This is a genomic window from Actinomadura rubrobrunea NBRC 15275 (assembly GCF_001552235.1).
Lineage (GTDB): Bacteria > Actinomycetota > Actinomycetes > Streptosporangiales > Streptosporangiaceae > Spirillospora > Spirillospora viridilutea.
Window position 1 is genome coordinate 1 of sequence record NZ_BCQU01000047.1, and the last position, 50,542, is coordinate 50,542.

The window sequence follows — 50,542 nt, forward strand, 5'->3', positions numbered from 1 at the left end:
CCGCCTTTGCCGGTATATCTGCGGGAATCGCGCTATTCCGTCGCTGCCGGGCGGGGACGTGCTCGCCCTGTAGACAAACGAGAGTGCGCAATGTCTTCGCTACGGGTGGGGCGACGGCCGGCGGGGCCGTCAAAGGCGCCGCCGCCGCGGCGGCCGCCGCGGCCCTCGCCCTCACCGTCATCGCCCCGCTGCCCGCGACCGCGTCGATCGGCGCGCCGCCGCGCGTCTCCTGGCGCCCGTGCCCGGACGACGACCCGGTGCTCAAGGACAAGCTGCGCGGCCTGGAGTGCGGCACGCTGGCCGTCCCGCTCGACCACGCCCGGCCGCGCGGCACGAAGATCAGGCTCGCGCTGACCCGGATCAGGCACACCTCCCGCGCCTTCCAGGGCGTGGTGATCCTCAACCGCGGCGGTCCCGGCGCCCATGGCCGCGACCTGCCGCGCTTCGTCACCGGCATGCTGCCCGCGAGCGTGGTCGCGCAGTACGACTGGATCGGCCTGGACCCGCGCGGCGTCGGCGCCAGCCGGCCCGCGCTGGTCTGCGACCGCGACTACCAGGACCCCGGGCGGCCCCGTCCCGCCTACGTGCCGCGCAGCGGCGCCGAGGAGCGCGCCTGGAGGCTGCGGGCCCGCCGGTTCGCCGACGACTGCGCCCGGCGCTACGGCTCGATCCTGCCGCACATGGGCACCGCGGACGCCGCCCGCGACATCGACTACGTCCGCGCCGCCCTCCGCCAAAAGAAGATCACGTACTTCGCCTACTCGTACGGGACCTACCTGGGCGCGGTGTACGCGTCGATGTTCCCGCACCGCGTCCGGCGGATGGTGCTCGACAGCGTGGTGCGTCCCAGCGGGGTGTGGTACGGCACCAACCTCTCGCAGAACGTGGCGTTCGAGAAGACCATCGGCCTGTTCTTCTCGTGGGTCGCCCGCAACCACAGGACCTACAGGCTGGGACGCACGCGCAAGGCCGTGGCCGAGGCCTACTCCAAGGTGCGGAAGGAGCTCGCGACCAGGCCCATCAACGGCCGCGTCGGCCCGTCGGAACTGGACGACGCGTTCCTGGCCGACGGCTACAACGACCGCACCTGGCCGTCGCACGCCAAGGCGCTGTCGGACTACGTCGTCCGGCGCTCGCCGAAGGCGCTGGGAGCCGTCTGGCACGAGCCGACGTGGCTCGACCAGAACTCCTACACCGTCTACAACGCCGTGCAGTGCCGCGACGCCGCCTGGCCGAGGACGTGGACCCGCTGGCATGCCGACTCCTGGCGGCTCTACACCGAGGGCTACCGTTTCGAGACCTGGAGCAACACCTGGTACAACGCGCCGTGCGCGTACTGGAGCGTGCGCGGGGGGCCGAAGCCCGTGGTCCGCGACGCGCCCGAGCTGCCGCCGATCCTGCTCATCGCGGCGACCAGGGACGCCGCCACCCCGTATCCCGGCGCGCTGGAGGTGCACCGGCTGTTCTCGCGCTCCCGGCTGATCACGCAGACCGGGGGCATGAACCACGGGGTCTCGCTGGCCGGCGACCGGTGCGTGGACCGGGCCGTCGCCGCCTACCTCGCCACCGGCGCGCTGCCGCCGTCGCGCAGCGGTCCGGACCTGTCGTGCCGGGCCCCCGCGCCGCCGAAGGCCGGCGGCGGCCGGCGGGAGCAGGGCGCCGCCTCCGAGGACCGGTGGCCGGAAGAGGAGCCCGCGACCCCGGCCGAGGGGCGGACGTCATAGGCTTGTCACGTGGTGCTGACGAACGCGGCCTCCGCGGGGCGGCCGCTGCCCTCAGGGGGCGGATGACGCCATGCGCATGCTCGGGTCGCTGCCGGTACGGGTCCTCGACGACCGCCACCGGGACGAGGTGCTGGCCATCCTCGACGCCGACCCGGTGACCAACGTCTTCGTCGGCTCGCGCGTGCACGCCTCCGGGCTCGACCCCGGCCGCCTCGGCGCGCAGATGTGGGGGTATCTGAGGGACGGACGCCCGACCGCGCTGTGCTACTCCGGCGCCAACCTCATCCCCGTCAACGCCGACTCGGCGGCCGTGCGGGCGTTCGCCGAGCGGGCCCGCGCGCAGGGCCGCCGCTGCTCGTCGATCGTCGGCCCGATCGACGCGGTGAGCGAGATGTGGGAGATCCTCGAACCGTACTGGGGGCCGCCCCGGGCGATCCGCTCCGTCCAGCCGGTCATGTCCACCTCGACGATGCCGCCCGTGCCGGCCGACCCCCATGTGCGCCGGGTGACCATGGAGGACTTCGACCTGGTCTACCCCGCCTGCGTGGCGATGTTCACCGAGGAGGTGGGCGTCTCGCCGCACGCCGGCGACGGCGGCGTGCTCTACCGCGCGCGGGTCGCCGAGCTGATCCGGGCGGGCCGGGCGTTCGCCCGCATCGAGGACGGCCGGGTGATGTTCAAGGCCGAGGTGGGCGCCGTCACCCCCCACGCCTGCCAGGTGCAGGGCGTGTGGGTGCCGCCGGACCTGCGCGGCCGCGGACTGTCGGTGGGCGGCATGGCCGCGCTGGTCGAGGAGTGCCTGCGCAGCATCGCCCCGACCGTGTCGCTGTACGTCAACGACTACAACGCGCGGGCGCGCGCCGCGTACCGGCGTGTCGGCTTTGTGGAGGTCGGCACGTTCATGTCGATTCTTTTCTGACCGGGCGGTACCGCCCGATAGCATCCGGCCGTGGAGTTCGCCGGGGCGTTGCGGCAGGCCATCCACGGCAGCGGCCTGACCCTGGAGCGCGTGCGCCACCGCTTGGCCCGTCGCGGCGTGTCGGTCAGCGTGGCGACGCTGAGCTACTGGCAGCGCGGGCGCAGCCGCCCGCGCTCCCGCGCGACCGTGGCGGCCTTAGAGGAGGTCCTGCAGGTGCCCGCCGGGACGCTCACCGGCCTGCTGGACGCGCCCGGGGGGCGGGGCGGCTCCGGCGCCGGACGCGGCGGACCCGCGGGCCGGGGCGACCGCCCCGACCGGGTGCAGGCCGCCGCAGACCTGTGGCCCGATCCCGAGCGGTACGCGCGCGTGGTCGGGCAGCTCGACCGCTCGGTCGACCACCGGCTCGAACGCCTGAGCGTCCACGACGTGTACCGGCTGGACGCCTCGCGCCGCCCCCGGTCCCTGGCGGTGCGCGAGGTGCTGCGCGCAGTCGGCGACGATGTCGACCGCGTCGTGTGCGTCCACCCCTTGGACGTCCCGGAGGAGGCGGAGGACCGCCGCGCGGACGGGGCGCCTCCGGCGGAGCTGACCGGCCTGCGGTACTGCCGTGCCGGGCGGATCCGCGCCGAGGCCGGGCTGATGGCGTTCGAGCTGGTCCTGGACCGCGTCCTGGCGGCGGGGGACACCGCCGTCGTCGAGTACGAGCTGGTCCTGCCCGCCGACGGGCCGCCCGGCGCGGACTACCGCAGGCGGTTCCCGCGGCCCGTGCGCGACTATCTCGCGGTCGTGCAGTTCCACGCGGAAACGTTCCCGGCGCGCTGCTACGGCTTCTACCAGGAGACCGGCGACGCGCCGCGGGAACGGCTCGGCGAACTGTGGATCGGTGCGTCCGGCAGCGCCCACATCGCCGTCGGGGCGGTCCGGCGCGGCATCCTGGGCGTCGAATGGGAATGGGACTGACCGCGCCGCCCGCATTGCGGCGCCGCCCGGGAAACGCGCGAACCGCGACGTCACGTCGCCAAACGCGGCTCACGCATCCGCGACGAAATCGTTATTCAGAGCCCTCGATGTGAATTTCGAGGTGCCCTCGAAATCATTGACGGGCGTTCCGCGCGAAACCGAAGATGCCATCGATTCCCAGTCCCCCGCATACATGGAGAATCGATGAGACGACGTACCCTGCCTCTCGCCGTCCTCGCGGCCGCCCCCCTCGTCATGGCGAGCGCCCTACCCGCGGGCGCGGCCCCCGCCGCCCCCGCCGTCCCGGTCACGATGGCGGCGTCCGGCCAGGGCATCGCAGGCCAGTACATCGTGACGTTGAAGAAGGGCGTGTCGGTCGACTCGACGGTGGCCAAGCGCGGAATCCAGCCCCAGTACCGGTTCGGCAAGGTGCTGAACGGCTTCTCCGCCAAGCTCACCGACGCGCAGCTGGCCAAGCTGCGCAGGACCCCCGGCGTCGCGTCCATCGAGCAGGACGCCGTCATCAAGGCGGACGCCACCCAGAGCAACCCGCCGTCGTGGGGGCTGGACCGCATCGACCAGACGAACCTGCCGCTGTCGCGCAGCTACACCTACAACGCCACCGGCGCCGGGGTGTACGCCTACATCATCGACACCGGCATCTACACCTCGCACCCCGACTTCGGCGGACGCGCCGCCAACGTCTTCGACGCGTTCGGCGGCAACGGCCAGGACTGCAACGGCCACGGCACGCACGTCGCGGGCACCGTCGGCGGCAGCTCCTACGGCGTGGCCAAGCAGGTCTACCTGCGCGGCGTGCGCGTGCTCGACTGCAGCGGCTACGGCACCACCTCCGGCGTCATCGCCGGGATGAACTGGGTGGCCAGCAACCACACCAAGCCGGCCGTGGCGAACATGTCGCTGGGCGGCGGCTACTCGTCCTCCATCAACTCGGCCGCCAACAACCTGGCCGCCTCCGGCGTGTTCCTGGCCGTCGCCGCGGGCAACGAGAGCACCAACGCGTGCAACCGGTCGCCCGCCAGCGCGGCCAACGTCACCACCGTCGCCGCCAGCACCAGCAGCGACGCCAGGGCGTCCTACAGCAACTACGGCTCCTGCGTGGACCTGTACGCGCCCGGCTCGTCCATCACCTCCACGTGGCTGAGCGGCGGCACCAACACCATCAGCGGCACGTCGATGGCCACGCCGCACGTGACCGGGGTCGGCGCCCTCTACAAGTCGACCTACGGCGACGCCTCGTACAGCACCATCCGCAGCTGGCTGACGAGCAACGCCACCTCCGGCGTGATCAGCGGGAACCCGTCCGGCACGCCGAACCGGCTGCTGAACAAGCGCTCCCTGTGACGGGGTGAGTGGTACCGGGGGTCGCGTGTCCGCCGCATGGCCCATGTGACGGAACCCCGCCGCGCGACCCCTGGCTCGGACCCCGCGACGCCGCCGCGGCGGCGTCGCGGGGTCCTTGTTTTGTGGAGACTTGCCGGTTGGAAAATTCCGGACCGCCGCCTTACATTTACCCCGGCGGTTTTCACACTGCCGTTGTCAAGGCCGATGGCAGGGGGCGCGGCCGTGCGCTTTCTACCGGAGGCCGATGATGACGGTGCAGAGCGTCACGACGGACGACGAGCTCGTCCAGGTGCTGCGGTACGGCCCGTTCAACGTGGCCCTGCACGCCGCGATCCAGGCCCGCGGCCTCAGTCTGGAGGCCGTGCGGCGGCGGCTCGAGGAGCAGGGCATCGCCGTCAGCCTGTCCACCCTCAGCTACTGGCAGCGGGGGCGCACCCGGCCCGAACGCGCCGACTCCCTGCGCGCGGTGCGGGCGCTGGAGGTCATCCTCGGCCTGCCCCGCCACTCGCTGCTCACCCTGCTCCGGCCGGCCGCCGAGCGGTCCGCCGGCCCCTGGCTGCCGGTGGAGGCGCTGTGCCCCGAGCCCGGGGTGCGCGACCTGGTGGACGAGATCGGCGAACGCGGCCAACGCCAGCTCACCGGGCTCAGCCTGCACGACCAGTACATCCTGGGGCCCGACCGGGAGCTGCGCGAGGTGCGCACCCGCGCGGTGTTCCAGGCCCGGCAGCGCGGCGTGGACCGCTGGATCGCCGTCTACCACCACCCCCACGGGCTCCTGCCGACCTCGCGCACCGCGCACGGCTGCCGCTTCGGCCGCGTGCGCATGGACGGCGCCAGCGGCCTGATCGCCGCCGAGCTGCTGTTCGACCGGGCCCTCGGCCGCGGCGAGACCTACCTGCTGGAATACGGGTTCGACTTCGAGGCCGGCGGCCCGCCGGTCACCGAGGAGGGCCGCGGCTTCCGCACCCCTCAGCACGAGTACCTCATCGAGGTGCGCTTCCATCCGTCCGCCCTGCCCGCCCGCTGCTACCGCACCTTCCGCCCCGACGCCCACACGGCCCTGAAGGACACCGCCGACCTGCGCCTGTCGGCCTACCACAGCGTCCACTTCATCGAGTTCGGCATGGCCGCGGGCTACCACGGCATCCGCTGGGAGTGGTCGTGAACCGAACGTCCCGCCGGCAGCGCGCACCGGCGGGACGCGGGCGGACGGCCGGTCACTTGACCAGCAGGTTCAGCAGACGCTCCAGTTCGGCGGCCGGGTCGTCGGTCAGGCCCGCGTGGACGGGACCGGGCTGGACGACGGTGCTGCGCGGGGCGGTGAGCCAGCGGAACCGCCCGCCCGGAGGCTCCTGGGCCGCCTGGCCTGCGGGTTCGCCGCCGCGGCACAGCACGTCCACGGCGTGCAGGGCCTTGCGGACGCCGTCCAGGTCCAGGCGCGGGTCGAGGGCGAGCAGCCGCCGCTCGTCGACGTGCGTGCGGCAGCCCAGGTAGTCCTTCGCCTGGCAGTAGACGACGACGCCCACGTTCATCGACTCCCCGCGCTCCACCCGAGGGACGACGCGCAGCGCGGCGTACTCGAAGACGGCGCCCATCACGCACCGCCCCCGTACGGGCCGCCCAGCCAGCTCGGGCGCTTCTCGCCGCGGCGCGTCGCGGTGTCCGGCTCGTGGTGCGCGACGTCCAGGTCCGGCAGCCAGTCGCGGGGGCGGGCGGCGCGGTCCAGCAGCAGCTCCAGGTAGGCGTCGCGCGCGGCGTCCGGGCCGTCGAAGTGGGGGTCGCCGTCCAGCCAGGGGTCGGGCACCAGGCCGAGGACCTCCCGCAGCAGCCCCTCGGTGATCCGCGGTCCGAGCTCGGCCTCGGCCTCGGCCAGCGCGGTCGCGTGCCGGGTGAGGACGTGGTCGGCGACGTCGTACGGGCCGGAGAACACCCGGGAGGCGTTGGCCCAGGCGTGGTGGAAGTACAGGCTGGCGCCGTGGTCGATCAGCCACACGTCGCCGTGCCAGACCAGCATGTTGGGGTTGCGCCAGCTGCGGTCGACGTTGCCGATGAACGCGTCGAACCACAGCACGCGGGAGGCGAACGCCGGGTCCGGCGTCCAGCCGAGCGGGTCGAAGCCGAGCGAGCCGGGCAGGAAGTCCACGCCGAGGTTCCAGCCGGCGCTGGCCTTGAGGAGGTCCTGCACGTCGGGGTCGGGCTCGTGCCGTCCGATCACCGGATCCAGGTCGATGACCACCTGGTCGGGGACGCGCAGGCCGAGGCGGCGGCCGAGCTCCCCGGCGATCACCTCGGCGATCAGGGCCTTGCGGCCCTGCCCGGCGCCGGTGAACTTCATGACGTAGGTGCCGAGGTCGTCGGCCTCGACGAGGCCCGGCAGCGATCCGCCCTCGCGCAGGGGCGTCACGTATCGGATGGCGGTCACGAGCGGCAGCACGCAAGCACGCTATCCGGTCCGGGCGCCGTTCCGGGAAACCGGCGCCTGCGAGGATGGGGGCATGGCATCCGCGAACACGGGCGAAACCGGCCGACGCAAGGCGTGGTCCGCGCCCGAGCTGGTGGACCTGTCCGTTCCCGTCGTCACGGGCATGCCGGTGTACCCGGGAGATCCGGAGGTGGAGATCAGCGCGGCGCTGACGGCGGCGCGCGACGGGGTGAACGTGCAGCGGGTGCACATGGGGTCGCAGTCCGGCACGCACGTGGACGCGCCCTACCACGTCGACGACGCGCTGCCCCGGCTGGAGGAGGTGCCGCTCGACCGGTTCACCGGCCCGGCGGTGGTCATGGACGCGCGCGGCCTGCCGCCCCGCACCGCGATCGGTCCCGAGGCGCTGCCGGACGGCCTGGCGCCGGGCGTGGTGCTGCTGATCGCGACCGGGTGGTCCGCGCGGTGGGGGAGCGGGGACTACCTGGCGCATCCCTACCCGTCGGCGGAGACGGCCGAGGCGATCGTCGCGGCCGGGGTCCGCACGGTCGGCATCGACGCGCTCAGCGTCGACCGCACCCCGCCGCCCGGCGACGAGGCGTTCTCGCTGGACGCGCACCGCGTGCTGTGCGGCGCGGGCGCGGTGATCGTGGAGAACCTCACCGGGCTGGACCGCCTGCTGGAGGCGCAGGCGGCGGGGCGGCCGGTCGAGGTGTCGATGTTCCCGATCCGCCTGGCGGGGGACGGGGCGCCCGTGCGCGCCGTCGCCCGCCTGGGCTGATCACATCTCCGCGATGACCTCCTCGGCGAAGCGTTCCATGGCGGCGACTTTGAGGGCGAGGCCGTCGCCGTGGCGGGCCTTCTCGTCCGGGGTGGCCAGCCACCAGGGCGCCGTCATGACGCCGGCGACGCCCTGGTCGGCCCACTTGCGGTAGAGGTCGGCGCCGGGCGGGGCGGCGATCGGCGCGATCACCTTGAGGTCGTCCAGCGTGCGGCCGTGCTCGGCCAGGTGGGCGGTGAGGCGGGCGAGCAGGTCGGCGAGCCGGTCCTCGGTGTAGAAGCGGTTGCCGATCCAGCCGTCGCCGATACGGGCGGCGCGACGCAGGGCCGCGTCGCTGTCGCCGCCGACGTACACCGGGACGGGCTCGTCCGGTACGGGCGCGATGCTCAGCGGTCCGAAGTCGTAGAAGGCGCCGTGGTGCTCGACCGTGCCGCCCCGCCACAGCGTCCGCAGGACGGGGATCATCTCGTCCAGGCGCCTGCCGCGCGTGTGGAAGTCCTGCCCGGTCTGCTGGAACTCGTCCTTGCACCAGCCCACGCCGACGCCGAGGATCGTCCGGCCGCCCGACAGGACGGCGGCGGTGGAGACCGCCTTGGCGACGGTGAACAGGTCGCGGGCTGGGGCGACGTAGACGTTGGTGGCGAACCGCACCCGTTCGGTGACCGCCGCCATCGCGCCGATCGCCACCCACACGTCCGGCCAGTGCGTGTCCGGTTCGTACGGAGGCGCGCCGTCGTCGGTGTAGGGGTAGGCGGACTGGTAGTCGGCGTAGAAGAGGTGGTCCGACACCGCCACGGTGTCGTAGCCCAGGCGGTCGGCGGCCCGGGCGAGGCCGAGGTACTCGTGGGTGCCGACGAACGCGGCCCCGAGCCAGAACTCCATGCGCGTCTCCTCCTCCGGCGGCCGGTCAGTCCTGGAACTCGGGGATGACCTTGGTGGCGAACATCTCCAGGTTGCGCTTGACGACGTCGAGCGGCAGGACGCCCTGCTGGCCCTGCATGAACAGGCCGAACCACTCCAGGTCGGGCATGCGGTCGAGCATGCGCTGGATGCCGCGCTTGACGTCGTCCGGGCCGCCGAGCAGGGCCAGCTCCACCTCGCTCATGCGGGCGAAGTCGCCCTTCTCCGGCGTGATGGGCTGGTGCCGGTCGTCCTCCTGCTTGCGCAGCACCTCCAGGTATCCGAAGGGGCCGAAGAACGCGGCGAAGTCCTTCTGCATCCCCTTGCCGTAGATCTCGAGGGCCTCCTCCCTGCTGCCGGCCATGCCGACGACCTTGAGGATGCCGGTGTGCTCGCCGAGCTTGTAGTTCCGCCCGGCCTTGGCGCACTCCTCCTGGTAGAGGCGGGCCTTCTTGGCGTGCTCGTCGGGGTTGGGGGTGAACATCCACGGCAGGATGTCCTCCTGCGCGCAGCGGATGATCGACCGGTCGGAGATGGTGAACGGCTGCCACAGCTCCGGGTGCGGGTTCTGGTAGGGGCGCGGGCACACCGACACCGCGCGGATCACGCCGTCCTCGTCGATCTCTCCGGGGGCGCCGAACGCGCGGGTCCACTCGGCGGCGGGCCAGCCCTCGATCCCGCTGTACGGCGACGGGACCTCGTAGTCGAGGACGTCGCTCTTGTAGCGCAGCGTGTCCTGCGTCCACGCCATCTTCATGATCTTCAGGATCTCGCCGAAGACGTCGAAGTTGCGGGTGTCGGACGCCGAGCCGTCCGAGCGGGCCGCGGCGGTGCGCCAGCGCTGGCCGAGCACGTTCATCCACCGGTTCTGGTAGCCGCGGGCCACGCCGAGGCGCAGCCGCCCCTTGGAGAAGTGGTCCAGCAGGGCGACGTCCTCTGCCGCTCGGATCGGGTCCCAGGCGGGCAGCACGAGCCCGAGCGGCGCCAGCAGGATGCGCTCGGTGCGCGCGGCCAGGTCGGTGAGGACCATCAGCGGGTTGACCGAGAACTCGAAGCCCTCGGAGTGGAAGTGGTGCTCGGTGATCATCAGCGCGTCGAACCCGATCTGGTCGGCGTGCACGGCGATCTCGCGCACCTCGTCCAGCAGCTTCTGGTACGACGCGACGTCGCGGCCGATCGGCCGCCGGGCCTTGGCGTTCTCCTCGGCGGCGTACCCGGATCCGGGGATCTGCGGGTTCATCATGATCGCAAACTTCACGCGGGCATCTCCTTGTCGAGCGGGTCGGGCCTTTCCAGGCCGGCGAGCCAGCCGGTGACGACGAGCAGGAACTCCTCCGGCCGCTCGGCGTGCAGCCGGTGCCCGCCGCCCGGCCAGACCAGGGCGCGGGAGGCGGGATGCTTGAACAGGCCGCGTTCCCATTCCGCCGACCCCGCCTGCGCGTGCGACCAGCACGACAGCACCGGGCAGGCGCGGCGGGCCAGGTAGGCGTCGGCGGCGGGCCGCGCGCCGAACTGGTCGTCGCCGGAGTACATCCCGGCGAACGCCTCGACCAGGGCGCGCGGCGACGTGGCGAGGATCTTGCGGCGGTGGTGCTCCCGCAGCCAGGGCGGGGAGGCGGCGGTGTAGCACCAGGCGTCGTTGGCCAGCGCGGTGCCGTAGGGGTCGGCGCGCAGCCTCTCGACGATCGCGGGGAAGCCGGCGGCGATCTCGGGCGGCTGCCCGTACCCGGGGTCCACGCACACCAGGGCGCGCACCCGGTCGGGCTGCTCCACGGCCAGCGCGCTGACCACCAGGGCGCCCATGGAGTGTCCGACCGCGGTGACGCGCGGCACGTCCAGGCGGTCCAGCAGCCGCACCAGGTCGGCGGCCATGTCGCGCGGCCGGTATCCGGATTCGGGGGCCGAGGAGTGGCCGTGGCCGCGCAGGTCGGGGGCGATGACGCGGTGCTCGGCGGTGAGGCGCGGCAGGTGCGGCACCCAGTCGTGGGAGTCGGCGCCGTAGCCGTGCACCAGCAGCAGGGGCGCGCGGTCGCCGCCGGACGGTCCGTCGTCGGTGTAGAACAGGCGGACCTCGCCGAGCTCCGCGAAAGGCATGGCCCCTCCGATCGATTCCGTCCGGAACGGCGGTGTCCGCCGGTGTTCCCCGAACAAGCGCACGCTACAACAATCCGCGAGTCCCGAGCAATCGCTTGGTCAGTGAGGTAGCGTGGTCGGGGAACGCGGGAGCGGGAGGGGATGCGGATGCGGCTCGGTGTCACCATGTTCGCGACCGACCGGACGATGGCGCCGCACGACCTGGCGCGGGCGGCCGAGGAGCGCGGCTTCGCCTCCCTCTACCTGCCCGAGCACACGCACATCCCGGTGTCGCGGCGCACGCCGCCGCCGACGGGCGAGGACAGGCTGCCCGACGAGTACGCCCGCACGCCCGACCCGTTCGTCGCGCTGGCCGCGGCCGCCGCCGTCACCGAGCGGATCGCCCTGGGCACCGGCGTGTGCCTGCCCGCCCAGCGCGACCCGATCGTCACCGCCAAGGCCGTCGCCACGCTCGACCGGATCTCCGGCGGACGCGCGGTGCTCGGCGTCGGCTACGGCTGGAACGTCGAGGAGGCCGAGGACCACGGCGTGCCCTGGCGCCGCCGCCGCGCCGTCGTGCGCGAGCACGTGCTGGCCATGCGGGAGCTGTGGACGCGGGACGAAGCGTCGTTCAAGGGCGAGTTCGTGGCGTTCGAGCCGTGCTGGTCATGGCCCAAACCGGTCGGGCGCGTGCCGGTGCTGCTGGGCGGGGCGCCCGGCCCCACGCTGTTCGCGCACGTCGCCGAGTACGGCGACGGCTGGATGCCGATCGGCGGCGCGGGCGTGCGCGAGGCGCTGCCCACCCTGCGCGCGGCGTGCGAGGCCGCCGGGCGCGCGATGGCGCGGGTCGTCCCGTTCGGCACGCTGCCGAACGCCCGCAAGCTCGACTACTACGCCTCGCTCGGGATCGACGAGGTGGTGCTGCGCGTCCCCGCCGGCGGCCGCGACGACGTCCTGCCCGTCCTCGACGAGTACACCGTGTACCTGGACCGCTGGAGCTAGCGGACGATCCGGAAGCACAGCCACGTCGGGAAGCGGTTGACCACTCCCTTGCTGGCCCGGACGGCGCCCAGGATCAGCAGCACCAACTGCGCGACCGCGTGGAACAGCAGCACCGGCACGAAGGCGATGACCAGCGGCGCCGGGTGCTGGAAAGCCAGCGCCAGCCCTCCGCCCACCGCCAACGCGATGAGGATGTGCAGCAGGTAGGTGATCTCGATGTTGAGCGCCTGCGCCGCGTGGTACCGGACGAACGGCGACTCCTTCTTCTTGACCAGGTACAGGATCAGCGGCCCGGGGAAGCCCACCAGGAGTGTGAGGACGTAGCTCATCATCGCCCACGTCGTGTCGTCCGGCCTGACCGGGCCCGACTGGCTCGGGTACTGGGGCACGCCGGGCGGCCCGTATCCGAACCGCGGGTCGTAGCCCGCGCCGTACGGGTCGCCGTACCCCGGGGCCGGACCGTACCCGGGAGGAGGCGTGTATCCGGGAGGCGGGGGTGCTCCGGGCGGCTGACCGTAGGGGACGGGGTGGGGCGGCGGCTGGTCGGTCACGTCGATCCTCTCGCTCCGATTCGGAGATTTGGGAGGAATGTATCCGAGCCCGCCCACGATTCGGCCTGATCGCGTGCCGTCTGTCCGCCACCGGACGGTCAGTCGAAGACGATGACGGAGCGGGCCACGGCGCCCGCGCGGACGTGCGCGACGGCCTCGTTCACCTTCTCCAGCGGGACGCGTTCGCTGACCAGGCCCGCCAGGTTGAGGCGGCCGCGCCGGTACAGGTCGACGAGCAGGGGCAGGTCGCGGGCGGGCACGGCGTCGCCGCCCTGCGTGCCCATCAGCCGCCGCGACGCGAACAGCTCCCCGGCGGGGACGCGCAGCTCGGCGCCGGCGGCGGGGCTGCCGACCATGACGGTGGTGCCGCCGCGCCGGGTCGCGGCGAAGGCCTCGGGCAGCACCTCGGGCGCGCCGGTGACGTCGAAGGCGTAGTCCACGCCGCCGCGGACGATCTCGCCGACCCGGCGCGGCAGGTCGCCGGCCGGCAGGGTGTGCGTGGCGCCGAACTCCTCGGCCAGCTTCAGCTTGGCGTCCACCGCGTCCGCCGCGATGATCGTGGTGGCGCCGGCCAGCGCCGCCCCCTGCACCACGTTCAGGCCGACGCCGCCGCAGCCCACCACCAGCACGCTCGCGCCGGGCTCGACGCGCGCGGTGTTGAGCACCGCGCCGACGCCGGTCACCACGGCGCAGGCGGTGAGCGCGAGCAGGTCGAGCGGCGCGTCCGCGGCGACCTTGACGCACATCGCCTCGTGCACCACGACCTGCTCGGCGAACGAGCCGATGCCGATGTAGGGCCGCACGACCCGGCCGCCCGTCGACAGCCGGGTGCCGCCGTCCGGCATCGTGCCCATGATCGCGGCGAGCCGGGCGGGGCCCGAGCACAGGTGCGCACGGCCGCGGGCGCAGTCGCGGCACCGCCCGCACGGCCCGTTCATCGCGATGACCACATGGTCGCCGGGCCGGACGGAGGCGACGCCGGGCCCGACCTCCGCCACCACGCCCGCGCTCTCGTGGCCGAGCACGCACGGCAGGTGGGACACGACGGGGCTCTTGCCGTCCAGGGCCTTCAGGTCCGAGCCGCAGACGCCGGACGCGGCCACCGCGACCCGCACCTCGCCGGCCTGCGGCGCCTGGAGCTCGACCTCCGCGACCTCCAGCGGGGCGCCGAACTCCCGCAGCAGCGCCGCGCGCATCACCGTGCTCGTCACGTCGCTCACCTCCGCGCGCCACGCTAACACCAAGCGATTGCTTGGTCGAGGTGTCCGACCTCGCGCGCGCCGCGGGGCGAGCGCGCGCGCTCCCCGTTGACACCTCCGACCGGCCAACTTACCCTCACGCCCAAGCGAGCGCTAGGTCGCTTCGCGGCGTCGGGGGCCGCGCCGGGGACGCCCGGGACGGCGGGGACGCGGCGGCCGCGGCTCGTCCACGCCGACCCGTGCCCGGAGGCGCGCGATGCAGACCAGCCCCACGCTCCGCTCCGCGACCGCGGCCGTCCCCGCCGCCGCGCTCACCGCCCTGACCTGCCTGACCGGCTGCGCGACGAGCAACGAGGCCAACGAGGCGTCCTCGGGCCCGAGCGGCGCCGCCGGCGTCACCGACGACGCCGTGAAGGTCGGCGGCGTGCTCACCGTCACCAGCGCCACCGGCTACTCCACCGGCGGCGCCGAGCTGGGCGCCAAGGCCCGGTTCGCCCGCGCCAACGCCGAGGGCGGCGTGCACGGACGCAGGATCGAGTTCATCGGGGTCGAGGACGACGGGATGACCCCCGACAAGGGCGCGGCCGCCGCCCGCAGGCTCGTGCAGAAGGAGAAGGTGTTCGCGCTGGTCCCGGTCAGCGCCCCCCAGTTCGGCGGCGCCGAGTTCCTGGAACGGCGGAACGTGCCCTGGATCGGCTGGGCGACCGGGCCGTTCTGGTGCGGCAAGCGCAGCGCGTTCGGCTTCAACGGGTGCCTGGCGCCCAGCCCCGGACACGGCACCCAGACCTGGTGGGGCCGCCAGGTCGCCGCGCAGCTCGGCGGCGCCGCGGGCAGGTCGGTCTGGGTCCAGGCCACCGACTCCACCGCCAGCAAGTACGGCGTGCAGACCATCGCCAAGTCGTTCACCGCGGCCGGGTTCACCCTGGCCGGGACGTCGGCGGCGCTGCCCGCCCAGTCCCCGCCGCAGGACTGGTCGCCGTACGTCAACAAGATCATGAAGAGCGACGGGGGGAAGGCGCCCGACGTCGTGGTGTCGGTGATGGCGGGCGGCAAGTTCAACTCCGGGCTGTACGCGGCGCTGAAGAAGGCCGGGTACACGGGCATGATCACCGACGCCACGTCCTACGACCCGCACGTGCTGCGCGACCAGCAGACCGCCCGCGCCCTCGACGGCGTGTACGCGGCGCCGCAGTTCGAACCGTACGAGTCGGACGCGCCCGAGGTCGCCCGGCTGAAGGCGGACGTGCGGAAGGTCGGCGGCCCGGACGCCGTGCTCGACCAGCACGTCGCCACCGGCTACTGGAGCGCCGACGTGTTCCTGAAGATGCTGGAGAAGGCGGGCAAGGACCTCACCCGAGAGTCGTTCTTCAAGGCCGCGGAGGACTTCTCCTACGAGAACAGGGGCTTCGGGCGCACGCGCTTTCCGGCGGGCAAGACCGAGCCCAGCGGCTGCGGCGCGCTCGTCCGACTGCGGGGCGGCGCGTTCACCGTCGCCCAGCACCTGCGGTGCTTCGACAACACCACGCTGTGACCCGTCCGCGCCGAGCGTCCGGAGGTGACGGGTGAGCGAACTCGCCGGCTACATCCTGAGCGGCCTGGTGACCGGCGCGGTGTTCGCGCTGATGGCGTCGGGGCTGACCCTGTCCTACGCGGCCACCGGAGTCTTCAACTTCGCGCACGGGGCCGTCGGCTTCCTGGCCGCGCTGCTGTTCTTCGAACTGACCGCCGGGCTCGGCTGGCCGGTGTGGGCGGCCGGGCCGGCGACGGTGCTGGTCGCGGCGCCGCTGCTGGGATACGCGCTGCACCGGCTGATGTTCCGCGGCCTGGCCGCGGCGGGGGAGACCGCGCAGATCGTCGCCACCATCGGCCTGGCCATCGCGCTGCCCGCCCTCGGCCTGTGGACGGTGGACGTGCTGGTCGGCACGTTCGGCGCCGACCTGCCGCGGGTCACCGAGGGCGCCTCGGCGCGCGGCCTCGGCCCGCGTCCGGTGCGCACCTGGCAGCCGTTCGACGGGCTGACCGTCGACTCCGACCAGCTCACCACGTTCGCGCTGGCGGTCCTGGCCGCGGCCGCGCTGTGGGCCGTCATGCGGCGTACGCCGCTCGGCCTGCGGATGCGCGCCACCGTCGACCGGCGGCGCCTGGCCGCGCTGCGCGGCGTGGACGTCGACGCCGCCTCCGCGCGGGCATGGATGCTCGCCTCGACGCTGGCCGCGCTCGCCGGGGTGCTGGCCGTGCCCGCGCTCGGCTTGGACGCGAACGCCTTCACGGTGCTGCTGTTCGCCTCGGCCACCGCCGCCGTGTTCGGACGGCTGCAGTCCATCCCCGTCACGTTCGCCGCGGGCCTGGGGCTGGGCGTGGTGCAGAACCTCGTCGCCGGATACGCCGACTTCGCCGAGGAGGTCACCGGCCTTCGCACGGCCGTCCCCGCGATCCTGCTGTTCGCCGGGCTGCTGGTGCTCGGCCGCTCCCGCGAACGTGTCGCCGGTTCCATCGCCGAGGACGCCCCGCCGCCCGACCACCTGGCCGACCTGCCCCGCCGGCGCCGCGTCCTGCCGTGGGGCGCGTCCGTCGCGGCGCTGCTGCTCTGGACGTTCACGATCGGCGACGACTACTGGGTGGGGCTCGTCGCGCAGGGGCTCGTCCTGGCGCTCATCTTCTGCTCGTTCGTCGTCGTCACCGGCATCGGCGGCATGGTCAACCTGGCCCAGGCGACCTTCGCGGCGCTGGCCGCCTTGGCGGCCGGGCTGGCGTTCGCCAAGGGCCTGCCCCTCCCGGCGGCGGTGCCGCTCGGCGTCCTGGCGTCCGTCGCCGGGGGCGTGCTCGTCGCCCTGCCCGCCCTGCGCCTGGGCGGCCGCGTCCTCGCCCTGGCCACCCTCGCCCTGGCGCTGCTGGCCGACCAGGTGCTCTTCCAGATCGACGCGTTCAGCAACGGCACCGTCGGCTGGAAGCTGCCCGCCGTCTCGTTCGGGATCGCCGACACCAACGACCCGCGCGTCCGCGTCGTCGTGCCGCTGCTGCTCATCGGCGCCGTCGCCGTGCTGATCCGCAATCTGGAGCGCTCGGCGTCCGGCCGCGCCATCCTCGCCGTGCGGTCCGCGCCGGCCGCCGCGCTGTCGGTCGGCGTCTCCGCCACCCGCGCCAAGATCACGCTGTTCGCGCTGGCGTCCGGGATCGCGGGCCTGGGCGGCGTCCTGTACGCGACGTTCAACGGGCAGATCACCGCCACCGACCTGCCCGCCCTGACCGGGTTCGTCTGGCTGGCCGTCGTGGTGCTGCAGGGCGTGCGGCGGGTCGCCGGCGCCGTGCTCGGCGGACTGGTCATGGCGCTGTTCCCCGAGGTCCTCGACCACGTCACCGACTCGCAGCACGTCGGGATGATCCTGTTCGGGCTCGGCGGCGTGATCCTGGCCAGGCACCCCGACGGCGTCCTGTCCCAGTTCGCCCTGTCCCAGTTCGCCCTGTCCCAGTTCGCCCTGTCCCGGTTCGCCGGGGTCCGCCGCCGCGGACGCAAGCCCGCTCCGGCCGCACCCCCGCCGCCGGCCCCCTCCGAGCCCGCCGCCTCCGCCGTCCTGCGGCTCGAAGGCGTCGTCGCCGGCTACGGCGACGCCGCCGTCCTGCGCGGCGTCGATCTCGCCGTCCCGGCCGGGCAGGTGGTGGCGCTGCTCGGCGCCAACGGCGCGGGCAAGTCGACCCTGTGCGCCGTCGCGGCCGGGATGGCCCCGACGTCGGGTCGCGTGCTGCTCGGCGACGAGGACGTCACGTCCTGGCCCGCCCACCGCCGCTCCCGCGCGGGCGTGTACCTCGCCCCGGAGGGCCGCGGCGTGTTCCCGTCTCTCACCGTCGACGAGAACCTCGCCCTCTGGCTGCCGGAGACGGCCGACCGCGCCGCGGTCTACGACCGCCTGCCGCAGCTCGCGGCGCGCCGGGACGTCTCCGCGGGCGCGCTGTCCGGCGGCGAACAGCAGATCCTCGCCCTGGCGCCGGCGCTCGTCCGGCCGCCCCGCGTGCTGATCGCCGACGAGCCGTCCCTGGGGCTGGCGCCGCTGGTGGTCGAGCAGGTCTTCCAGAAGTTCGGCGAACTGCGCGACCGCGGCACGGCGCTGCTGATCGTCGAGGAGAAGGCCGGGGAGGCGCTGGCGCTGGCCGACACCGTCGCGTTCATGCGCCTGGGGCGCGTCGTCTGGACGGGCCCGCGCGCCGAGGTCGACGACGACCGTCTCACCGCCGCCTACCTGGGCCTGGACGAGGGCCCGCTGCTGCCCGCCACGGAGGCCGACCAGTGATCGAGATCGAGGACGTGAGCGTGCGGTTCGGCGGGGTGCGGGCGCTGACCGGCGTGAGCCTGACCGTCGCCGAGGGCGCGGTGTGCGGCGTGATCGGCCCGAACGGCGCCGGCAAGACCACCCTGTTCGACGTGATCACCGGGCTGCGCCGTCCCACGTCCGGCCGCGTGCGGCTGCGCGGCGCCGACGTGACGTCCGCCGGCGCCGTCCGCCGCGCCCGCCTCGGGCTGCGCCGCACCTTCCAGCGCCCGCAGGTCTTCGGCCGCCTGACCGTCCTGGACAACGTCCTGGCCGCGCTCGAATGGCGCGGCGGCGGAGGCGGCCTGGCGGCCGACCTGGTCGGCGCGCGCTCCCGCCGCCGCCTGGAGGCGGCCCGCCGCGACCGCGCCCTGGCCGCCCTCGACCGCTGCGGCATCGCCGACCTGCGCGACGCCTACGCCGCCGACCTGCCCATCGGCCGCCGCCGCATGGTCGAACTGGCCCGCGCCATCGTGGACGACCCCGCCGTGCTGCTGCTGGACGAACCCACCTCCGGCCTGGACGCCGACCAGGCCGCCGTCTTCGCCGACGTGGTGAGGTCCCTGGACGCCACCGTCCTGCTCGTGGAGCACGACGTCGGCTTCGTCATGACCACCTGCGACCGCGTCGTCGTCCTCGACCTCGGCGAAGTGATCGCCGACGGCCCGCCCGAGCGGATCCGCACGGACCCCCGAGTCCGCACCGCCTACCTCGGCTGACCCCGCCCGACGAGGCGGCGCGGGGTGGAGGCGCGGGGCGGGGCGTGGGGCTCAGCCGAGGGCGCGGTCCAGGTTGAAGGCGGCGCTGATCAGGGCCAGGTGGGTGAAGGCCTGGGGGAAGTTGCCCTGCTGCTCGCCGGTGCGGCTGATCTGCTCGGCGTACAGGCCGAGGTGGTTGGCGTAGGTGAGCATCTTCTCGAAGGCGAGGCGGGCCTCGTCCACGCGTCCGGCGCGGACCAGGGCCTCGACATACCAGAACGAGCAGATGGAGAAGGTGCCCTCCTCGCCGCGCAGGCCGTCCGGGCTGGCCTGCGGGTCGTAGCGGTAGACCAGCGAGTCCGACACCAGGTCGGCGGTGAGGGCGTCCAGGGTGGACAGCCACTTGGGGTCGGTGGGCGACACGAACTTGCCCAGCGGCATCATCAGCAGCGCGGCGTCCAGGACGTCGCCGCCCTCGTACTGGACGAATGCGCGCCGCGAGGGGGACCAGCCGCGGCTCATGATGCGGCGGTAGACGGTGTCGCGGGCCTGACGCCAGCGCCGCAGGTCGGCGGGCAGGCCCCGGTGGTTGGCCAGGCGGATGGCGCGTTCGATCGCCACCCAGCACATCAGCCGCGAGTAGAGAAAGTTCCGGCGCCCGCCGCGGGTCTCCCAGATGCCCTCGTCCGGCTGGTCCCAGTGGTCGCACACCCAGTCGACCAGCACGCACACCTGGTCCCAGTGGTCGCTGGAGATCGGCTGGCCCCACTTGTCGTACAGGTAGACCGAGTCCAGCAGGGCCCCGTAGATGTCGAGCTGGAGCTGTCCGACGGCGGCGTTGCCGATCCGGACCGGCGCCGAGCCCCGGTGGCCCTCGAGGCCGGGGAGCTCGCGTTCGGGCAGGTCCGTGCGCCCGTCGATGCCGTACATGATCTGCAGCGGGCCGTCGGGGCCGTCGCCGCGCAGGTCGACGTTCCGGATGAGGAAGTCCATGAACGCCGCGGCCTCCTCGGTGAAGCCCAGGCGCAGCAGCGCGTAGACGCAGAACGCGGCGTCGCGCACCCACACGTACCGGTAGTCCCAGTTGCGCTCGCCGCCGATCCGCTCCGGCAGGCTGGTGGTCGGCGCGGCCACGATCGCCCCGGTCGGCTCGTAGGTCAGCAGCTTGAGCGTCAGGGCGGAGCGGTGCACCATCTCCCGCCACCGCCCCCGGTAGCGGGACGCCGACAGCCAGGAGCGCCAGTACGCGACCGTGGCGTCGAACTGCCGTTCGGCCTCGGTGTGCGGGCAGCCGCGCGGCAGGATGCAGTCGGTGATCCGGTCGAGGGCGAACACCTCGGCCTCGCCCTCGGCGAGCTTGAACTCCGCCCAGGCGTCGCGGTCGTCGTGCTCGAACGGGACCGTGCTGGTCAGCGCGAGCGTCATCGACGGCGCCTCGAACAGCGCCAGGTCGCCGTGCGGCCGCAGGACGTGCGGCTCGGCCCCGTACCCGAAGCGGGGGGCCACCCGCATCCGGAACGGCACCGTCCCGCGCACGCACACCACGCGCCTGATCAGCCGGTGCCGGTCGCACTCGCCGCCGTCCTGCTCGCGGCGCACGACGGGCATGAAGTCCTGCACCTCGCCCACCCCGTCGTCGCTGAAGAACCGGGTGATCAGCACGTTGGTGTCGGGGAAGTAGAACTGCTTGGTCGTGGCCCGGTTCGCGCTGGCGAGCTGGAAGGAGCCGCCGCGGTCGGCGTCCAGGACGGCGGCGAACACGCTGGGGGAGTCGAACGAGGGGCAGCAGTACCAGTCGACCGTACCGTCCGTCCCGACGAGCGCCACGCTGTGCATGTCGCCGATCAGCCCGTGCTCGGCGACCGGCAGATAGCGGGACGGGCCCGCGCCGCCCCCCAAGCCTTCCGTCATGGCGAACCCCCGCATTTCCCCAGCGTATGCCCGGAATGCGGTCGCGGCCATGTCCGGGGGCGCCGCCTTTCTCCCCGAGCCGTCGGCGCGCGGGCGTGATCGCTACGGGGCCCCTGTCCGGAGGGCGGGCATGCGCGGTTGTCAACTCCCGTATACCCCTGTACCGTATCGCTCATACCCCGCCCTGGTATGAGAGGAGTGGTGGGGATGCGAGCGCACGACGGCGGTTCGGCGAGGTCGGGGCACGGCATGCGGCACTTCGTCCGCCATTACCTGGAGATGGCGGCGGCGATGCTGGCGGGGATGGTCGTCCTCGGCGCGGCGGTGCGGGGCGCGGTGGCGCTCGCGGGGGGCGCGTACTCCATGACGACCCATCCCGAGCTGGTGACCCTGGAGATGGCGATCGACATGTCGGCGGGGATGGCGCTGTGGATGCGCCTCCGCGGCCACGGCTGGGCGAGCACCCTGGAGATGTGCGGCGCGATGTTCGCTCCGGCTGTGGCGCTGATCCCGCTGCTGTGGCTGGACGCCGTCGGCGCGGGGGCGCTGATGACGCTGGAGCACGTCGCGATGTTCGTGCTCATGCTTGTGGTCATGCTGCGCCGCCGCGGCGAGTACGGCCTGGGCGTCCAGGAGGCGCGGCCGTGACCGGCGCGGCGGCCGAACGCGGGCGTCCGGTCCGGAGGCTGGCGCGGCGCTGGCCCGCCGCCCTCGGCCTGGCGCTGCCCGCGCTGACCCTGCCCGGCGGGGACGGCGGCGAGACGGTGGCCGCGCTCGCCGAGGTGCTGCCGCTCCTCGCCCTCGTCTACGTGGCGGTCTGCGTGATCGGGCAGCGCCGGGTGTCCTGGCCCGCCCTCGGCGTCGGGTCGGTGCTCCTGGTCGGGGCGCGGGCCGCGGACGTGGCGCCGTCCACCGTCTTCATCGGCATCGCGCTGCTCCTGCTGGTGTGGGGCGCCGTCAGCGGGACGCCGCTCGGACGGACCGTGTTCGGGGCGCAGGCGGCCGGAATGATCGCCTTCGGCGCGGTCGCGCTGGCGGCGCTGGCGGCGGACCCGGAGATCGCCCGGTATCTGGTGGGGGCCGGGTGGCTGCTGCACGGCGTCTGGGACTTCGTCCACCTGCGGCTCAACCGGGTGGTGTCCCGCTCCTACGCGGAGTGGTGCGGCGTCACCGACGTGCTGATGGGCCTCGGCCTGATCCTCCTCCTCTAGCCGCCGGCGGCCGGGTGCATGATGGGAACGCCCGGTGGGATTTCGTCGGTGAGGGGGCTGGCATGGGGGCGGAGCTGGCGCGGCGGCTGCCCGGCGTGTTCCGCACGGACCCGGCCGCGCGGGCCGCCTACTCCTCCGACGCCTCGCTCTACCGGCAGGTCCCGGTCGCGGTGGCCGAGCCGCGGTCGGTCGAGGAGCTGGCGCGGGTCCTGGAGATCGCGGCGGACGCGGGCCTGCCGGTGACCATGCGCGGCGGCGGGACGTCCATCGCGGGCAACTCCATCGGCCCGGGCGTGGTCGTCGACACCTCGCGCCATCTCGACCGGATCCTGGAGATCGACCCGGACGCGCGGACGGCCGTCGTGCAGCCCGGGGTGGTGCTGGACGACCTGCGGGCGGCGGCGGGCGAGCACGGCCTGACGTTCGGGCCGGACCCGTCCACGCATTCGCGGTGCACGCTCGGCGGGATGATCGGCAACAACGCGTGCGGGTCGCACTCGGTCGCCTGGGGGACGACGGCCGACAACGTCCTCGCCCTGAAGGTGCTCACGGCCGACGGCAAAGAGCTGCATGCGCGGCGGGGCACCAGCGGCGACGGCGAGCTCGACGCCGGCCTGATCCGGCTGCGCGACGCCTGTCTGGCGCCGCTGCGCACGGAGCTGGGAAGGTTCAGCCGCCAGGTCTCGGGCTACGGGCTGCACCACCTGCTGCCCGAGCGCGGCTTCGACGTGGCCAAGGCGCTCGTCGGCAGCGAGGGGACGTGCGGGGTCGTCACGGAGGCCACTGTGCGGCTGGTGCCGGTCCCGGCGGCGAGGGCGCTGGTCGTGCTGGGGTTCCCGGACGTCTTCGCGGCCGCGGAGATGGCCCCCGCCGTGGCGGGCATGGGCGCGCTGACCGTGGAGGGCATGGCGTCCGACCTGCTGGCGGCGCTGCGCTCCCAGCCGGGACGGGCCGGGGCCGGGGCCGAGCTGCCCGCGGGCGGAGGATGGCTGTACTGCGAGGTCGGCGGCGATTCCGTGGAGCACGCGCGCGAGGCGGCGCGGGCGCTCGTGCGGAGTGTGCGCGAGCGTCTCCCCGAGGTCACGTCGGTCGTCGTGGACGAGCCGCGCCGGATGCGGGCGCTGTGGTGGATCCGGGAGGCCGGAGCGGGGATCGTCACGCGGCTCCCCGAAGGCGGCGAGGCGTGGCCGGGGTGGGAGGACTCGGCCGTCCCACCCGCCGCCCTGGCCGGCTACCTGCGCGACCTGTACGCGCTGATGCGCGAGCACGGGTTCCGGGGCGTGCCGTACGGGCACTTCGGCGAGGGATGCGTGCATCTGCGCGTCGACTTCGACCTTCCCGACAAGCGCGGTGTGGCGGCCTACAGGGCGTTCGTGGAAGAAGCCGCCGACCTGGTGGTGTCCTACGGCGGGTCGGTCTCGGGCGAACATGGCGACGGACGGGCGCGCTCCGAACTGCTGACGAAGATGTACTCCCGCGAACTGCTGGACGCCTTCGCGGCGTTCAAGGGCGTCTTCGACCCCGGCCGCCGGCTCAACCCGGGCGTGCTCGTCGACCCGGCGCCGCTCGACGCCGACCTGCGGCCGGGGCCGGGGCGGGACGCGCTCCCCGTCACTCCCGTGCACGCGCTCACCCGGGACGCAGGCTCCTTCGCCGCGGCGGTGCACCGGTGTGTGGGCGTGGGCGCGTGCCGCAACCTGCACGTGGGGTCGATGTGCCCGTCCTTCAAGGTGACCCGTGACGAGGTGCATTCGACGCGGGGACGCGCGCGTGTGCTCGCCGAAATGCTGCGCGGCAGCACCGTCACGGACGGGTGGCGGTCGGACGAGGTGATGGCCGCACTCGACCTGTGCCTGTCGTGCAAGGCGTGCGCACGCGAATGCCCGGTGAACGTCGACATGGCCACGTACAAGGCCGAGTTCCTGCACCGGCACTACGCCGGACGGGTACGACCCATGGCGCACTACTCGATGGGGTGGCTGCCTCTGTGGTCCCGCATGGTGTCCGGCGCCCCCGCGCGGTTCGTGAACGCGGCTCTGGCCCGTGAGCGCGTCGCCGGGGTCGTCAAGCGGGTCGCCGGGATCGAGCCCCGCAGGCGGATGGTGCGGTTCGCCGAGGAGAGCCTGCAGCGGTGGTACCGGCGTCGCGGCCCCCGGCCGGGCGGCGGCACGCCGGTCGTGCTGTGGCCCGACACGTTCACCAACTTCCACGCGCCGCAGGTCGGGCGCGACGCGGTCGAGGTGCTGGAGGCCCTCGGATACCGCGTCCTGATCCCGCCGGGGCGGGTGTGCTGCGGGCTCACCTGGCATTCGACGGGGCAGCTCGACGTGGCGCGGCGCGTGCTGCGGCACACCCTGGACGTCCTGCGTCCCGCCCTGGACAACGGCCTGCCGATCGTGGGTCTCGAGCCGTCCTGCACCGTCATGCTGCGCGAGGAGGCGCGCGAACTGCTGCCGGACGACGAGCGCGCGGGCAGGCTCGCGGACGGCGTGAGAACGCTGGCCGAGGTCGTGGCCGCGCACGACGGGGAGTGGCCGTTCGCGCCGCTCGGCGTGCGCGCGGTGACCCAGGTGCACTGCCATCAGGAGGCCAAAGGCTCCTACGACGCCGACCTCGCCGTCCTCGAACGCCTCGGGGTCGACGCCGACGTGGTGGGGGCGGGCTGCTGCGGGCTGGCCGGCAACTTCGGGTTCGAGCCCGGCCACTGGGAGGTCTCCCAGGGCTGCGCCGAGCGCGAGCTGTATCCCAAGGTGCGGGCGGCGTCGGACGACGACCTCGTCCTCGCCGACGGCTTCTCCTGCCGCACCCAGATCGCCCAGGGGACGGGCCGGGACGGGGTCCATTTGGCGGAGGTCCTGGCACGGGCTTTGCGCTACGGTCGAAGGCCATGACGGACGGCCCTCGCCCCCAGCGGCGTCCAGCAACCCGTATCAGCTGCCCGGTCAGAACTGGAACGCGCCGTCGTCCCCGCACGGCCCGCGCAACGGGCGGCGTCCGCCCATGTCCCCGATCGTGGCGCTGAGCCTGCTGTTGGGCTGCGGGATCGTGGGCTTCGCGGGCTGGCAGTCCTTCTGGGCCGAAGGCGGAGACGACTACCACGTGGCGGCGCCCCCTCCGGGGCCCGTGCCGCCGAAGCCCGAACCGGTCAGCACCGTCCCTCCGCGGGTGAAAGGCTGGAAGGCGGTGAGCAGCGACAAGTACCGGCTCACCTATGACGTCCCGAAGCCCTGGAAGGTCAACTCGACGGGCCTGCTCATCGGGTTCGAGGACGCCGACGGCAAGCCGCTCGCCGCGATGAGCGCGACGGCCGAGTACCGCGCCGGGCGCTGCGGGGACGAGCCGGTCGCCAAACGGGCCGCCGCGGGTTTCAACCAGTACGTGGACGGCACCGTCGCGCAGGTCGCCGAGCACGCCGCGTACAAGTGGGCGAAGGCCGCCTACACGCCCGAGGAGGGAACCCTCCCCAAGGTCACCGTGAGCCGGCCGCGGCCGGTGAGAGCGGGGCGGCTGACAGGCCAGTACGTCGAAGCCGACGTCGCCGGCATCAGCCGGACGGAGCCCTGCCTGCCGCCGCGCGCGGTCGTCTACATCGTGGCCGTGCCGGGGCTGGAGAAGGGCACGACGGTCGCCTTCGTCATCTACGCGGACCAGGGCGTCGCCGAGGCCGCGCCGAAGGAGACCCTGGAGAAGATCGCGCGCAGTCTCCGCCGGCACTGACCCGGCGCCCGTTCGGCGGTGTCGCGGCCGGGGCGCCCCGCCGCGCCTGAGGAGCGCCCCGGCGCGCCGGGTCATGCGGGGGAGTAGGCGTCGTCGGCCGTGATGTCGGCGCGGGAGCGGTCGGGCAGCAGCGCCATCGCGGACAGCGTCAGCGCCGACGACACGACCATGGCGATGGAGATGGCCCACCAGCCGTAGTCGTGCAGCAGCCAGGTCGCCAGCAGCGGCGCCGGGCCGCCCGCGACGACCGAGGCGAGCTGGTAGCCCAGCCCCGCCCCGCCGTAGCGCAGCCGCGTCGGGAAGCTCTCGGCGATCATCGACGCCTGCGGCCCGTACTGCAGGGAGTGCGGGATCTGCGCCAGCATCACCGCGATCACCACCACCACGGCGACGCCGGTGTTGAGCAGCGCGAAGTACGGGAAGGCCACCACCGCGACCAGCAGCGCGCCCGCCGCGTACACGCGGCGGCTGCCGATCCGGTCGCCCAGGTGCCCGGCCGCCGGGATCGCGGCCAGCTCCAGCGTGGCCGCCAGCGTCACGGCGCCCAGGGCCAGCCCGTGCGCCATGCCGAGCTCCTTGTGGATGTAGGTGAGCGCGAACGAGGTGAAGATGTAGAACGGCATCTGCTCCGAGCAGCGCAGCAGCGCGCTCAGCACGATCTCCCGGGGGTGCCGCCGCACCACCTCGGCCACCGGCACCCGCGCCACCTCGCGCCGCTCCAGGACCTCGGCGAACAGCGGGGTCTCCATGACCTGCAGCCGCACCCACATGCCGACCGCCACCAGCACGAGGCTCAGCAGGAACGGGATGCGCCAGGCCCAGGAGGTGAACGCGTCCTCGGCGGACAGCGCGATCGCGGTCATCGCGCCGGTCCCCAGGATCAGACCGATCGGCACGCCGATCTGCGGGAGGCTGGCCATCAGCCCGCGCCGCCGCTGGTCGCCCCATTCCATGGCCAGCAGCACCGAGCCGCTCCACTCGCCGCCGACCGCGATGCCCTGCAGGATGCGCAGCACGACCAGCAGCACGGGCGCGGCCACGCCGATCGTCCCGGCGCCGGGCAGCACGCCGATCAGCGCGCTGGATATGCCCATGAGCAGCAGCGTGACGATGAGGGTGGCCTTGCGGCCGAGCCGGTCGCCCCAGTGGCCGAACAGCGCCGCGCCGACCGGGCGGGCGGCGAACCCGACCGCGTACGTGGCGAACGCCGACAGCGTGCCCGCGTAGTCGGTCGAGCTGGGGAAGAAGACGTCCTTGAAGACGACCGCCGCGGCCGTGTTGTAGAGGAAGAAGTCGTACCACTCGATCGATGTGCCCACGACGCTGGCGACGGCGGCCTTGCGCACCTGGCTGCGCCGTGCCGCGGCGTCCGCGCCGGTGTCCGCGCCGGTGTCCGGGGCACCGCCGCGGCCCGCCTGGTCCGGGTCGAGCACCATCGGGGACACTCCCTTCCGCCCCCGAGTCTGATCATTTTTCGGGCAGGGTGATACCCCGCGACGATCAGGTCGCAAACCGACATTTGTGGCCCAATTCACGTCTGTGTGAGAGGGGCGCCCGGCCCTGTCGCCGGTCCTGCCGCCGACCCCGCGGCCGGGCGCGCCCTTGCCGTCCGGCGGCGGGGCGGCTACCGTACCAAGCGGTCGCTAGGTTGGTAGCGGCGGCCGCGGGGAGGGCGCTCCATGGGCATCACCCTGGCCAGTGACGTCGGCGGCACGTTCACCGACGTGGTCCTCGCCGGGACGGACGGCGGGGTGCACGTCGCCAAGACCCTCACCACGCCCGCCGATCCCACCGACGGACTGCTGCGCGGCGTCGAGCAGGTGCTCGCCGCGTCGGGCACGCCGCCGCGGGCGGTCGACCGCGTCGTCCACGCGACCACGCTGGCCACCAACGTGATCCTCGAGCGCACCGGCGTGCCCGTCGCGTTCGTCACCACGCGGGGCTTCCGGTCGATGCTGGCGCTCGGGCGCCGCGCCCGTGTAGAGGAAGAGCGCTACGACCTGGCGTTCGAACCCCCCGAACCGCCCGTTCCCCTCACGCACGCGTTCGACGTGCCCGAACGGATTGCCGCCGACGGGACGGTGCTGCAGCCGCTGGACGAGGACGCCGCCTCCCGCGTCGCCGACGCCATCGCGGCGCTGGGCGTGTCGGCGGTGGCGATCTGCCTGCTGCACTCCTACCTCAACCCCGTCCACGAGAACCGCCTCGCCGAGATCATCAGCGCGCGGCTCCCCGCGGGGACCCCCGTGGTCGCCTCGTCGTCGGTGTGGCCGGAACTGGGGGAGCACGAACGGGCCACCACGACGCTGATGTCGGCCTACGTCGGGCCCGTCATGGCCGCCTACCTGCGACGCCTCGGCGGACGGCTGCGCGCGCTCGGCATCGCCGCGCCCGTGCACGTGATGGAGTCCGCCGGGGGCGTGCTGCCCGCCGCGCTGGCCGCCGCCCGCGCCGTCTCCACGATCGAGTCGGGCCCCGCCGCCGGGGTCATCGCCGCGGCCCGCCACGGCGCGCGGCGCGGCCTGGCCGACCTCATCTCCTTCGACATGGGCGGCACCACGGCCAAGGCCGGTCTGGTCCGCGGCGGACGGCCCGGCATCACGCACGAGTTCCAGGTCGGCGGCAAGGGCAGCTTCGGCGGCCGCCGCCCCGGCACCGGCGTGCCCATCAAGGTCCCCGCGATCGACCTCGCCGAGGTCGGCTCCGGCGGCGGCAGCATCGCCTGGGTGGACGCGGGCACCCTGCGCGTCGGCCCGCGCAGCGCGGGCGCCGACCCGGGACCCGCCTGCTACGGGCGCGGCGGAACGCTGCCCACGGTCACCGACGCCGACCTCGTCCTCGGCTACCTCGACCCCGAAGGCTTCGGCGAGCTGCGCCTGTCGCCCGCACGGGCGCGCGCCGCGATCGCCGAGCACGTCGCCCGCCCTCTCGGCGTAGATGTGGTGGAGGCGGCGGCCGCCGTCCACGACATCGCCAACGCGCAGATGGGCGCGGCCGTCCACGTCGTCACCGTCCGGCGCGGCATCGACCCCCGCGGCTTCACCTTGGTCGCACTGGGCGGCGCCGCCCCTACGCACGCGGTGCGGCTGGCCGAGCGGTTCGGCATCGGCCGCGTCCTGGTGCCGCCGCAGGCCGGCGTCGGCTCCGCCGCCGGTCTGCTGGAGGCGGACCTGGCCGTCGAACGGGCCCGCACGTTCCTCGCGCCCGTCGCCGCGCTCACCTCTCCCTCGGGAGGGGACGCGCTCGGCGGGCTGGCGGCCGTCCTGGCCGACCTGGAACGCGCCGCACGCGCCGACCTGCAGGCGGACGGTCCGGGCACGGTCGCGCGATCGGTGGGCATGCGGTTCGTCGGGCAGGCCCACGCGTTCACCGTGGACCTGCCGCCCGGCCCCGTCACCCCCGAGGTGGTGCACCACGCCGCCGAGGAGTTCTACAAGCGCTACCGCGAGTCGTACGGCATCGAGCTTCGCGACCCGGTCGAGGTGACCACGGCGCGTGTGCGCGTCGTCCTTCCGGCCGGGTCGGCGGCGGCCGTCGGCGCGGCCCGGACGGGGCCGCCGACGCCGACCGGGACCCGTTCGGTATGGCTCGACGGCGCCTTCCGCGACGTCCCCGTCCACGCGCGCGCCGGATGCGCGCCGGGCGCGGAGCTCCCCGGGCCGTGCCTCGTCACCGAGCCCCAGTGCTCGCTGCTCATCCCGCCCGGCTGGCACGGCGCCGTCGCCGCCGACGGCGCCCTCGTCGTCGAAGGAGGCCCGCGATGAGCGAGCCGGAGGGGCGCGGCGACCTCACCGCCGAGATCCTGCGCAACGCGCTGTGCGTCGCCGCCGAGGAGGCGGGCATCGTCGTGGTGCGGTCGGCCTACTCCACGTTCATCGTCGAGGGCGCGGACGCGGCCGCCGCCATCCTGGACGCGCGCGGACGCCTCGTCGCGCACTCCCTCTCGACCGCCCTCATCCAATGCGCCAGCCTGCGCAGCGCCCTGCCGTACGTCCTGCGCGCCTACCCGCCCGCCGCGATGCGGCCCGGCGACGTGTTCCTGCTCAACGACGTCTACCAGGGCGGCATCCACGCCAACGACCTGCTGGTGTTCCGGCCGGTGTTCGTCGACGGCGCGCCCGCCTACTTCACCGGAACCCTCATCCACGTCGCCGACCTGTCCGGACTGTCGGCGGGCGGCATGGCCTCCGACGCCGCCGACGTCTACCTGGAGGGCCTGCAACTGCCGCCCGTCCGCATCGCCACCGCCGACGGCCTGGTCGACGAGCTGGTGCGCGTGCTGGCCGCCAACAGCCGCACCCCGGACCGGCTCGTCGGCGACCTGCGCGCGCTCATCGCCGGCGTGAACGTCGCCGCCCGCCGCCTCGAAGAGATCATCGAGGCGCACACCCCCGACGGGCTGGCGCGCGGCGTCGAGGACTACCTCGCCCACACCGAACGCCGCATGCGCGAGGGTCTGGCCGCCCTGCCCGCCGGAACGCACCGCGGCGAATACCGGCTCGACGACGGCCACCTCGTCCGCGTCGCCGTCACCGTGGACGGCGCCGGCGGCGCCGTCGTCGACTTCGCCGGCACCGACGAGCAGGTCCCGCTGCCCGTCAACTCCGGCTTCTCCCAGACCCACGGCGGCGTCATGTACGCGCTGCGCTGCTTCGTCGACCCGACCCTGCCCATGAACGAGGGATGCTTCGCCCCGGTCGAGGTGCGCATGCCCCGCGGCAGCCTGGTGAACTGCACCCGCCCGTATCCCGGCGGGGGCCGCTTCGGCACCGTGGCCGCCGCCGAGGAGGCCATCTTCGCCGCCCTCACCGACGCGCTCCCGTCCGGCGGCGTCGCCGCGTCCGGCATCCTGCAGGCGTTCAGCATCAGCGGCGTGCGGCGCCCCTGGCTGCACATGTCGTTCGACCTCGGCGGCATGGGCGCCCGCGACGGCTGCGACGGGCCGGACGCCACCGGCGCGCTGTTCGGCGGCGGACGCAACATCATCCCGCAGGTCGAGCCGATCGAGGCGCGGCTGCCCGTCCGGATCGAAGAGGTGTCGCTGATCCCGGACTCCGGCGGCCCGGGCCGCCACCGGGGCGGCCTCGGCACCCGCACCGTCATCCGGATGCTGGAGGACGCCGTCGTCGACACCCGCGGCGACCGGCTGCTGCGCCCCCCGCCCGGCGCGTCCGGCGGACTGCCCGGCCGCGCGGGCGGCTACTACCGCGAACGCGCCGACGGCGTCCGCGAACCGCTCGGCGCCAAGGCCACCCGCCAGCCCCTGGCCGCCGGGGAGGCCCTCGTCGTCGAGACGTCGGGCGGCGGCGGCTTCGGCGACCCCGCGACCCGCGCGCCGCGGGCCGTCGAACGCGACCTCGCCGACGGACGCGTCACCCGCTGGGAGTGGACGTGAAGTTCGGCGTGCCGCTCGGGCTCGTCCACCCCGGCGCGTGGCGCGAGCTCGCCGTGACCGCCGACCGGCTCGGGTTCGAATCGGTGTGGCTGCCCGAACACCTCGTCTTCACCACCGACCTGTCCACCGCCGCCTACCCCGGCACGACGGAACCGGCCATCCGCCCGGAGACGCCGCTCTTCGACGCGCCCGCCTACCTGTGCGCGCTCGCGGCCGTCACCGAGCGCGTGCGGCTCGGGACCGCCGTCTACCTGTACGCCCTGCGCCACCCGTTCACGGCCGCGCGCGCGTTCGCCACCCTCGACCAGATCTCCGGCGGCCGCGCGATCGTCGGCGTCGGCGCGGGCTGGTACGAGGGCGAATGGCGCGCCGCCGGGATCGACTTCGCCACGCGCGGCCGCCGCCTGGACGAGGCCATCGCCGTCTCCCGCCGCCTGTGGACGGAGAAGACCGTCGAGCACCACGGCGAATTCTTCGACTTCCCCGAGGTCGCGTTCGAACCCAAACCCGTGCAACGCCCGCTGCCCGTGCACGCCGGCGGCGAGTCGCGCGCCGCCCTGCGCCGCGCCGCCGCCCTCTGCGACGGCTGGATCAGCATGCCGCAAACCCTCGACGGAATCCGTCCGAAACTGGCCGTCCTGCGAGAACTGCGCGCGGCCGCCGGGCGCGCCGACGATCCGTTCGAAATCACCGTCCACGCTTACGCGTTGTCCGGTCCCGAAGAAATACGGCGTTGGGAGCGGCTCGGTGTGGACCGTCTCATCGTCCGCCCCTGGACCCGCACCCGCGACGCCGTCTCCGCCCTCATCGAATTCGCCGCGCGCTACGACGTGCGACACGCGATCTGATCAACGGATGTTCGGTTCGCGATGACTTATCCGCCATACTCGTACACCCGCACGATCGGGGCGTGCTGGTACCAACTGGCGATCACCGAGGAGGTGTGGTCCTTGCCGAGGAAGTCGACGCGCAGCCAGCCCTGGGCCTCCGTGACGCGCGTCTCGAACCCCGGGTTGGGCGTGGCCGACACCAGCCGCACCAGAGTCGCGGAGATCGCCATGGCCGCCCGTCCCCCGCGCGCCGCGTAGCTGCGGATGTGCGCGTCGGCAGCCCCGTCGTCCTCGCTCCGCGGCGACGGCGCCGGACGGGCTGCGGCGCCGGGCTCCGGGCCCGGGGCGGCCGAGCGGTCCGGGGGACTGGCGTGAATCACCGGCCCCGCGATCGGCGGGGGAGTGGAACGATCGGACACCGCGCCGCGCACCACGTCGCGAACGCCCAGCCAGGCCAGCCCGACGGCCAATGCCGTCGCAGCAGCCCACGGGGCAACATACGACATCGCGCGACGCACTACGACATGGTGGCATACGGTTCGGGCATGGCGAGTGTGCTGGTGGTGGAGGACGACGCGAACGTCCGTACCGCCCTGATCAGGGAGTTGAGCGCGCGGTCGCACGTGGTGCGCAGCGCGGGGACCGCGATGGACGCGCTGCGCGAGGTCACCCAGGCGCCGCCGGACGTGGTGATCCTCGACCTCGGGCTGCCCGACCTGGACGGCGGCGAGGTGCTGAAGATGCTGCGCGGGGTGTCGGACGTGCCGGTCATCATCGCGACGGCCCGCGACGACGAGCCGGAGATCGTCCGGCTGCTCAACGCCGGCGCCGACGACTATCTGATCAAACCGTTCTCGGCCGAGCACCTGAGCGCCCGGCTCACCGCGGTGCTGCGCCGCGCGTCCCGCTCGGGGCCGACCGCCGAGCTGCGCGTGGGCGGCCTGCGCATCGACCTGGACCGCCGCGAGGTGACGCTGGACGGCTCGCCGGTGGAGCTGACCCGGCGCGAGTTCGACCTGCTGGCCTACCTGGCCGCCCGACCCGGCCGGGTGGTGGCCCGCCGCGAGCTGCTGGCCGAGGTGTGGCGCCAGGCCTACGGGGACGACCAGACCATCGACGTGCACCTGTCGTGGCTGCGCCGCAAGCTCGGCGAGACCGCCGCCAAGCCGCGCTACCTGCACACCGTGCGGGGCGTCGGCGTCCGCCTGGCCGCGCCCGAAGACCGGACATGACCGAACCGCGGCCGGGCGCGGAGCGTACGACCGGCGAGGACGGAGTCGAGGGGCGGAGGCGATCGTGAGGCGCACCCTGGTGCTGGTGTCGTTGGCGGTCACCTCCATGGTCGCCCTGGCGTTCCTCATCCCGCTGGCGCTGACCGTGCGCGAGATCGCCCGCGACAGGGCGCTCACGACCGCCGAGCGGCAGGCCAGCGCCCTCGGGCCCGTGCTCGTCGTCACCGAGGACCCGGCCGCCCTGGAGCGCGCCGTGGCCAGCACGCAGGCGGGCGCCGCGCGGCGGATGGCCGTGCACATGCCGGACGGCACCGTGGTGCCCAAGCAGCCGGGCGGCGAGGTCGTCCGGGTCCGCCCCGAGCAGCTCGCCGAGGCCGGGCGCCGCGGCCGCTGGCACACCGCCCGCGTCCCCGACGGGTGGGCGCTCCTGCAGCCCGTGGCGCTGGACGCGGGCCGCACCGCCGTCGTCGAGGTGTTCATCCCCGACGAGGAGCTGACGCGCGGCGTCTGGCAGGCCTGGGGCGTGATGACCGCCGTGGCCGCCGCGCTCGTCGCGGGCTCGGTGGCCGTGGCCGACCGCCTGGGCGCCCGCATGATCCGGTCCACCCGCCGCCTGGCCGAGGCGGCGAGCGCCTTCGGCGCCGGCGACCTGAGCGTGCGCATCGAACCGGACGGGCCGCCCGAGCTGGTCGAGGCGAGCATGGCCTTCAACGCCATGGCCGACCACGTGGTCCAGCTCCTGGCCGCCGAACGCGAGATGGCCGCCGACCTGTCCCACCGGCTGCGCACGCCGCTGGCGGCGCTGCGGCTCAACGCCGAGGCCCTCGGCGAGGGGCCGGTCGCCGACCAGACCCGCGAGGCCGTGGACCGCATCGAACGCGAGGTCGACCAAATCATCCGCACCGTGCGCCGCCCCAGCCGCCGCGGCAGCTGCGACGCCGCCAAGGTGCTGCGCGAACGCGTGGAGTTCTGGTCCGTGCTGGCCGAGGACGAGGGCCGCTCCTGCGAGCTGATCGGCGCCGACCGCCCGGCGCCGCTGCCCCTGCCCGCCGCCGAGCTGGCCGCCGCCGTCGACGCCCTGCTCGGCAACATCTTCCGCCACACCCCCGAAGGCACCGACTTCGCCGTCACCCTGCACGTGGGGGAGGGCATCACCGGCATCCTGGTCGCCGACGCGGGCCCGGGCATCGCCGACCCCGAGGCCGCCTTGAAGCGCGGCCAGAGCGGCGGCGGTTCCACCGGCCTCGGCCTGGACATCGCCCGCCGCGCCGCCGAGTCCACCGGCGGGTACCTGCGCATCCACCGCTCCGTCCTGGGCGGCGCGCAGATCCAGATGTGGTTCCGCACCAAGTGGCTGCCCCCGCCGCGCCGCTCCCGCCGCCTGGTCCGCCGCCGCCACTCCCGCACCTGACCGCGGCGCCGCCCGTTCCGTCCGCCGTGTCGCGCGCGGCCCGACGCTCCGCACCGAAACCGACGTCATCACCCGACGGGAGCCGCCGGGATAAGGAAGCGCGGCCGCGTGCCGTACGCAGAGTGATCGCTTATTTCGTTTTGTGTGACGGCGCGCTGGGCAAGTGACGCAACCGAATACAGACTTCGCGTCCAATAGCGGGCCGGGGAATGGTTCGGAATAAGCGTGGCTCAGGCGTTCCCTAAAGGAGCCTTAAGGGAGTTCGCCGGGGGCGGCGGGCGCCATAACGTTCTGGGTGTCACAGCAAGACTTATGGCGGAGGTGCAGAGGCTGGAGAGCAGAGCGAACGTCGGCTGAGGTTCCGACCCGAGGTTCCTGATTGAGACAGGCGGCCGGCCCGTACGACCCCGTATTCCGCTCTTGGGGCGTACGGGCCGAAGCCTTTTCAGGGGCAGTCGGTGACCGAGCGCTGTCGCGAGCGCGTTCAGGTGCGGGGGAGGGCGCCGTGCAGGAGGAGGCGGAAGGCGTCGGCCGTCCCCGAGGCCGTGGTGTCGCCGGTGGACAGGCGGCGGACGGCCAGTCCGTAGAGCATGGCGACGACGGCGGGGGCGTGGCGTTCGGCGTCGGGGATGCCGAGCGCGGTCAGCACGGCGGTGGCGAGGCGGTCGTAGGCCTCGACCGCGCGGACCGAGGTGGCGCGGACGGCGGGGTCGCGCGACGCGTGCAGGTGCAGTTCCAGGTTCGCCAGCTGCTCGGGTCCGTAGGAGAAGTCGATGATGGCCTTCTCCACCTCGTCGGCGGCCTCCTCGGCGCTGATGCCGGCGGCGCGCAGCCGTTCGACGCGGTCGGTGATGCGGGCGATCTCGGCCTCGACGAAGGTGTGCAGGGCCTCCCGGAGCAGGTCGGACTGGTTCGGGAAGTGGTAGGTCAGCGAGCCGAGGGAGACGCCGGCCGCGCGGGCGACGGCGCGGTTGGTCACGGCGCCGACGCCCTGCTCGGCGATGAGGCGCAGGGCGGCCTGGAGGATGCGGTCACGGGCGTTCATCGGCCCCAGTCTTCCCGATCGGGCGGCGTTCGCTTATCGTTCGTTCGAACGAACGATACCCCGGACGGGACCGGAGGTGCTGCGTGGAAGGGCTGGCCGAGCAGGCGCGGGCGCTGGCGGACGGCGCGGTGACGTCGAAGGAGCTGGTCGAACGGTCGCTGGAGCGCATCGCGGAGCTGGACGGGCTCGGCGCCTTCCGAGTGGTGTGCGCCGAGGCGGCGCGGAAGGCGGCGGCGGAGGCCGACCGGCGGCTGGCGGACGGGGAGCGGCTGCCGCTGCTCGGCGTCCCGGTGGCGATCAAGGACGACACGGACCTGGCGGGGGAGACCACGCCGTTCGGCGTCCCCGGCGACCACCTGCCGAAGGAGCACGACGCGGAGGTGGTGCGGCGGCTGAAGGCGGCCGGGGCGGTCATCGTGGGCAAGACGACGACGTGCGAGCTGGGGCTGTGGCCGTTCAGCGAGTCGCCGGGGTTCGGCCGCGCCCGGAACCCGTGGAACCCGCGGCACACGCCGGGAGGGTCGTCGGGCGGGTCGGCGGCGGCCGTCGCGGCCGGGATGGTCCCCGCGGCGGTCGGGTCGGACGGGGCGGGCTCGATCCGCATCCCGGCGGCGTGGACGAGCCTGGTGGGCATCAAGCCGCAGCGGGGGAGGGTGTCCGGGTTCCCGCATCGCGACCCCTTCTACGGGCTCACGGTATGGGGGCCGCTGGCCAGGAGCGTGGAGGACGCCGCGCTGCTCCTGGACGTGCTGACCGGAAGCCACCCGGAGGACCGGTACCGGCTCGACAGGCCCGTGTCGTCGTTCCGGGAGGCGGCCGAGACCGAGCCGCGGCGACTGAAGATCGCCGTGTCGTACACGACCGCGTTCGGGGTGAGCGGCCGGCTCGACCCGGAGATCCGGGCGGCGGTGGAACGCGTGGCCCGAAGGCTCACGGAGCTGGGGCACAAGGTGTTCCCCGCCGATCCCGACTACGGGCCGGTCGTGCTGGGACTGGTGCCGCGCGGCACGGCCGGCGTGGCGGACTGGCTGGACTCCCTTCCGGGGGCGCGGCCGGAGCCGCGGACGGCCATGGAGGCCAGGATCGGCAGGACGGTCGGCCGGAGGCTGCTGCCGCTGGCCCGGCGCATGGACCCCGGGCTGCGGAGGAGGATCGGCAGGATCTTCCAGTACGCGGACGTGGTGCTGACGCCGACCACCGCGCAGCTGCCGCTGAAGGTGGGGGCGTTCGACGGCGTTCCGTACCGGAAGACGCAGTCGGGGGTCGCCGCGGCGTGCCCGTACTGCTGGCCGTGGAACGTCCTGGGCTGGCCCGCGGTCAACGTCCCGGCGGGCATGAGCGAGTCGGGGCTGCCCATCGGGGCGCAGCTGCTCGGATACGACTCGGACGAGGCGACGCTCATCTCCCTGGCCGCCCAGCTCGAGGCCGTGGAGGGGTGGACGGCGCGCCGTCCGGACCTCAGTACCCTGCGCCGGTGAGCATTCCGCCGTCCACCACGAACTCGCCGCCGGTGCAGTAGCTGGACTCGTCCGAGGCCAGGTACACCACCAGCCCGGTGACCTCCTTCGTGCGGCCGAGGCGGCCGAGCGGCAGCGCCTTGAGGAAGGCGTCGGCGCTGTCGGCGGTGGCCTTGACGATGTCGTCCTGCATCGCCAGCGGCGTGACGATGCCGCCGGGGTGGATGGAGTTGACGCGGATCCCGTCCGGGCCGAGTTCGCGGGCGGCGGCCTTGGTGAGGCCGCGCACGCCGAACTTGCTGGCGGAGTAGGCGGCGAGCCCGGCGGCGCCGATGAACCCTTCGGTGGACGACACGTTGACGATGGAGCCGCCGCCCGCGGCCCGCATCGCCGGCGTGACGGACTTGACGCCGAGCCACTGCCCGACGAGGTTGACGTCGAGGATGCGGCGGAACTCCTCCAGCGGCATCTCCTCGATGGTCCGGTACCGGAGGATCCCGGCGTTGTTGACCAGCACGTCGAGGCGGCCGTAGACGTCGACGGCGGTGGCGACGGCGGTCTTCCAGTCGTCGGGCGAGCTGACGTCCATCCGCAGGAAGCGCGCGTCGTCACCGAGGCCGGCGGCGACCTCGGCGCCCTCGTCCTCCAGGACGTCCCCGAAGACCACCTTGGCGCCCTCGGCGACGAAGCGACGCACGTGCGCCTTTCCCATGCCGCGCGCGCCTCCGGTGATGAGCGCGACCTTGCCGTCAAGCCGTCCCATGCCTGCTCCTCGCGGCGTATGTCTTTCCTGCGGCCACTGCGGCAGCGGCGGCCTCCATGGTGCGGTACACCGGTATCCCGGCGGTCCGGGCGATGCGCCGGATGTCGTCCTCGACCCCGGGCGGCGCGCATTCGCTGTTGCGCAGCACCAAGGTGACGCGGGTGCGGGGCGCCTCCTCCTGGAGGACGCCCACTCTGCGGGCGAACGTCAGCAGCGGGGCGGGGTCGGTGCCGCCGAAAGTGAAGAAGCTCTGCACGTTGACGTGCGCGACGAGGTCCGTGAACGGGTTCTCGGTCAGGATCGCCTTCGCGGCGTTCCGCACCAGGTCGGGATCGGCCCGCGGGCCCACGGGGATCTCGAGGGGGTTGGCCAGGGAACTGCCCGCGCCGAGACCGAGGGAGCGCAGGGCGGCCTCCGTCTCACGGGACAGCGGGGCGAGGTCGAGGCCCGCACCGTCGAACACGTCGGCGGCGAGGACGCTCGCGCCGCCGCTCGGCCCGATCACCAGCACGTCGCCGCCGGGGCCGACGTCGCGGGCGCCGTGCAGGTCGAGGAAGTCCAGGGCGCCGATGAGGTCGTCCTGGCCGGTGACGAGCGCGACGCCGGCCTGCGCCGCCAGCGCCGGCCAGACGCGGTCGTCGCGGACCATGCCGCCGGTGTGGGACGCGGCGGCCGCGCGGCCCTGGCGGCTGCGGCCCCCGACCAGCGCGACGACCGGCTTGCCGGTCTCCCGCATCGCCTCGAACAGGCCCCGGCCGTCGCGCGGGTCCTCCAGGTAGAGGCCGATGACGGCGGTGTCGTCGTCGGCCGCCAGGTAGCGCAGCAGCTCGGCGGGCGTCACGTCGGCGCTGTTGCCGACCGTGGCGACCTTGGAGAACGCCAGCCCGCGCCGCTCCCCGACCTTGACGACCTCGCCCGCGAGCCCGCCGCTCTGCGAGACCAGCGCGATGCGTCCGGGGCGTCCCGGCTCGCCGCCGAGGAACGTCTGGCCGCCGGCCGGCGCGTACACGCCCATGCAGTTGGGGCCGAGCAGCCGCACGCCCGCCTCGCGCGCCGCCGCCAGCAGGTCGTCCTCCAGCCCGGCGGCGCCCATCTCGCGGAACCCGCCGCTCATCACCTGCACGAACGGGATGCCGGCCGCCTGCCGCACCACGTCGGGGCACCGCCGCGCGGGCACGGCCACCAGCGCGTAGTCGACGTGGGGGGCGGCGTCCGCGAGGGACGGGACGCACGGCACGCCGTCGATCTCGCCGGCCTCGGGGTGCACGGCGAGCAGCGTCCCCTTGTACCCGGCCGCCTTGTAGAAGCCGAGGAACATGTTGCCGAACCCGGGCCTCTTGGTGGACGCGCCGACCACGGCGACGCCGCGCGGCGCGAACAGGCGGTCGAAGTCGGTCGCGCCGGGCCGCCGCCGGGGCCGGAGGGCGCGCGGCCCGGTGGGCAGCGCGTCGGCGCCGAGCAGGCGGGCGTCGACGGCGACGGCGCCGTCCGGACCGCAGATCACCGGGTTGAGCTCGAACTCGGTGAAGCCCTCGCCGAGCCGGTCGACGATCCCGTCGGGGCCGCCGACCGCCAGCATCACCTCGACCAGCGCGTCCCGGTCGACGCCCGGACGTCCGCGCGCGCCGTCCAGCAGGGCGCGGCCGCGCAGCTCGTCCAGCATGGCGCGCGCGTCGGCCTCGGCGATCGGGCACAGGCGCAGCGCCGTGTCGCGCAGCGCCTCCGTCCACACCCCGCCGAGTCCCACGAGCAGCACCGGCCCGAACACGGGATCGCGGACGGCGCCCACGATGACCTCCACGCCCGGCGCGGCCTGCTCCTCGACCAGGAAGCCGTCCGCCGCCGCGCCCCGCGCCGCCAGGGCGGCGCGCATCTCGGCGGCGGCCTCGGCCGCTGCGCGCGGCGACCCGACGTTCAGGCGGACGGCTCCGGCGTCGCTCTTGTGCACCAGGTCGGGCCCGTACGCCTTCACCACGAGGGGGTGCGCCAGGCCGCGGGCGGCCGCTTCCACGTCCTCGGGGGACGGAGCGGTCGCGCCGCGCGGCACGGTCACCCCGAACTCTCGGATCCACGCCTTGACGGCGGGCTCGGGAACCGGCGTCATCGGCCCGGTTCACCGGACGCGGTCGGCGTACAGGTCGCGGATGCCGCGCCGCAGCAGCTTGCCCGGCCCGCCCGACGCGTCCTGCGTGTGCGGCAGCTCGTCGGCGACGACGACGGCGTCGGGCGCCTGGTGGGCGGGCAGCCGTTCGGCGAGCGCGGCGCGCACCCGGTCGGCGTCCAGCGTCGCCCCGGACCGGGGGACGACCGCCAGCAGGATCTTCTGCTCGACCGCCTCGCCGCCCTCCGGGTGGGCGGGCACCCCGACGGCCCCGGCCTCGGCCACGCCCTCCACCTCGACGGCCGCCTCCTCGATCTGCGCGGGCTGCGTCCACTGCCCGCCCTTGAGGATGGAGTCCTCGCGGCGGCCCAGCACGTAGAGGAACCCGTCCTCGTCCATGCGGCCCAGGTCGCCGCCGACGTACCAGCCGTCGCGCAGCACCTCGGCGGTCTTGTCGGGCTGCCCGTCGTACCCGGCCATCAGGTTCGGGCCGGACAGGTTGATCTCGCCGACCTCGCCGACGACGCGGTTGCCCCGCGGATCGGTGATCCGCACCGCGCAGGACGTGCGCGCCCGGCCCACCGACGCGATGTCCTGGCTGCCGTCGTCCTGGCGGCCGACGCAGGTGTAGGGCGCCTCGGTCTGCCCGTAGTAGCTGTAGATCGCCGCGCCCGGCAGCCGCTTCATGATGCGTTCGCGCAGACTCGGCAGCAGCGGCTCGCCGCCCAGCACGATCGTCCGCAGCGACGACAGGTCGACGTCGCGGTGCTCGTCCGAGCCGAGCAGCGCGGAGAAGAAGCTGGGGATCAGGCTGACGTGGGTGACCTTCTCGCGCGGCACCACCTTCAGGAAGTTCGACGGCCCCCAGTCCTGCTCCAGGACCAGCTTCATGCCCGCGTAGAAGGCCGGGCCGACCAGCGCCGGGAAGCCGATGCCCCAGATGATCGCGCCCGTGCCCATGACGGCGTCCGGGCCTCCGCTGTCGATGTCCAGCCAGATCTGCGCGGACGCCAGCGAGCTGAAGTGGGTGTGCATGACCGCCTTGGGCAGTCCCGTCGTGCCGGAGGTGTAGAACAGCGCGAGCAGGTCGTCGCCGAACCCGCCCAGCGGCGGCTCGTCCTCGCTCGCCTCGGCGGCCAGCGCGTCCACGTCGGCGGCGTCGGCGCCCGGTCCGCCGACGCGCAGCCACAGCTTGACGTCCGGCAGGTCGGGGCGGATGGACGCGACCACGTCCTCCACCGTGGCGTCGTACACGAACGCGGTGCACGCGGAGCGCCGCACCACCTGCCGCAGCGTGTCGGCGGGCCAGTGCGGGTTGAGCGCGGCGACGATCGAGCCGATCTTCATCTGCGCCAGGTAGACCTCGGCGACGTGCAGCGTCTCGTTCAGCAGCGACGCCACCCGCGCGCCGGGCGTCACCCCGGCTGCCAGCAGCGCGTGCGCCACCCGGTTGACCCTGCGGTCGAGCTGGTCGTAGGTGAAGCTCTGCTTGCCGCAGTACGTGAGCGCCACCTTGTCGGGGGTGCGCCGGGCGTTCGCGGTGAGGATGGCGTAGGCGTAGTTGCTGTAGGGGGAGTTCTCTCGCGCCACGGCTCGTCTCCTTCGGCTCCGGCTCGGGGTGGGGTGGCGGTCGGTGGCGGGGGGACGGTCCCTGGTCAGGTGCGGGGCGAGTAGAGGACGAACGCGTTGCCGGCGGGGTCGCGCAGCACGGCGCGGGTCTCGTGCGGCCCGTCCTCGGGACCGCGCACGAGCCGCGCCCCGGCCGCGGTCACCCGTTCGACGGTCGCGGCCACGTCGGCGACCTTGAACGACACCGCGGGCACGCCGTCGGTGACGTCCTCGTCCGGGCCGGCCACCGCGAACGTGGCGCCGCCGCCGTCGAACGCGGCGAACCGGTCGCCGTCGGTGAACTTCACGGCCAGGCCGAGGGCGTCGCGGTAGAAGCGGACCGCCTCGTCCAGGTGCTCCGCGACGTACAGGACATTGCCGATGCGCGTCATGCCGCCGGCCTCCAGTGGGGGATCGGGCCGAAGCCGTCCAGCTCATCGAAGGCCACCCGGACCGGCATGCCGATCCGCACCTCCTCGGGCGGGCAGCCGACGACGTCCCCGAACACGCGGGCGCCCTCCGGCAGGTCGATCCAGGCCACGACGTACGGCGGCGCGAACCCGGGGAGGAAGGCGCGGTGCACGACGCTGAAGGTGTGTACGCGGCCGCGTCCGGACACCGGCTCGTACGTGAGTTCGGCGCCGCCGCAGAACGGGCAGGACGGTTCGGGGAAGTGCACGAACCGCGCGCATCCGGAGCAGCGCTGGAGCACCAGCTCGCCGCGCCGGCAGGCCGTCCAGTACGGCTCGGTCAGCGGCGTCGGCGCGGGGAAGGGGCGCGGGCGGTCCATCGCCAACCAACCTAGCGCACGCTTGGTATGCCGACAAGGTCGCCGGAGCGGGCGTGATCGGGGCGCGGGCGTGCGGCTCAGGCGGACGCTGTCAGAAGTTCAGGCGGACGACGTCACAGGTTCAGGCGGACGACACATATTCAGGCGGACGACACATATTCAGGCGGACGACGTCAGAGCGGCGAGCGCGTCGCGGGACAGGCGGTCCGCCCGGCGCGTGGTCTCCGGGAGGCGGTAGCGCGGGGCCAGCGCGAGGGCGTGGCGGCACGCGGTGTCGAGGCCGATGCGGTGCCCGACCGACACGAACACCGGCTTCACGCCGTCCTGGGTCCGCAGCACGCGGCCGACGACCTCGCCGTCGTGCCGCACCGGGGCGGCGTCGCCGCGCCGCTCGCCCGGCGGGTCGTAGGCGCCGACGAACGGGGTCTTGGCGACGCCCATCGACGGCAGCCCCGTGAGCACGCCCAGGTGGCAGGCCAGGCCGAAGCGGCGCGGGTGGGCCAGCCCGTAGCCGTCGCAGACCAGCAGGTCGGGCGTCGTCTCCAGCCGCCGCAGCGCCTCGACCAGCGCGGGCAGCTCGCGGAACGCCAGCAGCCCGGGCACGTACGGGAACGCGGCGGTGCCGGCGGCCGTCGCCTCCTCCACCACCTCCAGCGTCTCGGCGTCCAGGACCACCGCCGCGGCCGCGAGCCGTCCGCCGCGCCCGGACGGGCCGCGGGCGCCGTCGCGCTCGTACGCCACGTCCAGTCCGGCGATCGTGCGCGGCCGCAGCGGGCCGCGGTCCCGCAGGTCGAGCAGCGGGCGCAGCCGGTCCTGGATCTCCTCGGCCTCCCGGGCCGTGGCGGGCCAGTCGTGCAGGTCGCGGACCTCCATGGACGGGACCTTACCGGCCCCGTCTACCAAGCAAGTGCTAGATTGTTCACGTGCCGATCGACCTCGCCGCACTGGCCGCCCCCGCCCGCACCGCCCTGCTGGTCATGGAGATGCAGCGCGGCGTCGTCGGTGACCTGGCCCGCTTCCCCGACCTGGTCGAGGTGTGCGCGGAACGGGACGTCGTCGCCAACGCCGCCCGCGCCGTCACCGCCGCCCGGGACGCCGGGGTGCGCGTCGTGCACTGCACCGCCGCGTTCCGCGCCGACCGCGCCGGCAGCCACACCGACAACTGCCCGTTCATCAAGGGACTGCTGCGCGACCCCGCGCACATGCTGGAGGGCACGCCCGCCGTCGAGGTGCTGCCGGAGCTGCACGACCCGGTCGACCTGGAGGCGCGCCGCTACCACGGGTTCTCGCCGTTCACCGGCACGTCCCTGGACGTGACGCTGCGCTCGCTCGGCGTCCGCACCGTCGTCGCCCTCGGCGTGTCCCTCAACCTCGGCATCCCGGGACTGTGCCTGGAGGCGGTGAACCTCGGCTACTGGGTGGTCGTCGTCACCGACGCCGTCGCCGGCACGCCCGCCGACTACGGCGACGCCGTCATGGCCCACACCATCGCCCTGCTGGCGGCCCGCGCCACCAGCACCGACCTCGCCGCCGCCTGGAGGAGCGCGTGAACGGACTGAGCCTCGACGGACGCGTCGCGGTGGTCACCGGCGGCGCCGGGGGCATCGGCCGCGCCGTCTGCGCGGACCTGGCGTCCCTCGGCGCGCACGTCGTCGTCGCCGACATCGACGCCGCCGGCGCGAAGGAGGTCGCCGCCGCCCTCGGCGGCACCGCCCGCCGCGTCGACCTCGCCGACCCCGCCGACATCGACCGCTTCACCGCCGAAGTGGGACGGGTCGACGTGCTGGTGCACAACGCGGGCGTCAGCTTCGTCGAAAAGTTCACCGACAGCGACCCCGCGCACTGGGACCTGATGTGGAAGGTGAACCTGCGCGCGCCCATGCAGCTCACCAAGGCCCTGCTCCCCGGCATGACCGAGCGCGGGTGGGGGCGGCTGGTGTTCGTCTCGTCCGACGGCGCGCGCGCCGGATCGGGCGGCGAAGGCGCCTACGCGGCCACCAAGGCGGGCATGTTCGGCCTGGCCAAGACGCTCGCCCGGGAGGCCGCGCGCGACGGCGTCACCAGCAACGTGGTGTGCCCGGGCCCGACCGACACCCCGATGGGACGGGCGGTGGCCGAGCGGCATCCGGGGCTGCTCGACAAGCTCGCCCGGCAGATCCCGCTGCGCCGCATCGCCCGGCCCGATGACATCGCCGGGCTGGTGGCGTTCCTGTGCACCGACCGCGCCGGGTACATCACGGGCCAGACGATGTCGGTCAGCGGCGGCATCACGATGGCGTGATGGCCGCGGACGGCTCAGCCGAGGGACGCGTAGGCGGCCTCGAGCAGGCGGTAGGCGCGCAGGTCGCCGCCCGGGTCGTAGTTCAGCAGGTTGGGCACGTAGGCCAGCGCCAGCCCGGCCTCGGCGTCGCCCAGACCCATCGACCCGCCCGCGCCGCTGTGCCCGAACGCCGTGCCGCGCCCGGCCTCCGGGACGAGGAACGTCGTCGCCGGGCGCATGTACCCGAGCCCGAACGCGGAGTCCACGATGAGCGTGCGGTCGGGGCCGTGCACGCGCGGCCGGAGGGCCTCGGCCAGCGTGTCGGGCCGCAGGATGCGCCCGGCCACCAGGTCGCGGTAGAAGCCCGCCAGGCCCGCCGCCGTCGTCATCATCCCCGCGCCCGGCCAGCCCGCACGCAGCACCACCGGGTTGTTGAAACCGTTCGTGCCCGGATGCGGGTTGTTGAGCGCCCGGTTCATCAGGCTGCCGGGGTCGGCCTCCGCCTCCGCCCTCCGCTTCAGCAGCGAGGCGTCCGGCGTCGGGACGCCCTCGGCCGGGCGCTCGCCCTCCCGGGACGGCGCGGGCCGCTTGTTGGTGAGCTTGGCGCCGCGTTCGATGACGTCGTCGGGCGCGCCGATCCACAGGTCGAGCGCCCCGGCGAACTCCTCTTTCACGAACGCGCCGACCGTCCGCCCCGACCGGCGCCGGACGATCTCGCCGGCCAGCCAGCCGAAGGTCAGCGCGTGGTAGCCGTGCGCCTCGCCGGGCGTCCACTCGGGCTCCTGCTCCGCCAGCGCCGCCGCCGGCGCCGCCGGGTCCGCGGCCTGCTCGGCGGTGAACGGGCGGGCCAGCACCGGCAGCCCCGCCTGGTGCGACAGCAGGTGCGCCGCCGTCGCGCCCTCCTTGCCGTGCGCGCCGAACTCCGGCCACCACGCGGTCACCGGGCCGTCGACGTCGTAGGCGCCGCGTTCGGCCAGCAGCAGCGCGGCGGTCGCGGTGAGCGCCTTGGTGCAAGAGAAGGCGAAGCACGGCGTGTCGGCCCGCCACGGGCGTCCGGTGCGCCGGTCGGCGACGCCGCCCCACAGGTCCACCACCTTGCGGTCGCCCGCGTACACCGCGACGGCGGCGCCCAGTTCCAGGCCGTCGGCGAAGTGCTGCTCGAAGACGTCCCGCACCGCCGCGAAGGCCGGATCGCAATACCCCTGAGCCGTCTGCGTCATGTGCCCGCTCCGCTCGTCGAGGAAGGTCTGACCGAATGATGTTCGAAGAGTATGACAACTGGGGGCATGGCAACTGGGGGCGGTGGGGAGCCGACGACGAGCGCGGCACCCTCAACCTGCTGACCCCCGAGACGGTCGTCGCGGCGGCGCGGTGCGTGCGGGAGGGCCGCGTGGTGAGCCTGGCGATGCCGATCCGGGGCGCCACGTCGTCGGCCGCGCCCACCACCGTCCCGCACCTGCGGGGCAGGCCGCTGCCGCAGCACTTCATGTCCGTGGACGGCGGCGACTACGCGGCGGGCGCGCGGGCGGTCGGCGCGGGCCTGAAGATGGCCGACGACGCGCTCGTCGTCACGCCGCACGGCACGACCACGCACATGGACGCGCTGTGCCACATGTGGTCGGGCGACGAGCTCTACAACGGGCACCCGGCCGGACGGGTGCGCTCGTACGGCGCGCAGCGCTGCGGCATCGACAAGGCCGGGCCGGTGGTGGCGCGGGGCGTGCTGTTCGACGTGGCGAGGCTGCGCGGCGTGCCCCACCTGGCCGCGCACGACCGGATCGGCCCCGACGACTTGCAGGGCTGCCTCGACGCGACCGGCGTCGACCTGCGCCCGGGGGACGTCGCCGTCATCCGCACCGGCTGGCCCCTGACCTGGGAGGAGCAGGGGCCGGACGCCTACTGGTCCGGCCAGCCGGGGCTCGACGCCGACGGCGGCCGCTGGCTGGCCGGACGCGACGTGAGCGTGGTCGCCGCCGACAACGCCGCGATCGGCGGCCTCAACGACCGCCAGCTCGCCGACGAGGGCCCGGACGACGACCTGCACCTGATCCTCCTGTGGCGGCACGGCGTCCACCTGGCGGAGATGCTCTGGCTGGAGGAGCTCGCCGCGGCCCGGCCCGCCGACTTCCTGTTCGTCGCGGCCCCGCTGCGCATCGAGGGCGGCACCGCGAGCCCGATCACGCCGATCGCCGTCCTGTAGCGGCCCGCCGCGGCCGGGCCGCGCGGCCGTCCTCGCGGCGCGCGGCGCGGCGGGCGGGGAGCCGTCCGCGCGATCCGCGCGGCGGACGTCATGACCCCGGGTAGGCGCCGCCCCCGTAGCGTTCGTCGAGCGCGTCGTAGTCGGGTGTGAAGCCGCGTTTGGGGATCTCGTCGGCGAACTCGACGTACCGCGGCTTCTTGTACGAGGCGATCTCGGTGCGGACGTGCTCGACGATCTCCTCGGGGGTGGCGGAGGCGCCGTCCTTCAGGACGACGATCGCCTTGGGGGACTGGCCGAACCGCTCGTCCGGGACGCCGATCACGGCCGCGTCCGCGATCGCCGGATGGGTCTTCAGCGCGCGCTCCACCTCGGCGGGGTAGATGTTCTCGTTCGCCGACTTGATCATGCGCAGCTTGGGGCCAATGAACGTGATCGTGCCGTCGGGTTCGCGGCGGCCCAGGTCGCCGGTGTGGTGCCAGCCGCCCGCCGTCTTGGCCGCGTTGAGCTCGGGCCGGTTCCAGTAGCCGCAGAACACGCTGCCGCCGCGCGCGCAGATCTCGCCGACCTCGCCGGGCGGCACCTCGGCGCCGGAGGCGTCCAGGATCCGCACCTGCGTCAGCGGCGACGGCCGGCCCGCCGTCCCCCGGCCGCCCATGCCGAGGCCGAGGAACGTCAGCATGCCGCCGACCTCGGTCTGCCCGTAGCCGCCCATCCCGGACGCGCACCACGGGCTGTCGTCCACCGTGATCATCTCGTCCCACTCCGGGGAGTGCGAGACGAAGCGCAGCGACGACAGGTCGTACGCGCGGTCCTTGTTGGCCTGCACCAGCGCGTCGATCATCGGGCCGAACAGGAACGCCTGCGTGACCCGCTCCCGTTCGATGAGGCGGCAGACCTCCGCCGGCTCGAAGGCGGGGGTGACCACGATCGTGCCGCCGAGCTGGAAGGTGGCCAGCGTGAACATCATCGTCCCGACGTGGAACAGCGGGCCGCACGCCAGGAAGGTGAAGCCGTCCTCCATCTGCCGGATGTGCAGCAGCGCCATGCTGTGCGCGACCAGCGCGGAGTCGCTGAGCAGGGCGGCGTGGGGGCGTCCGTCGAACGCGCCGGTGTAGAGCGCGAGGACGGGGGAGTCGGGGGAGACGTCGGCGTCCGGGTCGGTCGGCTCGGCCGCGGCCGCCCACGACTCGTACTCCTCGCCGGATTCGACCCAGCGCGCGTCGGGCGTGACCTGCCCGCGCGCCTTCTCCACCGCCTCCGACTCCTCCCACACCACGACGGCCGGGGCGAGGTCGGTGAGCACGTGGGCGAGCTCGTCGGCGGTCTGCCGCCAGTTGGCCGGGCAGAAGATCGCGCCGAGGCGCGAGCAGGCCAGCAGCAGCTCCAGCACCCGGAAGGAGTTCCGCCCGAGCCACAGCACGCGTGCGCCGGCCGTCACGCCGTCGGCGGCCAGCGCGCCCGCCAGGCGGTTCACCCGCGCGTCCAGCTCGGGCCAGGTCAGCCGCAGGTCGCCGTCGACCACGGCGGTGCCGAGCGGCCGGCTCCGCCGGTGCTCGCCGAGAACGTCCCCGAGGGTGAGCCGGTGTACGAGGGACATCGCGCCTCCTGGATGTGACGGAACCGGGGGGTGTGGAAGGGCCCGGCGGCCCGCGGGGCGGCCCGGCGGCTCAGCGGAAGGCGGGCATGACCTCCGCCGCGAAGAACCTCAGGACCTTCTTCATCTCCTCGACGGGCATGGGCCGGGTGGAGCCGAAGTCGCACATCAGGTGGGAGTAGCCCATCTCCCGGATCATCTGGATCTGGCCGATGACCCGCTCGGGGTCGCCGATCACCTCCAGCTGCTCCCAGCGGAACTCGCTGTCGACCGCGCCGCCCTTGAGGTAGCGGTTCTGGTAGTACTCGAACCCCTTGGCGGTCTCGCCGGTGCGCGAGTCGATGGGCGCGCTCTGCGGGTTGAAGATGCGCGAGCGGTCGAACATCGCCTCGAAGCGGGCCTGGTCCGCGCGAGCCTGCTCGATGGTGGGCGCCACGTACACGATGCGGCTGGCCACCAGCTCGGCGTCGGCGGCGTCCACGCCGTGGGCGGCGGCCACGGCGTGCCAGGTCTCGGCCGCCTTGGCGATCTTGCGGAACGGCGCGGCGGGGTCGGCCAGGATGGGCAGGCCGCGGGCGGCGTAGATCTCCACGGTCTCCGGGCTGATCGCGGCGACGTGCAGCGGCGGGTGCGGCTTCTGCAGCGGACGCGGCGTCAGCGTCAGCGGGCGCTTGGTCCGGTGGTAGCGCCCCTTGTACTCGAAGTCGTCCTGCGTCCACAGGCCGACCACCATGTCCAGGCACTCGTTGAAGCGGTCGCGCGCCTCGCCGAGGTCGAGCCCGAAGTTCTCGAACTCGATGCTCTGGTAGCCGCGGCCCACCCCGAGGTTCAGCCGGCCGCCCGACAAAAGGTCCACCATCGCGGCCTCCTCGGCCACGTGGATGGGGTTGTGCAGCGGCAGCACGACGATGCCGGTGCCCAGTCGCAGCCGCTCGGTGCGGGCCGCCAGATGGGCCAGCATCGTGAAGATGTTGGGCACCACGCCGTAGTCGCGGAAGTGGTGCTCGGCGACCCACACCCCGTCGAAGCCGAGCTCCTCCAGGAGCTCGATCACCTCGATCTGGTAGTCGTACACCTCGCGCGCGCTCTGGCCCGCGTTCTGGTGGAACAGGTGGAAGGTCGAGAACTTCATCGGGCGGTCGGCCACGGCTACGGCTCCTTCTTCACCGGGCGCGTGCGCGGGGGCGCGGCGTCCCCGGCGCGCGCCGGGTCGGGACAACGCCGGTCCCCATCATTGCGTACCAAGCGCTCGCTTGGGAAGTGTTCCGGGGCGAGGCCGCCGGGAAACGGACGCCGCCGCGGGCCGCGGCCGGCGCGCGATCAGGGGCGCTGCGGCAGCCCGGCGGCGCGGGGCAGCGGCTCCTCGGGCGCGGGCGCCGGCCGGGTCCGGCCGAACTCCAGCGTCAGCAGCGCCGCCGCCAGCCGGGCGATGTCCCACCAGGACCGGAACACGATGCTGCGCGGCCGGTAGGCGGGCCGGAACTTGCGGTCGAACAGGTACAGCGACTCCACCGCGATCCACGGGTCGAGCAGGTGCAGCGCCCGGTAGCCGGCGCGCTCGGCGAGCCCGCGCTCGGCCGACTCCAGCAGTGCGCGGAACGCGGCGAAGTTCAGCGACACCTCCGCCACGCCGTGCCGCCGCGCGTACCCGACGACCTCGACGATGAGCCGCTCGTTGACGCCGTTGGGGGCGCCCGGCGCCCGCCGCATCGCGTCCAGGCTGAGCCCCGACCCGGAGATCAGGTACCGCTGGAACGCGACCGGCTCCCCCCGCGCGGTCGCGGGCGACGGCGATCAGCGCGTCGGCGCGGTAGCCGGTGAGCAGCTCGTCCAGGTTCATGGAGAAGCCGCGCTCGGCCGCGCCGCCCAGCGCGCGCGCCGCGACCCGCCGCAGGGCCTCCCGCAGGTCGGGCGCCAGGTCCCCCTCCCGCAGGATCCGCGTGGTCACGCCCGCGTTGCGGGTGCGCTGCACGGCCTGCCGGACGTTGCGCATGGACCGCCCCCGCAGGCCGAACTCGGCGGTCCGGATGACCACCTCGTCGCCGAACCCGAACGAGCGCAGCGGCGCCCACAGCGGCAGCCGGTCGGCGCCCGCGCCGAGCACGGCGGGCCGCCAGCC

The 50,542-nt window shown here is 74.1% G+C and carries 43 protein-coding genes and 2 pseudogenes; 23 read left to right on the plus strand and 22 right to left on the minus strand.

All coding sequences use genetic code 11. The features are described 5' to 3' along the window. Nucleotides 1-83 precede the first annotated feature (83 nt). The 5 genes from AR3_RS16095 (at nucleotide 84) to AR3_RS16115 (ending at nucleotide 6,133) form a co-directional block, all read left to right on the plus strand. Nucleotides 84-1,724 (plus strand): alpha/beta hydrolase, encoded by a 1,641-nt coding sequence (locus AR3_RS16095; RefSeq protein WP_106258715.1) that lies wholly within the window; start codon nucleotides 84-86, stop codon nucleotides 1,722-1,724. Nucleotides 1,725-1,800: 76 nt separating this feature from the next. Beyond that, on the plus strand, nucleotides 1,801-2,643 hold the full coding sequence (locus AR3_RS16100) for a GNAT family N-acetyltransferase (RefSeq protein WP_067915065.1): 843 nt from the start codon (nucleotides 1,801-1,803) through the stop codon (nucleotides 2,641-2,643). 30 nt (nucleotides 2,644-2,673) lie between these two features. Then, nucleotides 2,674-3,603: a helix-turn-helix domain-containing protein gene (locus AR3_RS16105; protein WP_067915029.1), complete on the plus strand. Its 930-nt coding sequence runs from the start codon at nucleotides 2,674-2,676 to the stop codon at nucleotides 3,601-3,603. Nucleotides 3,604-3,807: 204 nt separating this feature from the next. Then, the gene (locus AR3_RS16110) at nucleotides 3,808-4,968 is read left to right on the plus strand and encodes a S8 family peptidase (protein ID WP_067915030.1); all 1,161 of its coding nucleotides are present in this window, start codon (nucleotides 3,808-3,810) and stop codon (nucleotides 4,966-4,968) included. 244 nt (nucleotides 4,969-5,212) lie between these two features. Next, nucleotides 5,213-6,133 (plus strand): transcriptional regulator, encoded by a 921-nt coding sequence (locus tag AR3_RS16115; protein ID WP_067915031.1) that lies wholly within the window; start codon nucleotides 5,213-5,215, stop codon nucleotides 6,131-6,133. Between the two features lie 52 nt (nucleotides 6,134-6,185). On the opposite strand, the gene AR3_RS16120 is transcribed toward AR3_RS16115, so the two are convergent. Both AR3_RS16120 and AR3_RS16125 read right to left on the minus strand, forming a co-directional pair. Next, the gene (locus tag AR3_RS16120; RefSeq protein ID WP_067915032.1) at nucleotides 6,186-6,563 is read right to left on the minus strand and encodes a DUF3037 domain-containing protein; all 378 of its coding nucleotides are present in this window, start codon (nucleotides 6,561-6,563) and stop codon (nucleotides 6,186-6,188) included. Beyond that, complete coding sequence (locus tag AR3_RS16125) at nucleotides 6,563-7,402, minus strand: HipA family kinase (protein ID WP_067915033.1); 840 nt, start codon at nucleotides 7,400-7,402, stop codon at nucleotides 6,563-6,565. Before AR3_RS16125 ends, AR3_RS16120 begins: the two co-directional genes overlap by 1 nt. Before the next feature lie 61 nt (nucleotides 7,403-7,463). On the opposite strand from AR3_RS16125, the gene AR3_RS16130 reads away from it, so the two are divergent. Next, on the plus strand, nucleotides 7,464-8,171 hold the full coding sequence (locus AR3_RS16130; protein ID WP_067915034.1) for a cyclase family protein: 708 nt from the start codon (nucleotides 7,464-7,466) through the stop codon (nucleotides 8,169-8,171). Here AR3_RS16130 and AR3_RS16135 read toward each other — a convergent pair whose 3' ends face one another. The 3 genes from AR3_RS16135 to AR3_RS16145 are packed head-to-tail and all read right to left on the minus strand — an operon-like array spanning nucleotide 8,172 to nucleotide 11,165. Beyond that, nucleotides 8,172-9,053, minus strand: a complete 882-nt coding sequence (locus AR3_RS16135) for a TIGR03619 family F420-dependent LLM class oxidoreductase (RefSeq protein ID WP_067915035.1) — start codon at nucleotides 9,051-9,053, stop codon at nucleotides 8,172-8,174. A gap of 25 nt (nucleotides 9,054-9,078) precedes the next feature. After that, entirely contained in the window at nucleotides 9,079-10,329 is a 1,251-nt protein-coding gene (locus tag AR3_RS16140; RefSeq protein ID WP_067915036.1) for an LLM class flavin-dependent oxidoreductase, read from the minus strand. Then, the gene (locus tag AR3_RS16145) at nucleotides 10,326-11,165 is read right to left on the minus strand and encodes an alpha/beta fold hydrolase (RefSeq protein WP_067915037.1); all 840 of its coding nucleotides are present in this window, start codon (nucleotides 11,163-11,165) and stop codon (nucleotides 10,326-10,328) included. The genes AR3_RS16140 and AR3_RS16145 overlap by 4 nt, the downstream gene beginning before the upstream one ends. Before the next feature lie 147 nt (nucleotides 11,166-11,312). Here AR3_RS16145 and AR3_RS16150 point away from each other — a divergent pair, with 147 nt between their 5' ends. Continuing rightward, nucleotides 11,313-12,146 (plus strand): LLM class F420-dependent oxidoreductase, encoded by an 834-nt coding sequence (locus AR3_RS16150; RefSeq protein WP_067915066.1) that lies wholly within the window; start codon nucleotides 11,313-11,315, stop codon nucleotides 12,144-12,146. Here AR3_RS16150 and AR3_RS16155 read toward each other — a convergent pair. Together AR3_RS16155 and AR3_RS16160 are read right to left on the minus strand one after the other, a co-directional pair. After that, entirely contained in the window at nucleotides 12,143-12,697 is a 555-nt protein-coding gene (locus AR3_RS16155) for a DUF4870 domain-containing protein (protein ID WP_067915038.1), read from the minus strand. The two genes, AR3_RS16150 and AR3_RS16155, sit on opposite strands and share 4 nt — an antisense overlap. Before the next feature lie 98 nt (nucleotides 12,698-12,795). Next, entirely contained in the window at nucleotides 12,796-13,893 is a 1,098-nt protein-coding gene (locus tag AR3_RS16160) for an alcohol dehydrogenase catalytic domain-containing protein (RefSeq protein ID WP_067915039.1), read from the minus strand. A gap of 259 nt (nucleotides 13,894-14,152) precedes the next feature. Between AR3_RS16160 and AR3_RS16165 the strand changes: the two genes are divergently transcribed. From AR3_RS16165 to AR3_RS30640, 3 genes are read left to right on the plus strand one after another with little or no spacing between them, the layout of a single operon-like run. After that, nucleotides 14,153-15,427, plus strand: a complete 1,275-nt coding sequence (locus AR3_RS16165) for an ABC transporter substrate-binding protein (protein WP_067915040.1) — start codon at nucleotides 14,153-14,155, stop codon at nucleotides 15,425-15,427. A 31-nt stretch (nucleotides 15,428-15,458) separates the two neighbouring features. After that, nucleotides 15,459-18,182, plus strand: a complete 2,724-nt coding sequence (locus AR3_RS30635) for an ABC transporter permease subunit (RefSeq protein WP_067915041.1) — start codon at nucleotides 15,459-15,461, stop codon at nucleotides 18,180-18,182. Next, on the plus strand, nucleotides 18,179-18,919 hold the full coding sequence (locus AR3_RS30640) for an ABC transporter ATP-binding protein (protein ID WP_067915042.1): 741 nt from the start codon (nucleotides 18,179-18,181) through the stop codon (nucleotides 18,917-18,919). Before AR3_RS30635 ends, AR3_RS30640 begins: the two co-directional genes overlap by 4 nt. Nucleotides 18,920-18,970: 51 nt before the next feature. Here the strand turns inward: AR3_RS30640 and AR3_RS16180 are convergent, their stop codons facing one another. Then, nucleotides 18,971-20,824, minus strand: coding sequence for a glycoside hydrolase family 15 protein (locus tag AR3_RS16180; protein ID WP_245637895.1), 1,854 nt, complete (start codon nucleotides 20,822-20,824; stop codon nucleotides 18,971-18,973). Nucleotides 20,825-21,016: 192 nt separating this feature from the next. Between AR3_RS16180 and AR3_RS16185 the strand changes: the two genes are divergently transcribed. The 4 genes from AR3_RS16185 to AR3_RS16200 all read left to right on the plus strand — a co-directional run bounded on the left by AR3_RS16185 (nucleotide 21,017) and on the right by AR3_RS16200 (nucleotide 25,737). Next, a complete protein-coding gene (locus AR3_RS16185; protein ID WP_067915067.1) occupies nucleotides 21,017-21,457 on the plus strand; it encodes a hypothetical protein in 441 nt (146 codons plus the stop codon). Next, nucleotides 21,454-22,020, plus strand: coding sequence for a hypothetical protein (locus AR3_RS16190; protein WP_067915044.1), 567 nt, complete (start codon nucleotides 21,454-21,456; stop codon nucleotides 22,018-22,020). The genes AR3_RS16185 and AR3_RS16190 overlap by 4 nt, the downstream gene beginning before the upstream one ends. Nucleotides 22,021-22,082: 62 nt before the next feature. Continuing rightward, the gene (locus AR3_RS16195) at nucleotides 22,083-24,911 is read left to right on the plus strand and encodes an FAD-binding and (Fe-S)-binding domain-containing protein (protein ID WP_067915045.1); all 2,829 of its coding nucleotides are present in this window, start codon (nucleotides 22,083-22,085) and stop codon (nucleotides 24,909-24,911) included. A gap of 109 nt (nucleotides 24,912-25,020) precedes the next feature. Further along, on the plus strand, nucleotides 25,021-25,737 hold the full coding sequence (locus AR3_RS16200; RefSeq protein ID WP_067915046.1) for a DUF8017 domain-containing protein: 717 nt from the start codon (nucleotides 25,021-25,023) through the stop codon (nucleotides 25,735-25,737). A 71-nt stretch (nucleotides 25,738-25,808) separates the two neighbouring features. Here AR3_RS16200 and AR3_RS16205 read toward each other — a convergent pair whose 3' ends face one another. Further along, nucleotides 25,809-27,173 carry an MFS transporter gene (locus tag AR3_RS16205; RefSeq protein ID WP_083951578.1) on the minus strand — a complete coding sequence of 455 codons (1,365 nt, stop codon included), beginning with the start codon at nucleotides 27,171-27,173 and terminating at the stop codon, nucleotides 25,809-25,811. A 243-nt stretch (nucleotides 27,174-27,416) separates the two neighbouring features. Here AR3_RS16205 and AR3_RS16210 point away from each other — a divergent pair, with 243 nt between their 5' ends. Genes AR3_RS16210 through AR3_RS16220 form a run of 3 tightly spaced genes read left to right on the plus strand, consistent with a single transcriptional unit; the run spans nucleotide 27,417 to nucleotide 31,980 of the window. After that, nucleotides 27,417-29,501, plus strand: a complete 2,085-nt coding sequence (locus AR3_RS16210; protein ID WP_067915047.1) for a hydantoinase/oxoprolinase family protein — start codon at nucleotides 27,417-27,419, stop codon at nucleotides 29,499-29,501. Beyond that, the gene (locus tag AR3_RS16215; protein ID WP_067915048.1) at nucleotides 29,498-31,132 is read left to right on the plus strand and encodes a hydantoinase B/oxoprolinase family protein; all 1,635 of its coding nucleotides are present in this window, start codon (nucleotides 29,498-29,500) and stop codon (nucleotides 31,130-31,132) included. Before AR3_RS16210 ends, AR3_RS16215 begins: the two co-directional genes overlap by 4 nt. Next, nucleotides 31,129-31,980, plus strand: a complete 852-nt coding sequence (locus AR3_RS16220) for a TIGR03619 family F420-dependent LLM class oxidoreductase (RefSeq protein ID WP_067915069.1) — start codon at nucleotides 31,129-31,131, stop codon at nucleotides 31,978-31,980. Before AR3_RS16215 ends, AR3_RS16220 begins: the two co-directional genes overlap by 4 nt. Before the next feature lie 26 nt (nucleotides 31,981-32,006). On the opposite strand, the gene AR3_RS16225 is transcribed toward AR3_RS16220, so the two are convergent. Then, nucleotides 32,007-32,468 (minus strand): hypothetical protein, encoded by a 462-nt coding sequence (locus AR3_RS16225; protein WP_083951579.1) that lies wholly within the window; start codon nucleotides 32,466-32,468, stop codon nucleotides 32,007-32,009. Between the two features lie 39 nt (nucleotides 32,469-32,507). On the opposite strand from AR3_RS16225, the gene AR3_RS16230 reads away from it, so the two are divergent. Then, nucleotides 32,508-33,194, plus strand: a complete 687-nt coding sequence (locus AR3_RS16230) for a response regulator transcription factor (protein WP_067915050.1) — start codon at nucleotides 32,508-32,510, stop codon at nucleotides 33,192-33,194. A 64-nt stretch (nucleotides 33,195-33,258) separates the two neighbouring features. Then, the gene (locus AR3_RS16235) at nucleotides 33,259-34,605 is read left to right on the plus strand and encodes a sensor histidine kinase (RefSeq protein ID WP_067915051.1); all 1,347 of its coding nucleotides are present in this window, start codon (nucleotides 33,259-33,261) and stop codon (nucleotides 34,603-34,605) included. Nucleotides 34,606-35,089: 484 nt separating this feature from the next. Here the strand turns inward: AR3_RS16235 and AR3_RS16240 are convergent, their stop codons facing one another. Next, entirely contained in the window at nucleotides 35,090-35,650 is a 561-nt protein-coding gene (locus tag AR3_RS16240; RefSeq protein WP_067915052.1) for a TetR/AcrR family transcriptional regulator, read from the minus strand. Nucleotides 35,651-35,733: 83 nt separating this feature from the next. On the opposite strand from AR3_RS16240, the gene AR3_RS16245 reads away from it, so the two are divergent. After that, nucleotides 35,734-37,128 (plus strand): amidase, encoded by a 1,395-nt coding sequence (locus AR3_RS16245; protein WP_067915053.1) that lies wholly within the window; start codon nucleotides 35,734-35,736, stop codon nucleotides 37,126-37,128. Here AR3_RS16245 and AR3_RS16250 read toward each other — a convergent pair. The 6 genes from AR3_RS16250 to AR3_RS16275 form a co-directional block, all read right to left on the minus strand. Further along, nucleotides 37,109-37,870 (minus strand): glucose 1-dehydrogenase, encoded by a 762-nt coding sequence (locus AR3_RS16250; RefSeq protein ID WP_067915054.1) that lies wholly within the window; start codon nucleotides 37,868-37,870, stop codon nucleotides 37,109-37,111. The genes AR3_RS16245 and AR3_RS16250 overlap by 20 nt on opposite strands. Beyond that, the gene (locus AR3_RS16255) at nucleotides 37,857-39,974 is read right to left on the minus strand and encodes an acetate--CoA ligase family protein (protein WP_067915055.1); all 2,118 of its coding nucleotides are present in this window, start codon (nucleotides 39,972-39,974) and stop codon (nucleotides 37,857-37,859) included. Before AR3_RS16255 ends, AR3_RS16250 begins: the two co-directional genes overlap by 14 nt. A 9-nt stretch (nucleotides 39,975-39,983) precedes the next feature. Then, complete coding sequence (locus AR3_RS16260; protein WP_067915056.1) at nucleotides 39,984-41,561, minus strand: class I adenylate-forming enzyme family protein; 1,578 nt, start codon at nucleotides 41,559-41,561, stop codon at nucleotides 39,984-39,986. A 65-nt stretch (nucleotides 41,562-41,626) separates the two neighbouring features. Further along, a complete protein-coding gene (locus tag AR3_RS16265; protein WP_067915057.1) occupies nucleotides 41,627-41,971 on the minus strand; it encodes a VOC family protein in 345 nt (114 codons plus the stop codon). Further along, nucleotides 41,968-42,369, minus strand: a complete 402-nt coding sequence (locus AR3_RS16270) for a Zn-ribbon domain-containing OB-fold protein (protein WP_067915058.1) — start codon at nucleotides 42,367-42,369, stop codon at nucleotides 41,968-41,970. The genes AR3_RS16265 and AR3_RS16270 overlap by 4 nt, the downstream gene beginning before the upstream one ends. A gap of 159 nt (nucleotides 42,370-42,528) precedes the next feature. After that, on the minus strand, nucleotides 42,529-43,242 hold the full coding sequence (locus tag AR3_RS16275; protein WP_067915059.1) for an endonuclease V: 714 nt from the start codon (nucleotides 43,240-43,242) through the stop codon (nucleotides 42,529-42,531). Nucleotides 43,243-43,292: 50 nt separating this feature from the next. Here AR3_RS16275 and AR3_RS16280 point away from each other — a divergent pair, with 50 nt between their 5' ends. Together AR3_RS16280 and AR3_RS16285 are read left to right on the plus strand one after the other, a co-directional pair. Further along, the gene (locus AR3_RS16280) at nucleotides 43,293-43,919 is read left to right on the plus strand and encodes an isochorismatase family protein (protein WP_067915060.1); all 627 of its coding nucleotides are present in this window, start codon (nucleotides 43,293-43,295) and stop codon (nucleotides 43,917-43,919) included. Then, nucleotides 43,916-44,650 (plus strand): SDR family NAD(P)-dependent oxidoreductase, encoded by a 735-nt coding sequence (locus AR3_RS16285; protein WP_067915061.1) that lies wholly within the window; start codon nucleotides 43,916-43,918, stop codon nucleotides 44,648-44,650. Before AR3_RS16280 ends, AR3_RS16285 begins: the two co-directional genes overlap by 4 nt. A 14-nt stretch (nucleotides 44,651-44,664) precedes the next feature. Here the strand turns inward: AR3_RS16285 and AR3_RS16290 are convergent, their stop codons facing one another. After that, nucleotides 44,665-45,849 (minus strand): serine hydrolase domain-containing protein, encoded by a 1,185-nt coding sequence (locus tag AR3_RS16290; RefSeq protein WP_067915062.1) that lies wholly within the window; start codon nucleotides 45,847-45,849, stop codon nucleotides 44,665-44,667. Nucleotides 45,850-45,884: 35 nt separating this feature from the next. On the opposite strand from AR3_RS16290, the gene AR3_RS16295 reads away from it, so the two are divergent. Continuing rightward, a complete protein-coding gene (locus AR3_RS16295; protein ID WP_169803845.1) occupies nucleotides 45,885-46,829 on the plus strand; it encodes a cyclase family protein in 945 nt (314 codons plus the stop codon). A gap of 88 nt (nucleotides 46,830-46,917) precedes the next feature. On the opposite strand, the gene AR3_RS16300 is transcribed toward AR3_RS16295, so the two are convergent. From AR3_RS16300 to AR3_RS32950, 4 genes and pseudogenes are all read right to left on the minus strand, one after another. Continuing rightward, nucleotides 46,918-48,426 carry an AMP-binding protein gene (locus tag AR3_RS16300; RefSeq protein WP_067915063.1) on the minus strand — a complete coding sequence of 503 codons (1,509 nt, stop codon included), beginning with the start codon at nucleotides 48,424-48,426 and terminating at the stop codon, nucleotides 46,918-46,920. A 70-nt stretch (nucleotides 48,427-48,496) separates the two neighbouring features. Beyond that, nucleotides 48,497-49,555 carry an LLM class flavin-dependent oxidoreductase gene (locus AR3_RS16305; RefSeq protein ID WP_067915071.1) on the minus strand — a complete coding sequence of 353 codons (1,059 nt, stop codon included), beginning with the start codon at nucleotides 49,553-49,555 and terminating at the stop codon, nucleotides 48,497-48,499. 188 nt (nucleotides 49,556-49,743) lie between these two features. Next, nucleotides 49,744-50,175 (minus strand): annotated as a pseudogene (locus tag AR3_RS32225) (phosphatidylglycerol lysyltransferase domain-containing protein); the annotation flags it as partial. An 82-nt stretch (nucleotides 50,176-50,257) separates the two neighbouring features. Further along, a pseudogene (locus tag AR3_RS32950) lies at nucleotides 50,258-50,527 on the minus strand (phosphatidylglycerol lysyltransferase domain-containing protein); the annotation flags it as partial. Nucleotides 50,528-50,542: the final 15 nt, after the last annotated feature.

What these genes read in the sequence shown, in the direction of transcription:
- AR3_RS16120 (WP_067915032.1), bottom strand. Translation starts at nt 6,563, where the DNA reads ATGGGCGCCGTCTTCGAGTACGCCGCGCTGCGCGTCGTCCCTCGGGTG.
- AR3_RS16230 (WP_067915050.1), top strand. Translation starts at nt 32,508, where the DNA reads ATGGCGAGTGTGCTGGTGGTGGAGGACGACGCGAACGTCCGTACCGCC.
- AR3_RS16300 (WP_067915063.1), bottom strand. Translation starts at nt 48,426, where the DNA reads ATGTCCCTCGTACACCGGCTCACCCTCGGGGACGTTCTCGGCGAGCAC.
- AR3_RS16115 (WP_067915031.1), top strand. Translation starts at nt 5,213, where the DNA reads ATGATGACGGTGCAGAGCGTCACGACGGACGACGAGCTCGTCCAGGTG.
- AR3_RS16215 (WP_067915048.1), top strand. Translation starts at nt 29,498, where the DNA reads ATGAGCGAGCCGGAGGGGCGCGGCGACCTCACCGCCGAGATCCTGCGC.
- AR3_RS16165 (WP_067915040.1), top strand. Translation starts at nt 14,153, where the DNA reads ATGCAGACCAGCCCCACGCTCCGCTCCGCGACCGCGGCCGTCCCCGCC.
- AR3_RS16160 (WP_067915039.1), bottom strand. Translation starts at nt 13,893, where the DNA reads ATGCGCGCGGCGCTGCTGCGGGAGTTCGGCGCCCCGCTGGAGGTCGCG.
- AR3_RS16180 (WP_245637895.1), bottom strand. Translation starts at nt 20,824, where the DNA reads ATGCGGGGGTTCGCCATGACGGAAGGCTTGGGGGGCGGCGCGGGCCCG.
- AR3_RS16100 (WP_067915065.1), top strand. Translation starts at nt 1,801, where the DNA reads ATGCTCGGGTCGCTGCCGGTACGGGTCCTCGACGACCGCCACCGGGAC.
- AR3_RS16205 (WP_083951578.1), bottom strand. Translation starts at nt 27,173, where the DNA reads ATGGTGCTCGACCCGGACCAGGCGGGCCGCGGCGGTGCCCCGGACACC.
- AR3_RS16265 (WP_067915057.1), bottom strand. Translation starts at nt 41,971, where the DNA reads ATGACGCGCATCGGCAATGTCCTGTACGTCGCGGAGCACCTGGACGAG.
- AR3_RS16250 (WP_067915054.1), bottom strand. Translation starts at nt 37,870, where the DNA reads ATGGGACGGCTTGACGGCAAGGTCGCGCTCATCACCGGAGGCGCGCGC.
- AR3_RS16255 (WP_067915055.1), bottom strand. Translation starts at nt 39,974, where the DNA reads ATGACGCCGGTTCCCGAGCCCGCCGTCAAGGCGTGGATCCGAGAGTTC.
- AR3_RS16145 (WP_067915037.1), bottom strand. Translation starts at nt 11,165, where the DNA reads ATGCCTTTCGCGGAGCTCGGCGAGGTCCGCCTGTTCTACACCGACGAC.
- AR3_RS16225 (WP_083951579.1), bottom strand. Translation starts at nt 32,468, where the DNA reads ATGTCGTATGTTGCCCCGTGGGCTGCTGCGACGGCATTGGCCGTCGGG.
- AR3_RS16275 (WP_067915059.1), bottom strand. Translation starts at nt 43,242, where the DNA reads ATGGAGGTCCGCGACCTGCACGACTGGCCCGCCACGGCCCGGGAGGCC.
- AR3_RS16150 (WP_067915066.1), top strand. Translation starts at nt 11,313, where the DNA reads ATGCGGCTCGGTGTCACCATGTTCGCGACCGACCGGACGATGGCGCCG.
- AR3_RS16240 (WP_067915052.1), bottom strand. Translation starts at nt 35,650, where the DNA reads ATGAACGCCCGTGACCGCATCCTCCAGGCCGCCCTGCGCCTCATCGCC.
- AR3_RS16130 (WP_067915034.1), top strand. Translation starts at nt 7,464, where the DNA reads ATGGCATCCGCGAACACGGGCGAAACCGGCCGACGCAAGGCGTGGTCC.
- AR3_RS16135 (WP_067915035.1), bottom strand. Translation starts at nt 9,053, where the DNA reads ATGGAGTTCTGGCTCGGGGCCGCGTTCGTCGGCACCCACGAGTACCTC.
- AR3_RS16305 (WP_067915071.1), bottom strand. Translation starts at nt 49,555, where the DNA reads ATGAAGTTCTCGACCTTCCACCTGTTCCACCAGAACGCGGGCCAGAGC.
- AR3_RS16110 (WP_067915030.1), top strand. Translation starts at nt 3,808, where the DNA reads ATGAGACGACGTACCCTGCCTCTCGCCGTCCTCGCGGCCGCCCCCCTC.
- AR3_RS16295 (WP_169803845.1), top strand. Translation starts at nt 45,885, where the DNA reads ATGATGTTCGAAGAGTATGACAACTGGGGGCATGGCAACTGGGGGCGG.
- AR3_RS16185 (WP_067915067.1), top strand. Translation starts at nt 21,017, where the DNA reads ATGCGAGCGCACGACGGCGGTTCGGCGAGGTCGGGGCACGGCATGCGG.
- AR3_RS16290 (WP_067915062.1), bottom strand. Translation starts at nt 45,849, where the DNA reads ATGACGCAGACGGCTCAGGGGTATTGCGATCCGGCCTTCGCGGCGGTG.
- AR3_RS16270 (WP_067915058.1), bottom strand. Translation starts at nt 42,369, where the DNA reads ATGGACCGCCCGCGCCCCTTCCCCGCGCCGACGCCGCTGACCGAGCCG.
- AR3_RS16195 (WP_067915045.1), top strand. Translation starts at nt 22,083, where the DNA reads ATGGGGGCGGAGCTGGCGCGGCGGCTGCCCGGCGTGTTCCGCACGGAC.
- AR3_RS16210 (WP_067915047.1), top strand. Translation starts at nt 27,417, where the DNA reads ATGGGCATCACCCTGGCCAGTGACGTCGGCGGCACGTTCACCGACGTG.
- AR3_RS16200 (WP_067915046.1), top strand. Translation starts at nt 25,021, where the DNA reads ATGTCCCCGATCGTGGCGCTGAGCCTGCTGTTGGGCTGCGGGATCGTG.